Origin of the sequence: Streptosporangium sp. NBC_01810 (assembly GCF_035917355.1) — a bacterium.
Taxonomy (GTDB): Bacteria; Actinomycetota; Actinomycetes; order Streptosporangiales; family Streptosporangiaceae; genus Streptosporangium.
The window spans coordinates 5,944,956-6,000,276 of sequence record NZ_CP109070.1; the positions used below are offsets into that span (position 1 = coordinate 5,944,956).

Below are 55,321 nucleotides of genomic sequence, written 5' to 3' on the forward strand. Positions count from 1 at the left end.
GACCGAGGTTCCCGGGGAGGCCTAGCCGGAGCCCGGCGGAGAGGGGAGGCCCCACCGGCGTCCACACGGTCGACTCGGAGGTTCCCGGGGAGGTCCTCACCGGAGCCCGGCGGAGAGCGTCGGGCATGGGTCCGTGACGGTTCTAACACTTTCTCACCATTCTCTTCTTACTCACCGCAAACATCTCTATCTTTGACAGCGGTATGTGGCAGCTTCCTCACCCCGGGCATACCCAGCGAGCGCGCCTGCGTCGTATGGGGGTGTTCGTGTGCCTGATGGCGGTTCTGCTGGTCGGCTTCATCATCGGCCGGGGCAGCCGCGAGGAGGAGGCCACCGACCAGATCTACCTGAACAGCCCCGGGTCGACCAGGCCCACGCCCAGCAACGGCGCCCTGGCCGGGCAGGTGGAGCGGGCCCCGCTCACCCGGGTCGCCCGTCCCTCCGCCCTCCCGACCGCCCCGGCGGAGCGGCGTCCGCGCCCCACCCACGACGCCCGCACGACGCCCGGCGGATCCGGCGACGACGGCCCCTCTCGCTATCTCCTCAACGGCGACGGTGACGACGACGCCACCTCCGCCCTCGGCGCGATGGAGCGTGAGGTCGTGAGGCTCATCAACATCGAGCGCAGGCGGGCCGGCTGCGGGCCGCTCAACATCGACAGGAGGCTGACCCTGTCGGCCAGGAGACACTCGGCCGGGATGGCGTCCGCCGGCACCCTCTCCCATACCTCCCCCAACGGCACGTCGCCCTGGGAGCGGATGGATGCCACCGGCTACCGCGACGGCGGCGCGGAGAACATCGGGCGCGGTTACACCTCTGCCGACGAGGCGGTCCGGAGCTGGATGGAGACCAGCGGCCACCGGCGCAACATCCTCAACTGCGAGCTCACCGCCACCGGCGTCGGGGCCGTCCAGGGGCCCGAGGGGCCGTGGTGGACCCAGGACTTCGGATACTCCTGAGCCAACCGGCCCTGATACCGGGCTACGCTCGGCACATGGGTTTTCCCGTGGAGCCGCCGCGCCGCCAGCCTTACCACCGGCCTGACGCGTCGCCGCCCGCACAGGGCCAGCACTGGTTCGACGCCTCGCCGCACAACCGCGCCCCCGAGCCCCCGCCGACGCCGCCCGCCCAACCCCTCCAGCCCTCCCAGCCCTCCCCGCCGCAGGAGCGACCGCGAAAGGAGATGTGGAGCCCTTACGACGAGGGCCCCCGCTCACGCCGCCCGATCTTCATCGCGCTCGGAGCGCTCGCCGCGCTGATCGCCGGAGGCATCGGCCTGGCCGTACTGGCCAACTCCGACCCCGCCCCGCTGCCCGGGACGGCGACTCCCTCGGCCAAGGCCCCTCTCATGCCGCCCGCCAACATCGCGAAAGGCAAGTTCGGCCTCGCCTCCTCCCGCGCGACCGACCCGTACGCACTCACCCTGAACGAGGTGTTCAAGCACAAGAAGGTACGGATCGGCAAGCAGAACTACCTGATGACCACGCGCAGGACGGACAGGAAGTGCGGCAACGCCGTGGTGGGGGAAAAGCTGCAGAAGGCCCTCAGCGCCGCCAAGTGCACACAGCTCCTGCGCGCCAGCTTCCGCGACGCCTCGGGGAAGATCATCGGAACCGTGGGGGTCGCCAACCTCAAGACGTCCGCGGGGGCGACCAAAGTCGTCTCGGCCGGCACGGGCAAGGAGCGGGAGGAGTACATCAAACCGCTTCCAGGTAAGGATAAGGTCACCAAACTTCTTGGAACCGGCGAGGCATTCGTTGGTGAGTGGCGCCACGGGCACTACGTGGTAATGGTCTGGTTCCAGTACAAAGACGGGCACCTGCCGAAGAAGAACGAGGTCAAGCAACTGAACCAGGCCGCCTTCGGAGCGGCGGACGCGACGGTCACCCCCGCACTGGAGTCGCGTTCACTGACCGGAAAACGCCCCTGAGCATGACCCCCATACCACTGCTTTCAGGCATGAATCCGGCAGACGATACAGCCATACCCGCATGACGATCTTCAGCTGTCGCTAGGCTGCCGCGTATGCGTGGCCAGGAATCCGGGTCCGAGCACCAACATGAAGCCGAGGGTTCGGCGGCACCGGCGACGCCGCCGCCGAGTTTCGGCCAGCCCTCGCCCCATGCGCCGCGGGCCCCTGTCACCGACCCTGTCACAGGTGACGAGCAGCCCCACAGCCCTTCCGCGTGGCCGAAGACGGATCCGGGGGCGGCTCAGCCATGGACGGTCCCCGGCGACGACGGAGCCCCCTACGACTGGTACGCCCAGCCTGAGGACGGCCCGCCGCTGTCCACCGCGCCCATCGTGCCGGGAGCACCGCTCTGGCAGCCGCCTCCGGCCTTCACCGCGGCCGCCGCGGGAATGCAGGTCTGGCCATCGTCCGGGCAGGAGACCCCATGGCCCGCCGCGACCGGCGAGCCGGTGTGGACGGACCCCGAGGAGGCGCCCGCCCGCCCGGGAGAACCCGGCGACGTCGCCGTCTGGCCGCCGGACGCCGCCTTCCAGGAGGGCGTCGGCGAGAGCGAGAAAACGGTCAGCGCCCGCACCGCCTCGCCCCCGCAGGCTCCCCTCGCCCACCGGGAGACGCCGCTCCAGGCTCCGGCCCCCGCCCAGGCGGGCCCCCAGGACGGCGACCGGTCCGTGCCGACGGCTCAGCCCCCCGTGCCCGTGCCCGTCGCGCAACCCGTGACAGCCGCGCCGGAGCCGATCTCGCAGCTGCCCCCACCCGCCGCCGAACAGACCGTCCCCGCCCGGACACCTCCCCAGGCGGCCCCCGCCGGCCCGCCCCCGTCCTTCCCCCCCGCGGACCAGGTCACCCCGCCCAGCGGTGTTCCGGCGATCGCCCCGCGGTCCCCGCTTCCCACGTTCCCTCCCCTGCCGGTGGCGTCCTCAGCCGTGAGCGGGCCGCCCGTCCCCCCGAGTGACCCGGCGATGACGCGCGGGGCGTTCACCCCACTCTCCGCGTTCACCCCCGAGCCCCCGCCCGCCCTTCCCCCACCGGCCCGCAGCAGGGCCGGCACGACGCTGCTCGCGGCCGTGGTCGCGGTCGTGATGGTCGGCATCGGCATCGGAGCCTTCTTCGCCTACCAGTCCTTCAGTGCCAAGCAGGAGGCGAACGCGACGGATCCGATCCCCGGTTCGGGAAAGATCGACCCCACCGACGAACTCGACATCACCAGTGAGCCCGAGCCGATCAACACCACGATGCTCAACTCCGAGAGGACCGATCCGGGAAAGATGACGGTGGCCGACACCTTCGTCAAGAAGGTGTCCGTGGCCGGGGCGACGTTCACCCGGGTCAAGACCAACGTCACCGAGCAGTGCCAGAAGGCCGCGACCGGCAGGTTCGCCAGCACCCTGCGCAGCCAGGAGTGCCGCCGGGTGCTGCGGGCGACGTACGTGGACAGCAAGCGCAGATACGCCGTGACCACCGGGATCGCCGTGCTGCCCACCCGCGAGTCCGCGGTCGCCTCCGACCAGGCCAAGAACCTGGAGAGCAACCTCTGGTTCCGTGGCCTGCCCTCGGCCGCCGGCACGGGAGGCGAGCGGGTGCACATCGCGGGCGGCTACGCGGCCGGGATGGTGTGGGGTCGCTACATCGTGTTCAGCTACGCCACCTACAGCGACGGCCACACGCCGACGGCCAAGGAGAAGGCGCTGGGCAAGGTCAGCGGCGCCTTCCGCGACCAGACCGCGAAGGTCGTGGAGCGTCGCGTCACGAACTGAGCGTGCGCACCCGGCGGGTCTCCGCGGCCCGCCGGGCGAGTTCCTCGGCGCCGGGGTAGCGCACCTCCTCAAGACAGAGCCCGTGCGCGGGCGCGACATGCACCCCCGAGTCCCGTACGGCCTGCGCCAGCACCCCTTTCGGCCACTCGACCGCGAGCCTGCCCTCACCGACGGGCAGCAGCGACCCGACGAGCGCCCGGACCATGGAGTGGCAGAAGGCGTCGGCCACGACCGTCGCCACGACGAGCCCGTCCTCGCGGACCCAGTCGAGCCGCTGTAGCTCACGGATCGTGGTCGCACCCTCACGCCTCTTGCAGAACGCGGCGAAGTCGTGCTCACCGAGGAGACCGGCGGCGGCCGCGTTGAGCCTGTCCACGTCCAGGGGCCGGCTGTACCAGACGACCTCCCGACGGCGGAGCGGGTCGACCCCGCCCGGGGCGTCGGAGATCCGGTAGGCGTATCGCCTTGACAGTGCCGAGAACCGCGCGTCAAAGCCTTCAGGAGCCACCGTGGCGAGATGTACACGTATATCCGGGGGGAGGACTCCGGCGAGCCTCCTGCGCATGGCAGAGAGCCTCTCGTCGAGTTTCTCCACCGATCCGGGCTCCTGGCCCGCGGGCGCCCCACGGTGGTTGCGGCCGTCCAGCGCGCCGAGCGCGTCGGCGTCCAGGTCGACATGGGCCACCTGGCCGCGGGCGTGCACACCCGCGTCGGTCCGCCCCGCCACGGTCAGTGCCGGAGGCTCGGGAAGCCGGAGGATCCTGCCGAGCGCCTCCTCGATCTCCCCCTGGACCGTACGCCGTCCCGGCTGCCTGGCCCAGCCGGAGAAATCGGTGCCGTCATAGGCGAGATCCAGCCTCAGCCGTACCACGATGCTCCTCTCGAAAGACTCTCGGAGAACGGAAAGAGCCCGGCATCCCGGTGGAGGGAGTGCCGGGCCCGTTCACGGGGCCTGAAAGATCAGGCGTTGTCCTTCTTGGCCTCGGTCTCCTCGGCGGGAGCCTCGGTCGCCTCAGCGGCCTTCGGCTCCTCGGCGCCCTCGACCTCGGTCTCCTCGACCTCGGTCTCCTCGACCTTGGCCTCCTCCACCTTGGCCTCCTCCACCTTGGCCTCCTCCACCTTGGCCTCCTCCACCTTGGTCTCCTCGACCTTGGCGGCCGGGGCGGCCTTGGCCTGGCCGACGCGAACCGTGTTCAGCGGCTCGGACACCAGCTCGATCACGGCCATCGGGGCGGCGTCGCCCTTGCGAAGCCCGATCTTGGTAATCCGGGTGTAGCCGCCGGGACGCTCGGCGAAGGTCGAGGCGATCTCGGTGAAGAGGTGGTGGACGACGCCCTTGTCCCGGACGACGGTCAGCACCTGGCGACGGTTGTGCATGTCGCCCTTCTTCGCCTTGGTGATCAGCTTCTCCGCCAGCGGGCGCAGACGCTTCGCCTTGGCCTCGGTGGTCTTGATCCGGCCGTGCTGGAACAGCTGGGTGGCGAGGTTCGCCAGGATCAGCCGCTCGTGGGCCGGGCTGCCACCGAGACGGGCACCCTTGGTGGGCCTAGGCATAACGTTCTCCTTGGGAGTAAACCCGCCCCGGCCGTACGAGGTACCGGGGTCGGGCCGGGGAGTCGCTCACGATCCCCGTCACAGAAAAATCAGTACTGCTCGGTCTCGACGTAGGCGCTGTCGTCGTCGTCGTAGCCGCCACCGGCCACCGCGCTCGGGTCGAACCCGGGCGGGGAGTCCTTGAGCGCGAGCGTCATCTCGTGCAGCTTCTGCTTGACCTCTTCGATGGACTTCGCACCGAAATTCCTTATATCGAGGAGGTCCTGCTCGCTGCGCGCCACGAGCTCACCCACGGTGTGGATGCCCTCGCGCTTGAGACAGTTGTAGGAGCGGACCGTGAGGTTCAGCTCCTCGATCGGCAGCGCCAGGTCGGCGGCCAGGGCCGCGTCCGTCGGCGACGGGCCGATGTCGATGCCCTCGGCCTCGACGTTCAGCTCGCGGGCGAGGCCGAACAGCTCGACGAGGGTCTTGCCCGCGGAGGCCACCGCGTCGCGGGGCTTCATGCACGGCTTGGTCTCGACGTCCAGGATCAGACGGTCGAAGTCGGTGCGCTGCTCGACACGGGTCGCCTCGACCTTGTAGGTGACCTTGAGCACCGGGGAGTAGATGGAGTCGATCGGGATGCGACCGATCTCCTGGCCCGGCTGCTTGTTCTGCGCGGCGGAGACGTAACCGCGACCGCGCTCGACGGTCAGCTCCATCTCCAGCTTCGCCTTGCCGTTCAGGGTGGCGATGCGCAGCTCGGGGTTGTGCACCTCGACACCGGCCGGAGGCGCGATGTCGGCGGCGGTGACGTCACCGGGGCCCTGCTTGCGCAGGTACATCACCACCGGCTCGTCGTGCTCGGAGGAGACGACCAGGTCCTTGAGGTTCAGGATGATGTCGGTGACATCCTCCTTGACACCCGGCACGGTGGTGAACTCGTGCAGCACGCCCTCGATGCGGATGCTGGTCACCGCCGCGCCCGGGATGGACGACAGCAGCGTGCGCCGCAGCGAGTTGCCGATGGTGTAGCCGAAACCCGGCTCCAGCGGCTCGATGATGAACTTGGACCGGGTCTCCTCGAGTGACTCCTCGAGGAGGGAGGGACGCTGAGCGATCAGCATGTGAAATCTCCCTTGCATGACGGCGCCCGCTATTTGACGCCGCTCGAACAACAGCATAGGTGCCGTGCGGCAGATCGCCGCACGGCACCTGAGGAGCCGCTACTTGGAGTAGAGCTCGACGATCAACTGCTCCTGGACCTGGGTGTCGATCTGCTGACGGACCGGGAGCTGGTGGACCAGGACGCGCAGCGCGTCCGGGACGACGCCGAGCCACGCCGGGTACGTCTTGTCACCGGCGGTGGCGCGGGCCACCTCGTAGGGCAGGAGGTTGCGCGACTTCTCGCGGACCTCGACGATGTCGTGCTCGCGCACCCGGTACGACGGGATGTCGACCTTCTTGCCGTTCACCAGGATGTGGCCGTGACGGACCTGCTGGCGGGCGGCGTCGCGCGACTCGGCGAAACCGGCGCGATAGACCACGTTGTCGAGACGGCTCTCCAGGATCTGGAGGAGGTTCTCACCGGTCTTGCCGGTCTTGCGGTTGGCTTCCTCGTAGTAGTTGTGGAACTGCTTCTCGAGGACGCCGTAGATGCGGCGGGTCTTCTGCTTCTCACGAAGCTGGAGCTGGTACTCAGACTCCTTGGGACGGCCGCGGCCGTGCTCACCCGGCGGGTAAGGACGGATCTCGATGGGGCACTTCGCGGACTCGCACTTCTTGCCCTTGAGGAAGAGCTTGGTCTTCTCCCTACGGCAGAGCTTGCAGTCCGCACCCGTGTAACGAGCCATTTTCTATCTTCTCCTGGGCTCAGACGCGACGGCGCTTAGGCGGACGGCAGCCGTTGTGCGGCACGGGGGTGACGTCCTGGATGGATCCGACCTCAAGACCCGTCGCCTGCAGCGAGCGGATCGCGGTCTCACGACCGGAGCCGGGGCCCTTGACGAAGACGTCGACCTTGCGCATGCCGTGCTCCATGGCGCGGCGGGCGGCGTTCTCCGCGGCCATCTGCGCGGCGAACGGGGTGGACTTGCGAGAGCCCTTGAACCCGACGTGGCCGGCACTGGCCCAGGAGATCACGTTCCCACTCGGGTCGGTGATCGAAACGATCGTGTTGTTGAACGTGCTCTTGATGTGGGCGTGCCCGTGAGCGACGTTCTTCTTTTCCTTGCGGCGCACCTTCTTCGGTGCACCCTGGCGGCTCTTAGGAGGCATTCTTTGCCTTCACTCCTGAGGTCTTCGGTCCTGCGGCTACGCGGACTACTTCTTACCGGGCTTCTTCTTACCGGCCACGGTCTTCTTCTTGCCCTTACGGGTGCGTGCGTTGGTCTGCGTGCGCTGACCGTGCACGGGAAGGCCACGGCGGTGCCGGATGCCCTGGTAGCACTGAATCTCGATCTTGCGACGGATGTCGGCCTGAACTTCGCGACGGAGGTCACCCTCGATCTTGTAGTTCGCCTCGATGTAGTCGCGCAGCGGGACGAGTTCCTCGTCCGTGAGCTGGTGAACGCGGAGGTCGCCGTTCACACCGGTGGCCTTGAGGGTTTCGAGCGCGCGCGTGCGGCCGATCCCGAAAATGTAGGTGAGAGCGATCTCCAGCCGCTTGTCGCGGGGGAGGTCGACGCCAACCAGGCGAGCCATGGTCGGGCATTCTCCTTCGTTGTGGCGGAGGTCCTACGCCTCACTTCCCCTCCCCATGCCCGGGGTGAGGGCCCCGGCCTCCGACCGGGGGTCTCCTGCGGGGTACGGCGCGAGCCGCCGACGCAGGTGTGAAACGCGATTACCTTGAAAACCCCACATGTGCCGAGCCCTCCTCTTAGGAGCGGACTCTCGTGGGGCCTGTTGGAACGACTAGCCCTGGCGCTGCTTGTGGCGCAGGTTGTCGCAGATCACCATGACGCGACCGTGCCGGCGAATCACCTTGCACTTGTCACAGATCTTCTTGACGCTCGGCTTGACCTTCATAGTCCTATTCGTCCCTCAGACGCTTACTTGTATCGGTAGACGATCCGCCCACGACTGAGGTCGTAGGGGCTCAGTTCGACGACAACCCTGTCGTCAGGAAGGATCCGGATGTAGTGCATCCGCATCCGCCCGCTGATGTGGGCCAGGACCTTATGGCCGTTATCGAGTTGCACCCTGAACATCGCGTTCGGGAGCGACTCAACCACAGTGCCCTCGATCTCGATGGCGCCGTCTTTCTTGGCCATGTCCCTCGCGTTTCACTGATCGGTCGTCTGAGGCTTCGGAACACTAAGCAGCCGCGACCCAGCGCTTCGATGAGAGCGGCGGTTGCGACACCGCCGACGCGCAATGGTCATAGTGAACCGAAGAAGGAGTGTACGGCACCGGGCGAGGAAATGCGAAACACACGGCCGGCACCTTGACACAACCGCTACAAAGGATACCGCAGATCCCTGAAGGGATGGACGGCACGGCTCGACGCGCGAATGCCCGTGGCCTCATTGTGGCATGTCCAGCCTGGTCAGACCAGCACTCCGGCGGCCCGGTCAGGCCGGATCTCCCAGCGGACCGCCCCGGTCGAGGCCATCCGGAGTCCCACCTGAATCCCGAGGCGGCCCACGCCACAGGCCGGCATCCGACGACCCGGTATCCGCCGTGGCCCTTCCCCCACTCCTCAGGACGGCTTCTCGTCCTCCTCCGGCCCGGCGAGGAAGGTCGTCACCAGCAACACCACACCCCACGGGCCCATGATCCACAGCGGCCACGCGTAGGGGAAGTCGAAGCCGTTTGTCACCCCGATGATGAGCCAGATCATCCAGTTGACACCACTGACCGTCGCCCAGACGCCCCAGGCGGCCGCCAGCCCCTTGTTCTGCCCCTTACCCTGCCCGGGCTTCCTGGCCCGCTCAGGGGAGCGGGAGGGGGTCTCTGGAAGCCGGCGCAGGTCGACCTCGGGAAGGTCGGAGGTGAGGACGGCGAGTTCGCCGTAGGTCTTGCTGGTGTAGAGCTGTTCGAGGCGCTCGTCGAACTCCTCGGTGGTCAGGCGCCCCTGCGCGTAGTGCTCCCGCAGGACCGAGGCGACCTTGTCGCGGTCCCCATCGGAAGCTCGCATCTCCGGACCAGCCGCCATATCAACCACATCCGCTCAGCTGCGGGCCTGATCTAGCCCGCGTCTCCCAACAAGTCGGCAAGCCGCTCTTTTCCCCCGTCAAGTGCGGTCAACACCCAAGGTCCATTATGTGTCACGGCGACGCTGTGTTCGAAGTGTGCCGAGGCCTTCCCGTCGATCGTGACCACGGTCCAGTCGTCGGCCAGCACCTTGGTCCTGTCCGTCCCCAGGTTGACCATCGGTTCGATGGCGAAGCACATGCCCGGCTCGAAACGCGGGCCACGACCCGGTTTGCCGTGATTGGCCACCCACGGGTCCATGTGCATCTCGGTGCCGATGCCGTGCCCGCCGTACTCCTGCGGGATGCCGTAGCGCCCCTGGGAGCGGACGTACTTCTCCACCTCGTGGCCGATATCGGACAGGTGGCGGCCCGCGGTGAGCGCGGCGATGCCCCGCCACATCGCCTCCTCGGTGACCCGCATCAGCTCGGTCAGCTTGGGATCCACCTCGCCGATCGGGACCGTGATGGCCGAGTCGCCGTGCCAGCCGTCCAGGATGGCACCGCAGTCGATCGAGATGACATCGCCCTCCCGCAGCGCGCGGCGGTCGTTCGGGATGCCGTGGACCACCTCGTGGTTGACCGACGCGCAGATGGTCGCCGGGAAGCCCTGGTAGCCCTTGAAGGAGGGGATCGCCCCCTCACCCCTGATGGCCTTCTCCGCGATCGCGTCGAGGTCCATGGGCGTCATGCCCGGCTGGACGCTCTCCCGCAGCAACTGCAGGGTACGGCCGACCACCAGGCCCGCCGCCCGCATCTTCTCCAGTTGCTCGGGCGTCTTCATCTGGATTCCGTGTTTGTTCTTCTTGAACACGTGCGCACCCCCTGGGGTGGTTCAACGGGCGGTCCGGAAGCTCAATTCCCCAGATTCTGCCCTAAATGACAGCACGCCACCCATGGCTTCCCATGGATGGCGTGCAAGGCACATATCGCTTCGCTAGCCGATGAAAGGGTTCAGTGCCTCCATAGCGCGCTGAGTGATCTCTTCCACCGGACCGGTGGCATCGACGCCGACCAGGATGCCCTCGTCCGCGTAGAAGGAGACCAGGGGCGCGGTCTGCTCCTGGTAGACCTCCAGGCGGTGCCTGACGGTCTCCTCCTTGTCGTCGTCCCGCTGGTACAGCCGCCCCTGGCAGGCGTCGCAGATGTCGTCCTTCTTGTCATCGAAGTCGACGTGCCAGATACGACCGCACTGGCCACAGGTGCGGCGCCCGGCGAGCCTGCGGACGACCTCCTCGTCGTCGACCACGAGCTCCAGGACGATGTCCAGACCCGCTCCGAACTCGGCGAGGATCTTCTTCAGGATCTCGGCCTGAGGCACGTTCCTGGGGAAGCCGTCGAGCAGGAAACCATCCTGCGCGTCTTTCTCAGCGAGTCGGTCGCGGACCATCGCGATGGTGACCTCATCGGGTACGAGGTCACCGCGGTCCATGTATTCCTTGGCAAGCTTGCCGAGCTCCGTACCGCCCGAGACATTGGCACGGAAGATGTCACCTGTCGAAATCTTCGGGATCGACAGGTTCGACGCAACGAACTGGGCCTGTGTCCCCTTACCCGCTCCGGGGGGCCCGACCAGGACGAGGCGCACTACTTCAGGAAGCCTTCATAGTTGCGCTGCTGTAGCTGGCTTTCGATCTGCTTCACGGTGTCAAGGCCGACACCAACCATGATCAGAATGCTCGTCCCTCCGAACGGGAAGTTCTGACTCGCACCGACGAGCGCCAGCGCGACGATCGGCACCATGGAGATCAGGCCCAGATACAACGCGCCAGGAGCGGTGAGTCGCGTGAGCACATAGTTCAAGTACTCAGCCGTCGGGCGCCCCGGGCGGATGCCCGGGATGAAACCACCGTACTTCTTCATGTTGTCGGCGACTTCAACGGGGTTGAAGGTAATCGACACGTAGAAGTACGTGAAGAACACAATAAGCAGGAAGAAGGTGATCATGTACGTCGGGGTGGTCCCTGCGCCGCCGAACTCCTGCGAGATCCACTGGATGATCTGGTTCGGCTCTTCCTGGCTGTTCGTGAAGAGCGTCGTGATCAGCTGCGGAAGGTAGAGCAGCGAGGAGGCGAAGATGACCGGGATGATGCCGGCCTGGTTGACCTTCAGCGGGATGTAGGTCGACGTCCCGCCGTACATCCGACGGCCGACCATGCGCTTGGCGTACTGCACCGGGATCCGGCGCTGGGCCTGCTCCACCATCACGACCAGGGCGATCATCGCGATACCGACGACGACGACCACGGCGAAGACGAAGCCGCCCTTCTGCCTGGCGATGTTCATCAGCTCGGACGGGAAGACGGCGATGACCTGCGTGAAGATCAGGATGGACATGCCGTTGCCGATGCCCCGGTCGGTGACGAGCTCGCCCAGCCACATGACGACGGCGGTACCGGCGGTCATGGTCAGCACCATCGTGACGATGGCGAAGACGTTGTCCTTGTCGAGGAGGATCTCCTCGCGGCACTGCGGGAACAGCTGACCGCCGCGGGCCAGAGCCACGAAGGCGGTCGACTGCAGGATGGCCAGCCCGACAGTCAGGTAACGCGTGTACTGTGTGATCTTGGTCTGTCCGGCCTGCCCCTCCTTCTTGAGGGCCTCCAGGCGCGGAATGACCACGACGAGCAGCTGGAGAATGATGCTCGCGGTGATGTACGGCATGATGCCGAGGGCGAACACTGAAAGTTTCAGGAGGGCGCCGCCGCTGAACAGCTGCACCATTCCGTAGATGTTGCCCGCGTCCCCCGCCTGCGCCTGGGTGAGACAACGGCTGATGTTCTCGGTATGCACACCCGGAGTCGGCAGGACCGACCCAAGTCGGAACAGCGCGATGATGCCCAAGGTGAAGAGCAACTTCTTACGCAGGTCCGGCGTACGGAACGCTCGGGTAAATGCGGTCAGCACGGTCCCTCCTGCGCGCCTGAAAGGCGAGGTCGGTCAGCGATGGTGCGGGGGTGTTCCATCTTTGCCATATCCAGTCAATGAGCCCAAGGAAATGAGTCGAGGCCCACTGTCCAGCGAACTCTAACGCACTACGGGCGCGGGAGCCCATTACGAGCCCCCGCGCCGCGTGATGACGCCTACAGCTCGGAGACGGAGCCCCCGGCAGCAGCGATCTTCTCCTTGGCACTGGCGGAGAAGGCGTGCGCCTCCACGTTCAACGCCACGGAGATGTCACCGGTTCCCAGAACCTTGACGAGCTGGTTCTTGCGAACCGCACCCTTGGCGATCAGTGCCTCGACGGTGACGTCGCCACCCTCGGGGAACAGCTCGCCAAGCCTGTCAAGGTTGACGACCTGGTAGGTCGTCTTGAACAGGGCGTTGGAGAAGCCCTTGAACTTGGGCAGGCGCCGCTGCAGCGGAACCTGACCACCCTCGAAGCCGAGCGGAACCTTGTTCCTGGCCCTCGTGCCCTTGGTGCCACGACCCGCGGTCTTGCCCTTGGACGCCTCGCCGCGGCCCTTGCGGACCTTCGACTTGTTGGCGCCGGGGGCCGGACGCAGGTGGTGGATGCGGAGCGGAGTGTTCTCTGCCATGTCTAGTCGACCTCTTCCACGGTGACGAGGTGCGTCACCACGGAGACCATGCCGCGGATCTCCGGGCGGTCCTCCTTGACGACGACGTCGCCGATTCGCTTAAGACCGAGCGAGCGCAGCGAGTCACGCTGCTTCTGCTTGCCACCGATCTTCGAGCGGACCTGGGTAATCTTCAGGCGTGCCATGGGCTAGCTCACCGCCTTCGCCGCCGCGGCCTCCGCGAGACCCTCGGCGCGAGCCTTGAGCATCGCCTTGGGGGCGACGTCCTCGAGCGGCAGGCCACGGCGGGCCGCGATCTCCTCGGGGCGGCTGAGGCCCTTCAGAGCGGCCACGGTGGCGTGCACGATGTTGATCGGGTTGTCCGAGCCGAGCGACTTGGACAGCACGTCGTGGATGCCCGCGCACTCCAGCACGGCGCGCACCGGACCACCGGCGATGACACCGGTACCGGGCGACGCCGGACGCAGGAAGACGACGCCGGCGGCCTCTTCGCCCTGCACGATGTGCGGGATGGTGCCCTGGATACGGGGCACCTTGAAGAAGTGCTTCTTGGCCTCTTCGACACCCTTGGCGATCGCCGCGGGCACTTCCTTGGCCTTGCCGTAGCCGACACCGACCATGCCGTTGCCGTCACCGACGATGACGAGGGCGGTGAAGCTGAAGCGACGACCACCCTTCACGACCTTGGCCACTCGGTTGATCTTCACAACGCGCTCGATGTACGAGACGCCCTTGTCAGCGTTGCCACCGCGGCGGTCGTCACGACGACCGTCACGCCGCTCGCCACCGGCGGCGCCACCGCGACGCGGAGCTCCAGCCATTAGTGGTTCCTCTTCTCATTCGTAAGACGGGCCATCGGTTGCGCTCTGGTGAAAGGAGTCATCAGAACTCCAGTCCACCTTCGCGGGCGCTGTCCGCGAGAGCCGCGATGCGGCCCGCGTAGCGGTTGCCACCCCGGTCGAACACGACCGCGGTGATCCCGGCTGCCTTGGCCCGCTGAGCGAGAAGCTCGCCGACCTGCTTGGCCTTGTCGGTCTTGGCGCCCTCGGCCGAGCGCAGGGAGGCGTCCATGGTGGAGGCGCTCACCAGCGTGTGGCCCTGGGCGTCGTCGACGATCTGCACGAAGAGGTGCCTCGTGGAGCGGTTGACGACCAGGCGCGGACGCATGGCCGTGCCGACCACCTTCTTGCGGACTCGGCCGTGGCGGCGGGCCCGCGAGACGGCGCGGGCGGCCGTGTGCTTGCCGAACGCAGTCTTGCCAGCCATGCCTACTTACCAGCCTTTCCGACCTTGCGGCGGATAACTTCACCCTGGTAGCGCACGCCCTTGCCCTTGTACGGGTCGGGCTTGCGCAGCTTGCGGATGTTCGCGGCGATCTCGCCGACCTTCTGCTTGTCGATGCCGTCCACATGGAACAGCGTCGGCTTCTCGACGCGGAAGGTGACACCCTCGGGGGCGTCGACGATCACCGGGTGGCTGAAGCCGAGAGCGAACTCAAGCTGAGTCGGGCTCTTGGCCTGCACGCGGTAACCGACGCCCACGATCTCCAGGGACTTCGAGTACCCCTGGGTCACACCGGTCACCATGTTGGCGACCAGGGTGCGGGACAGACCGTGCAGCGCACGGACCTTGTTCTCGTCGTTGGGGCGGCTGACGGAGAGAGTTCCGTCATCACCCTTGGCGATCGCGATGGGTTCCGCGACCGTAAGCGAAAGCGTGCCCTTGGGGCCCTTGACCGTGACGTCCCGGCCGTCGATGGCGACGTCCACTCCGTTCGGTACGGGGATGGGCAGCCGTCCGATTCTTGACATGCTGTTCGTTCTCCCCTCTACCAAACGAAGGCGAGGACTTCCCCGCCCACTCCACGCTTGCCGGCCTGCTTGTCCGTCATGAGACCGCCGGACGTCGAAATGATCGCGACGCCCAGTCCGCCCAGGACTCGGGGCAGGTTGTCCTTCTTTGCATAGACCCGCAGGCCGGGCTTGGAAACCCGTCGCAGGCCCGCGAGCGACCGCTCACGGCTCGGCCCGAACTTCAGCTCCACCACGAGGTTCTTTCCGACCTTGGCGTCTTCGACGGTCCAGGCCTGGATGTAACCCTCCTGCTGGAGGATCTCGGCGATGTGCGCCTTGATCTTCGAGTACGGCATCGCCACGCTGTCGTGGTACGCCGAGTTCGCGTTTCGCAGACGCGTCAACATGTCTGCGATCGGGTCGGTCATCGTCATGGCCGGTGGCCTTCCTCACCACGGTTTCCACTGGGGACCTTCGGTGCGGTCATGGGCGCCTGTAGTCGGCGCCCGGTGAATACGAACTTCTATGTGTGGCCGGTGCCACGCGCGGACCCGCGATGATCACGGGGCCGCGCGGACGGCTACCAGCTCGACTTGGTGATGCCGGGCAGCTCGCCCCGGTGCGCCATCTCGCGGAAGCAGATGCGGCACAGGCCGAACTTCCGGTAGACGGCGCGGGGACGACCACAGCGCGAGCACCGAGTGTACGCCCGGACCTCGAACTTGGCCTTGCGAGCAGCCTTGACCTTGAGCGACGTCTTCGCCATGATCAGGCCTCCTTGAACGGGAAGCCGAGGTGCTTCAGCAGCGCCCGGCCCTGGTCGTCGGTCTTAGCGGTGGTCACGACCGTGATGTCCATACCACGCTGGCGGTCGACCTTGTCCTGGTCGATCTCGTGGAACATGACCTGCTCGGTGAGACCGAAGGTGTAGTTCCCGTTGCCGTCGAACTGCTTGGGCGACAGGCCGCGGAAGTCACGGATGCGGGGCAGCGCCAGCGAGAGCAGCCGGTCGAGGAACTCCCACATGCGGTCGCCACGGAGCGTGACGTGCGCGCCGATCGGCATGCCCTCGCGCAGCTTGAACTGGGCGATGGACTTGCGGGCGCGGACGACCGCCGGCTTCTGGCCGGTGATCACCGTGAGGTCGCGGACGGCGCCTTCGATGAGCTTCGAGTCACGCGCGGCCTCGCCGACGCCCATGTTCACCTTGATCTTGGTGATGGTGGGCACCAGCATGATGTTCTCGAACCCGAACTGCTCGTTCAGCTTCGCGATGATCTCTTCGCGGTAGCGCTGCTTGAGGCGCGGGAGGGTCCGCTCTTCAGTGTTCGCGGTCATCAGTTGTCCTCACCCGTCTCCTCGGAAGCAGCCTTGGCCGACTCCTTCTTGGCGGGCTTGTCGTCATCCTTGAGCTTCTTGACGTTGCTCACGTGGATGGGAGCCTCCATGGTCTGCACGCCGCCGGTCTTGGCGCCACGCGGACCCTGGTTGGTCTCCTTGGAGTGCTTCTTGACCATGTTGACGCCCTCGACCACCACGCGCTCGTCGCGCGGGTGGGCGGCGATCACCCGGCCCTTGGCACCCTTGTCCTTACCGGCGATGACCAGTACGAGGTCACCCTTTTTCACATGCAGCTTCGGCATTACAACACCTCCGGCGCGAGCGAGATGATCCGCATGAACTTCTTGTCACGCAGCTCACGACCAACGGGACCGAAGATGCGAGTGCCCCGGGGGTCGCCGCTGTCCTTGATGATGACGGCGGCGTTCTCGTCGAAGCGGATGTAGGAGCCGTCGGGCCGGCGGCGCTCCTTGACAGTGCGGACGATGACGGCCTTGACCACATCGCCCTTCTTCACGGTGCCGCCCGGGATGGCGTCCTTGACCGTGGCGACGATGATGTCGCCGATTCCCGCGTAGCGCCGGCCCGAGCCACCGAGCACACGGATGCAAAGGACTTCCTTCGCACCGGTGTTGTCGGCGACCTTGAGCCGCGACTCCTGCTGGATCACTTGTACTCCTGTTTGTCTCGCTGGTTCTCACCCGTGGGTGAGCCTTGCGGAACCTGCTGGGTCTTTGTCCTCCGGCGACAGTCCTTGCGGGACCGCCGGCGCAGGCGGAGCGAAGATCGCTTCGCCCCCTTGGACGCCTTCGTGGGGGGTGACGGTGTCACCCCCCACGAGGCGCGTTAACTACTTGGCCTTCTCGAGGATCTCGATGACCCGCCAGCGCTTGCTGGCGGAGAGCGGCCGGGTCTCCATCAGGAGGACGCGGTCGCCGACACCACAGGTGTTGGCCTCGTCGTGCGCCTTGTACTTGGTCGTCCTGCGGATGACCTTGCCGTACAGGGGGTGCTTGACGCGGTCCTCGACAGCGACCACGACAGTCTTGTCCATCTTGTCGCTGACGACCAGACCCTCACGGGTCTTGCGGTAGTTCCGCGTCTCGGTCGTGGTTTCCGTGGCCTCAGCCATCAATCGACTCCTTCTCTACCGTGACGATTCCGAGCTCCCGCTCGCGCATCACCGTGTAGATACGGGCGATCTCGCGGCGAACGGCACGTAGCCGCCCGTGGCTCTCCAACTGGCCGGTCGCAGCCTGGAAGCGGAGGTTGAACAGCTCCTCCTTGGCTTCCTTCAGCTTCGTGACCAGGGTGTCCTGGTCTTCCACCCGCAGCTCACCGGCGGTCAGGCCCTTAGCCATCACGCCTCACCCACTTCACGCTTGACGAACCGGCACTTCATCGGCAGCTTGTGCATCGCACGCCGCAGGGCTTCGCGAGCCACCGGCTCGGCGACACCCGACAGCTCGAACATGATGCGGCCGGGCTTGACGTTGGCGATCCACCACTCCGGCGAACCCTTACCGGAACCCATACGGGTCTCGGCGGGCTTCTTGGTGAGGGGACGGTCCGGATAGATGTTGATCCAGACCTTTCCGCCACGCTTGATGTGACGGGTCATCGCGATACGAGCCGACTCGATCTGGCGGTTGGTCACGTAGGAGTGCTCAATCGCCTGGATGCCGAACTCGCCGAACACGACCCTGGTGCCGCCCTTGGCGGCGCCGTGGCGGTCGGGCCGGTGCTGCTTACGGTGCTTGACCCTGCGCGGGATCAGCATGGTCAGCTCCCTTCAGCACCCGGCTGCGCAGCCGGGCCGGTCTCGGGGGCAGCCTGGGAGGCCGCCTCGGTCCTGGGGGCGCGGTCGCCACGGCCGGCACCGGCACCACGACGGGCGCCACCGGCACCACGACGGGGACGGTCGCCGCCACCGGCACCGGGGCCGCGACGGTCGTCGCGGTCACGACGCTGGCCCGCACGAGCACCGGCGGCAGCCGCCTCGCGCTCGGCGCGGCTGGTCGGAGCCTCACCCTTGTAGATCCACACCTTCACGCCGATGCGGCCGAAGGTGGTACGGGCCTCGTACAGGCCGTAGTCGATGTCCGCACGGAGGGTGTGCAGGGGCACGCGGCCCTCGCGGTAGAACTCCGAACGGGACATCTCAGCGCCGCCAAGACGGCCGGAGCACTGCACCCGGATGCCCTTGGCACCGCTCTTCATCGCCGACTGCATCGCCTTGCGCATGGCACGGCGGAACGAGACACGGCTGGACAGCTGCTCGGCCACACCCTGAGCGACGAGCTGAGCGTCGATCTCAGGGTTCTTGACCTCGAGGATGTTCAGCTGGACCTGCTTCTTGGTCAGCTTCTCGAGGTCACCGCGGATCCGGTCCGCCTCGGCGCCGCGGCGGCCGATGACGATGCCCGGACGGGCGGTGTGAATGTCGACCTGAACCCGGTCGGTGGTCCGCTCGATCTCCACCTTGGAGATGCCGGCCCGCTCCATGCCCTTCTTGAGCATGCGGCGGATCGCCACATCCTCGGCAACGTACGACTTGTAGAGCTTGTCGGCATACCACCGGCTCTTGAAGTCGGTCGTGATGCCGAGGCGGAACCCGTGCGGGTTAACCTTCTGACCCACTAGCGGGTCCTCCCCTTCGGCTCGCGGGACTCCACGATCACGGTGATGTGGCTGGTCCGCTTGTTGATCCGATAGGCACGACCCTGAGCACGGGGACGAAACCGCTTCAGCGTCGGGCCCTCGTCGACCCAGGCACGGCTCACGAAGAGCGTGTCACGGTCGAGCTTGAAATTGTGCTCCGCGTTGGCAATGGCGCTCGACAGCACCTTGTACACGGTCTCGCTCGCCGACTGGGGAGCGAACTGCAGCACGGCCTGCGCCTCCGAAGCGGGCAGCCCGCGAATGAGGTCCACCACGCGGCGGGCCTTCATGGGCGTGTGGCGCGCGAACCGCGCCTGAGCCCTGGCTTCCATCGCTTACTCCTCTTACCTTCTGCTTCGTATCGGGCGAGTCCGTCGTGCCAGCTGACGATCGTCTCCGACCGTTCCCTGTTCGACGTCCTCTCCCTAAGGCGCTTATCGCCGGCTGCGGCGGTCTTCCTTGACGTGGCTGCGGAAGGTCCGCGTCGGCGCGAACTCGCCCAGCTTGTGACCGATCATCGACTCGGTGACGAACACCGGGACGTGCTTACGGCCGTCGTGAACGGCGATCGTGTGACCGAGCATGTCGGGCACGATCATGGAGCGCCGCGACCACGTCTTGATGACGTTTTTGGTGCCCTTCTCGTTCTGGACATCCACCTTCTTCTGAAGGTGATCGTCCACGAAGGGACCCTTCTTAAGGCTACGTGGCATTTTGGCTGCTCCTACCGCTTCTTCCGCTTGGTACGACGGCGGATGATCAGCCGGTCGCTGGCCTTGTTCGCCGCACGAGTACGCCCCTCGGGCTTGCCCTTGGGGTTGACGGGGTGACGACCGCCGGAGGTCTTACCCTCACCACCACCGTGCGGGTGGTCGACCGGGTTCATCGCGACACCGCGGACGGTGGGGCGCTTGCCCTTCCACCGCATACGTCCGGCCTTACCCCAGTTGATGTTGGCCTGCTCGGCGTTGCCGACCTGGCCGATGGAGGCCCGGCAGCGAACGTCGACCTGGCGCATCTCACCGGAGGGCATACGCAGCGTGGCGTACTGGCCCTCCTTGGCGAGGAGCTGAATCTGCGCGCCGGCGGACCGGCCCAGCTTGGCGCCACCGCCCGGACGGAGCTCCACCGCGTGGATGAAGGTACCGGTCGGGATGTTGCGCAGCGGGAGGCAGTTGCCCGGCTTGATGTCGGCCGTGGGGCCGTTCTCGATCTTGTCGCCCTGCTTGAGGCCGGTCGGGCAGAGGATGTAGCGCTTCTCCCCGTCGGCGTAGTGCAGCAGCGCGATACGGGAGGTGCGGTTCGGGTCGTACTCGATGTGAGCGACCTTGGCCGGGATCCCGTCCTTGTCGTGACGCCGGAAATCGATGATCCGGTAGGCGCGCTTGTGGCCACCGCCCTGGTGACGGGTGGTGACACGGCCGTGGACGTTACGGCCACCCTTGCTGTGCAGGGGTGCAAGCAGCGACTTCTCGGGCGTGCTGCGCGTGATCTCGGCAAAGTCCGAGACGCTGGCGCCGCGGCGACCCGGGGTCGTCGGCTTGAGTTTACGGATGCCCATCTTTTTCGTTCATCCTTCGTCGGTTAATCCGGTCGAACGCCCCTCACCTGGCGGTGAGGGGCTTTCTCCCTGTACTTACTGAGCGAGCGCGTCAGCCGATCTGGCCGAAGATGTCAATCCGGTCGCCTTCGACCAGGCTGACGATCGCCCGCTTGGTAGCCGGACGCTGGCCGTAGCCGAACCTGGTCCGCTTACGCTTGCCCTGGCGGTTGATGGTGTTGACGCTGGCCACCTTGACGCCGAAGATCTTCTCAACAGCGATCTTGACCTGCGTCTTGTTGGCCGTCTTCCGCACCAGGAACGTGTACTTGTTGTGCTCGTCGATCAGGCCGTAGCTCTTCTCGGAGACAACCGGCTTGATGATGATGTCGCGCGGGTCGGCGATCTTCTCCATCAGGCGTCTTCCTTCCCGCTCTTGCTCAGACGCGCGACGACCTGGTCGTACGCCGCCTGAGTGAAAACGACGTCGTCGTGGCAGAGCACGTCGTAGGTGTTGAGCTGCCCGGCGTCCAGCAGGTGGACCTCGGGAGCGTTGCGCAGGCTCAGCCAGCTGAGCTCGTCACCCTCGTCGACGACGACCAGGACGCTACGGGCCTTGGTGATCCTGCGAAGCGACTCAAGAGCCGCCTTGGTCTTCGGGGTCTCCCCCGTGACCAGACCGCTGACCACGTGAACGCGGCCGCCGGTCGCCCTGTCGGACAGGGCCCCGCGCAGGGCGGCGGCCTTCATCTTCTTGGGAGTCTTCTGCGAGTAGTCCCGCGGAACCGGGCCGTGGACGGTGCCACCGCCGGTGAACTGCGGAGCGCGGGTCGAGCCCTGACGGGCGCGGCCGGTGCCCTTCTGGCGGTACGGCTTCTTGCCGCCGCCACTGACCTCACCACGGGTCTTGGCCTTGTGGGTGCCCTGCCGGCGAGCGGCGAGCTGGGCCACGACGACCTGGTGGATCAGCGGAATGTTGACCTTCGTGCCGAAGATGTCCTCCGGCAGGTCGACGGTCCCGGCCTTGTCGCCGCTCACGTCGAGGACGTCAATGGTGCTCACTTGGCAGCCCCCTTCTTGGCGGCGGTGCGGACCAGAACCAGGCTGCCGTTGGCGCCGGGGATCGCACCCTTGATCAGGATGAGGCCCTTCTCGGCGTCCACGGCGTGAACCTTGAGGCTCTGGACGGTCGTGCGGACGTTGCCCATCCGGCCGGCCATGCGCACGCCCTTGAAAACGCGGCCCGGGGTGGCGCAGCCACCGATGGAACCCGGCGAGCGGTGCTTGCGCTGCGTACCGTGCGAGGCACCCAGGCCCTTGAAGCCGTGACGCTTCATGACACCCGCGTACCCCTTGCCCTTGCTCTTGCCCGTCACATCGACGTACTGGCCGGCCTCGAAGGTGTCGGCCGAGAGCTCCTGGCCCAGGGTGTACTCGCTCACGTCGTCAGTGCGGATCTCCGCGAAGTAACGGCGCGGGGTGATGTCGTGCTTGCGCAGGTAGTCGCCGAGCGGCTTGTTGACCTTCCGCGGGTCGACCTGCCCGAAGCCCAGCTGGACGGCGGTGTAGCCGTCCTTCTCAGCGGTGCGGACGCGGGTCACGACGCACGGACCAGCCTCGACGACGGTCACCGGGACCATCCGGTTGTCCGCGTCGAAGACCTGGGTCATGCCGAGCTTCTTGCCCAGGACGCCCTTGATCTGCTTAGCCATGTCAGTGCGTTCCCTCAGAGCTTGATCGAGATGTCAACGCCGGCGGGAAGGTCGAGTCGCATGAGCGAGTCGACCGTCTTCGGCGTCGGATCGATGATGTCAATCAGCCGCTTGTGCGTGCGCATCTCAAAGTGCTCGCGGCTGTCCTTGTACTTGTGCGGCGAGCGGATGACGCAGTACACGTTCTTCTCGGTCGGCAGCGGCACCGGGCCCGCGACCTTGGCGCCAGTCCTTGTCACCGTCTCGACGATCTTCTTGGCCGAGACGTCGATGACCTCGTGGTCATAGGCCTTGAGCCGAATGCGGATCTTCTGTCCCGCCATAATGGCCTCGGTGTCCTTCACTGTCGTCTGAAAAAGTTACGTGCGGCTGTTGCCGCTGTGTCATGGCCGGGGTCGCCTTGGACGTCCCCTCCACGTTGTGCGGAGCCCACTTCGCCCTGGGGCGACGTTCTCCGCACATGCCCCACGTAGCAGACGCTGTAAGTCCGCGCTTTCTTCCGTGATCTGGCAGTTACTTCGGTCATCGTTCGGCCGAACCAACTGCGAGATCACGGTTCGTGGGGTCCCTGCCAGGGTTCGCGCCCTGCGGCGCGGCCCCCTCGTGGGGAAGCGGCCGGCCCTGCGTTGAGGGCCGACCGCCACTCCACGATCGTGCTACTTGATGATCTTGGTCACTCGACCCGCACCGACGGTGCGGCCACCCTCACGGATGGCGAACTTGAGACCGTCCTCCATCGCGATGGGCTGGATGAGCGCGACGTTCATCTCGGTGTTGTCGCCCGGCATGACCATCTCGGTGCCCTCGGGGAGGTTCACCACGCCGGTCACGTCAGTCGTACGGAAGTAGAACTGCGGGCGGTAGTTGTTGAAGAACGGCGTGTGGCGGCCGCCCTCGTCCTTGCTCAGGATGTAGACCTGGGCCTCGAACTCGGTGTGCGGGGTGGTCGTGCCCGGCTTGATGATGCACTGGCCGCGCTCGACGTCCTCGCGCTTGATGCCGCGCAGGAGCAGACCGACGTTGTCACCCGCCTGGCCCTCGTCGAGGAGCTTGCGGAACATCTCGACACCGGTGACCGTGGTGGTGGTCTTGGTCTCCTTGATGCCGATGATGTCGACGGTCTCGCTGACCTTGACGATGCCGCGCTCGATACGACCGGTGACGACCGTGCCGCGACCGGTGATCGAGAAGACGTCCTCGACCGGCATCAGGAACGGCTTGTCGGTCTCACGGACCGGCTCGGGGACGTTCTCGTCCACCGCGGCCATGAGCTCGATGATCGAGTCGCCCCACTTGGCGTCGCCCTCAAGCGCCTTCAGCGCCGAGACGCGGACGACCGGCAGGTCGTCGCCGGGGAACTCCTGGGCCGAGAGAAGCTCGCGGACCTCGAGCTCGACGAGCTCCAGGATCTCCTCGTCGTCCACCATGTCGGACTTGTTGAGGGCCACGACGATGTAGGGGACGCCGACCTGGCGGGCCAGGAGGACGTGCTCCTTCGTCTGCGGCATCGGACCGTCGGTGGCGGCGACCACGAGGATCGCACCGTCCATCTGAGCCGCACCGGTGATCATGTTCTTCACGTAGTCGGCGTGACCGGGGCAGTCCACGTGGGCGTAGTGGCGCTTCTCCGTCTGGTACTCGACGTGCGCGATGGAGATCGTGATACCACGAGCCTTCTCCTCGGGCGCCTTGTCGATCTTGTCGAACGGGGTCGCCTCGTTGAGGTTCGGGAAACGCTCGTGGAGCACCTTGGTGATCGCCGCGGTCAGAGTGGTCTTGCCGTGGTCGATGTGCCCAATGGTGCCGATGTTTACGTGCGGCTTGGTCCGCTCGAACTTGGCCTTGGCCACTGCTCTCTCCTTAGAGATTCTGACGTGACTTGCGTCTTCATATTCGGGTTTGGGGAGGCCGATCCCTCTCGGAACCGGCCCACGAGAAAGCTCTCGCCCCACACCCCCGGCAACCGATCGCGAGTCTCCTCGCCTCCGGCGCCGGGTTGGATGCCGGACTTGCCTGCCCCGCACCCCTCCGGTGGCGGGGCGACGATCTCCTCGCTACCCGCAACCAAAGTGGGTGCTGGACTTACTCGCCCCGCACCCCTCCGGTGGCGGGGCGACGATCTCCTCGCTACCCGCAACCAAAGTGGGTGCTGGACTTACTCGCCCCGCACCTTCGCGACGATCTCCTTGGCGATGTGCGCGGGCACTTCCGCGTAGGAGTCGAACTGCATGCTGTAGCTCGCGCGTCCCTGCGTCTTGCTACGGAGGTCTCCCACGTAGCCGAACATCTCAGAGAGCGGCACGAGCGCCTTGACGATTCGGGCGCCGGAGCGCTCGTCCATCGCCTGGATCTGCCCGCGGCGACCGTTGAGGTCACCGATGACGTCACCCATGTAGTCCTCGGGCGTGGTGACCTCGACGGCCATCATCGGCTCCAGGATTACGGCGTCCGCCTTGCGCGCGGCCTCCTTGAAGGCCATCGAGCCAGCGATCTTGAAGGCCATTTCGGACGAGTCCACCTCGTGGTAGGCACCGTCCTGCAGGGTGACCTTGACCCCGACCATGGGGTAGCCGGCGAGAACACCGAACTCGGCCGCCTCCTGGGCGCCCGCGTCGACCGAGGGGATGTACTCCCTCGGGATGCGGCCACCGGAGACCTTGTTCGCGAACTCGTAACCGTCGTTGCCCTCGCCCAGCGGCTCAATGTCGATGATGACCTTGGCGAACTGGCCGGAACCACCGGTCTGCTTCTTGTGGACGTAGTCGACCTTCTCCACCTTGCGGCGGATGGTCTCCCGGTAGGCCACCTGAGGCCGGCCGATGTTGGCCTCGACCTTGAACTCGCGGCGCATCCGGTCGACGAGGATCTCCAGGTGGAGCTCGCCCATACCCCAGATGACCGTCTGCCCGGTCTCATCGTCACGACGGACCTGGAAGGACGGGTCCTCCTCGGCCAGACGCTGGATCGCGGTGCCCAGCTTCTCCTGGTCGCCCTTGGTCTTGGGCTCGATGGCGACGCTGATGACCGGCGCCGGGAAGTTCATCGACTCCAGCACCACGGGGTGAGCCGGGTCTGCCAGGGTGTCACCGGTGGTGGTGTCCTTGAGTCCCATGACGGCGACGATCTGACCGGCGACGGCCGACGGGCGCTCCTCGCGCTTGTTGGCGTGCATCTGGTAGATCTTGCCGATCCGCTCCTTGCGGCCCTTCACCGAGTTGACCACGGCGGTGCCGGTCTCGAGCGTGCCCGAGTAGATGCGGATGTAGGTGAGACGGCCCAGGTGCTGGTCGCTCATGATCTTAAAGGCCAGTGCGGAGAACGGCTCCTTCACGTCCGCGTGACGCTCGATGATCTCCTCTTCCTTGCCGACCGCGTGGCCCTTGAAGGCCGGGATGTCGGTCGGGGCGGGAAGGTAGGCGACGATCGCGTCGAGCAGGGGCTGAATGCCCTTGTTCTTGAACGCGGTGCCGGTCAGGACCGGGTTGATGGCGCTGGCCAGCGTGGCTCGGCGGATGGCCGCGACCAGCTGCTCCTCGGTGGGCTCGACGCCCTCCAGGAAGAGCTCCATCAGCTCGTCGTCGTTCTCGGCGACCGTCTCGACCAGCTTGTCACGCCACTCGCGAGCAGCCTCGGAGTACTCCTCCGGGATGTCCACGACCTCGTACATCTCGCCCTTGGCCGTCTCGGTGCCCCAGTACAGGCCCTTCATCTTGACCAGGTCGATGACGCCCTTGAAGTCGGCCTCGACGCCCCAGGGAAGCTGGACGACGGCGGGGGTCGCGTTCAGACGGCTGACCATCATGTCGACGCAGCGGTGGAACTCCGCGCCGACCCGGTCCAGCTTGTTGACGAAGCAGATCCTGGGCACTTCGTAACGGTCGGCCTGACGCCACACCGTCTCGGACTGGGGTTCGACGCCTGCAACGCCGTCGAACACGGCGACGGCACCGTCGAGGACGCGGAGCGAGCGCTCCACCTCGATCGTGAAGTCCACGTGACCCGGCGTGTCGATGATGTTGATCGTGTGGCCAAGCCACTCGCAGGTCGTGGCAGCGGAGGTGATGGTGATACCACGCTCCTGCTCCTGCTCCATCCAGTCCATCGTGGCTGCGCCCTCGTGGACCTCACCGATCTTGTAGTTGATACCGGTGTAGAACAGGATGCGCTCAGTCGTCGTGGTCTTGCCCGCGTCGATGTGAGCCATGATCCCGATGTTGCGGACCTTGGCCAGGTCAAGAGCGGTCGTGGTGGCCACTTCTCTCGCGTCCTCGTCGTCTCGTCGAAGCCGCTGTTACCAGCGGTAGTGGGCGAAGGCCTTGTTGGACTCGGCCATCTTGTGGGTGTCCTCACGCTTCTTGACGCTTGCGCCGAGGCCGTTGCTGGCATCGAGCAGTTCGTTCATGAGGCGCTCGGTCATGGTCTTCTCGCGGCGGGCGCGGGAGTACTGCACCAGCCAACGCAGGGCCAGGGTGGTGCTACGCGCGGCGCGCACCTCGACCGGAACCTGGTAGGTCGCGCCACCGACACGGCGGCTGCGGACCTCAAGGGTGGGCTTGACGTTGTCCAGCGCGCGCTTCAGGGTGACGACCGGGTCGTTGCCGGTCTTCTCCTTGGCACCTTCGAGGGCGCCGTACACGATGGACTGAGCGATGGATCGCTTGCCGTCCAGGAGCACCTTGTTGATGAGCGCGGTGACCAGGGGCGAGTTGTGAACCGGGTCAGCCATGAGCTGACGACGGCCAGGAGAACCCTTGCGAGGCATTCCTACTTCTCCTTCTTCGCGCCGTAACGGCTACGGGCCTGCTTGCGGTTACGGACACCCTGGGTGTCGAGCGAACCACGGATGATCTTGTAGCGAACACCCGGCAGGTCCTTCACACGACCACCGCGGACGAGCACGATGGAGTGCTCCTGGAGGTTGTGACCAACACCGGGGATGTAGGCCGTGACCTCGATGCCGTTGGTGAGCCGGACACGCGCGACCTTGCGGAGGGCGGAGTTCGGCTTCTTGGGGGTCGTGGTGTAAACGCGCATGCAGGTGCCGCGTCGCTGAGGGCTGGCCTTGAGCGCCGGGGTCTTGGTCTTGGTGACCTTGTCCTGGCGGCCCTTGCGGACCAGCTGCTGAATCGTGGGCACCGCGTCTCCGTTCGTGCTAGCCGGTTAATCGAATGTCGTGCATTTTGCAGGTGCTGCCGGTGTCATGACCTGCGGTTCTTTCATCCCCTCCGACCCACGCGGTCGGGCGTGTCGCGCACTTGTCGCGCCACTTCCCGATCAAAGCCGGTCCGGTGGAGGAGGCCATGCGGCGCCCCTGACGACTCCCCATCGGGAACCTGTCGACGCACACGCATGAGGGCCCACGAAGACATGGGCACGAAGGGCAAGACTACCCAGCCCAGCGCAACACGTCAAAACGGCCGCACCGGCCAGGCACCGCTGTGGGTGCCCGCATTCGTGTCATGACTCCCACGACCGGTTTCCGACCGACCGCTTCCGGGTCCATGTCGAGCTTACCCGCCGCAGAGCACTTCTCCGGCCGTTCTCCTTATTAACGTACGGCTTTCGCCGCAACATTCCGGTCAAGAAAGGGCCACACCCACCGGTTCGGGACGAGAACGCCCTGGAAAGGCGACGGCGCCCGATCCCCTGCCGGGGACCGGGCGCCGCCTGTGACCACTCAGCGGTTGTACTGACCGAAGTCGTACTCCTCCAGCGGCACGGCCTCACCGGAGCCCGAGCCGAAGGTGTAGTCCGCCGCGGAACCGTCGTAGCCGCCGACCGTGTACATCGCGGCCTTGGCCTCCTCGGTGGGCTCGACCCGGATGTTGCGGTACTGGGGCATGCCGGTACCGGCCGGGATGAGCTTTCCGATGATGACGTTCTCCTTGAGGCCGAGCAGCGAGTCCGACTTGGCGTGGATCGCCGCGTCGGTGAGCACTCGGGTCGTCTCCTGGAAGGACGCCGCGGACAGCCAGGACTCGGTGGCGAGCGAGGCCTTGGTGATACCCATCAGCACCGGACGCCCGGAGGCCGGCGTGCCGCCCTCCGCCACGCACTCGCGGTTGATCCGCTCGAAGCGCGGCCGCTCGACGAGCTCACCGGGCAGCATGTCGGCGTCACCGGACTCGAGCACGTTCACGCGCTTGAGCATCTGCCGCACGATGATCTCGATGTGCTTGTCGTGGATCGACACACCCTGCGAGCGGTAGACCTGCTGGACCTCGGCCACCAGGTGCAGCTGCACGGCCCGGGGGCCGAGGATGCGCAGCACCTCGTTGGGGTTGACCGCACCGGCGATCAGCTGCTGGCCGACACCGGCACGCTGCCCGTCGGAGACGAGCATGCGCGACCGCATCGACACCGGGTACGCGACCTCCTCGGAACCGTCGTCCGGGACGATCACGATCTTCCGGGTCTTGTCGGTCTCGTCGACGCGGACCCGGCCCTCGGCCTCGCTGATCGGGGCGACGCCCTTGGGGACGCGCGCCTCGAAGAGCTCCTGGACACGGGGCAGACCGTGGGTGATGTCGGCGCCCGCCACACCACCGGTGTGGAAGGTCCGCATCGTCAGCTGGGTGCCGGGCTCACCGATCGACTGGGCGGCGATGATACCGACCGCCTCGCCGACGTCCACGAGCTTGCCGGTCGCGAGCGAACGGCCGTAGCAGGTGGCGCAGACACCGATCTTGGCCTCGCAGACGAGTGCGCTGCGGGTCCTGACGGTCTCCACTCCGGCCTCGACCAGGGCGGTGACGTGGATGTCGTTGATGTCGACGCCCACGGGCACGATGATCTTGCCGTCCACCTCCACGTCCTCGGCGAGGATGCGGCCGTGCACGTTGCTCTCGGCGTTCTCCGCCTTGACCAGGTTGCCCTGGGCGTCGCGGTCGGCGACGTGCAGCGGGACGGCACGGTCGGTGCCGCAGTCGATCTCGCGGACGATGACGTCCTGCGCGACGTCCACCAGACGACGGGTCAGGTAACCCGAGTCGGCGGTCCGCAGCGCGGTGTCCGCCAGACCCTTCCGCTGGCCGTGGGTGGAGATGAAGTACTCCAGCACCGACAGGCCCTCGCGGAACGAGGCCTTGATCGGGCGCGGGATCGTCTCACCCTTGGTGTTGGACACCAGACCGCGGATGCCGGAGATCTGCCGGACCTGCATCAGGTTTCCTCGGGCGCCCGACTGGACCATCATCCAGACCGGGTTGGTCTTCGGGAACGCCTTCTGCATGTCGTCGGTCACGTCGCTGGTCGCGTGCGTCCAGATCTCGATGAGCTCCTGACGACGCTCCTCGTCCGTGATCAGACCGCGCTCGTACTCACGCTGGACCTTGTCGGCCCGGCGCTCGTACGTCTCCATGATCTCGGACTTGTTCGGCGGCGCGATGACGTCCTCGATGGAGATCGTCACACCGGCCCTGGTCGCCCAGTAGAAGCCGGCGTCCTTGAGGGCGTCGAGCGCGGCCGCGACCTCGACCTTGGGGTACTTCTCGGCGAGCTCGTTGACGATGACCGACAGCTGCTTCTTGCCGACCTGCGAGTTCACGTACGGGTAGTTCGCCGGCAGGGTCTGGTTGAACAGGCACCGGCCCAGAGTGGTCTCCAGGCGGTAGCCGTCACCGGCCTCCCAGCCCTCGGGGCCCGCCCAGCCGCGGGGCGGCGGGACGTCGCCCCGCATCCGGATCTGGATCAGCGACTGGATGTCGAGTTCACGGCGATCGAAGGCCATGAGCGCCTCCGACACCGAGCCGAAGACCCGTCCCCGCCCGACACCGTTCTCGTTCTCGTCCTTGAGCGTGGTCAGCGAGTAGAGACCGATGATCATGTCCTGGGTGGGCATGGTCACGGGCTTACCGTCGGCCGGCTTCAGGATGTTGTTCGTCGACAGCATCAGGATGCGGGCCTCGGCCTGCGCCTCGGCGGACAGCGGCAGGTGCACGGCCATCTGGTCGCCGTCGAAGTCCGCGTTGAACGCGGTGCAGACGAGCGGGTGGATCTGGATGGCCTTGCCCTCGACCAGCTGCGGCTCGAAGGCCTGGATGCCCAGGCGGTGCAGGGTCGGCGCGCGGTTGAGCAGCACGGGGTGCTCGGTGATGACCTCTTCGAGGACATCCCACACGACCGGGCGAGCGCGCTCGACCATCCGCTTGGCCGACTTGATGTTCTGCGCGTGGTTCAGGTCGACCAGGCGCTTCATCACGAACGGCTTGAAGAGCTCCAGCGCCATCTGCTTGGGCAGACCGCACTGGTGCAGCTTCAGCTGCGGGCCGACGACGATGACCGAACGGCCGGAGTAGTCGACTCGCTTGCCCAGCAGGTTCTGGCGGAACCGACCCTGCTTGCCCTTCAGCATGTCGCTGAGGGACTTCAGGGGGCGGTTGCCGGGACCGGTGACCGGGCGGCCGCGGCGGCCGTTGTCGAACAGCGCGTCGACGGCCTCCTGGAGCATCCGCTTCTCGTTGTTCACGATGATCTCGGGGGCGCCGAGGTCGAGAAGCCGCTTGAGTCGGTTGTTCCGGTTGATCACGCGGCGGTACAGGTCGTTCAGGTCCGAGGTGGCGAACCGGCCACCGTCGAGCTGCACCATGGGGCGCAGGTCCGGCGGGATGACCGGGATGCAGTCGAGGACCATCCCGTTGGGCGAGTTACGGGTGTTCAGGAACGCCGACACGACCTTGAGACGCTTGAGCGCGCGGGCCTTCTTCTGCCCCTTGCCGCTGCGGATCGTCTCGCGCAGGTTCTCGGCCTCAAGAGCGAGGTCGAAGTTGGTCAGGCGCTCCTGGATGGCCTGGGCACCCATGCCACCGCGGAAGTAACGGCCGAAGCGGTCGCGCATCTCGCGGTAGAGCAGCTCGTCGCCCTCAAGGTCCTGAACCTTGAGGTTCTTGAAGCGGCTCCAGACCTCGTCCAGCCGGTCCAGCTCGCGCTGGGCCCGGTCACGCAGCTGCCGCATCTCGCGCTCGGCGCCCTCACGCACCTTGCGGCGCTGGTCGCCCTTGGCGCCTGCGGCCTCAAGCTCGGCCAGATCGGTCTCCAGCTTGCGCTGGCGAGCCTCGATGTCGGCGTCACGGCGCTGCTCGATGTGCTGCCGCTCGACGGAGATCTTCGCCTCCAGCGACGGCAGGTCACGCTCGCGCATTTCCTTGTCGACGTGCGTGATCATGTAGGCCGCGAAGTAGATGACCTTCTCGAGGTCCTTCGGGGCCAGGTCGAGCAGGTATCCCAGACGGGACGGGACACCCTTGAAGTACCAGATGTGCGTGACGGGCGCGGCCAGCTCGATGTGGCCCATCCGCTCACGACGCACCTTGGCGCGGGTCACCTCGACGCCACAGCGCTCACAGATGATGCCCTTGAAGCGGACGCGCTTGTACTTACCGCAGTAGCACTCCCAGTCGCGGGTCGGACCGAAGATCTTCTCGCAGAAGAGTCCGTCCTTCTCGGGCTTGAGCGTCCGGTAGTTGATGGTTTCGGGCTTCTTCACCTCGCCGTGCGACCACTGGCGGATGTCGTCGGCGGTCGCGAGGCCGATCCGAAGCTCGTCGAAGAAGTTGACGTCGAGCACTTGTAATCCCCTCCTCAGCTTCTAGATCAGACCTCTTCGACACTGCTCGGCTCACGCCGGGACAGGTCGATGCCGAGTTCTTCCGCGGCGCGGAAGACGTCTTCGTCGGTGTCGCGCATCTCGATGGACATGCCGTCGCTGGAGAGCACCTCGACGTTCAGGCACAGCGACTGCATTTCCTTGATGAGGACCTTGAACGACTCCGGGATGCCCGGCTCGGGGATGTTCTCGCCCTTGACGATCGCCTCGTAGACCTTCACCCGGCCGAGGACGTCGTCGGACTTGATGGTCAGCAGCTCCTGCAGGGCGTAGGCGGCACCGTAGGCCTCCAGCGCCCAGACCTCCATCTCACCGAAGCGCTGGCCACCGAACTGGGCCTTACCGCCGAGCGGCTGCTGGGTGATCATGGAGTACGGGCCGGTAGAGCGAGCGTGGATCTTGTCGTCGACCAGGTGGAGCAGTTTCAGGATGTAGATGTAGCCGACGGAGATCGGGTGCGGGAACGGCTCGCCGGAACGGCCGTCGAACAGCTGGGCCTTCCCGTTCGCGCCGACCATGCGCCCGCCGTCCCTGTTGACCAGGGTGTTGTCGAGCAGACCGATGATCTCTTCCTCGTTGGCACCGTCGAACACCGGCGTGGCCATGTTGGTGCGCGGGTCGACCTCTGCGAAGCCCTTGTCACGCAGCCGCTCGGCCCATGCCTCCTGGATGCCCGAGATGTCCCAGCCTCTGGCGGCGATCCAGCCCAGGTGGGTCTCCAGGACCTGGCCGACGTTCATCCGGCCGGGCACGCCCAGCGGGTTGAGGATGATGTCGACCGCCGTGCCGTCCTCAAGGAACGGCATGTCCTCGACCGGGAGGATCTTGGAGATGACGCCCTTGTTGCCGTGACGACCGGCCAGCTTGTCACCGTCGGTGATCTTACGCTTCTGCGCCACGTAGACGCGGACCAGCTCGTTGACGCCTGGGGGGAGCTCGTCGCCCTCCTCGCGGCTGAACACGCGGACACCGATGACCTTGCCCTGCTCGCCGTGCGGCACCTTCAGAGAGGTGTCACGGACCTCGCGGGCCTTCTCACCGAAGATCGCGCGGAGCAGGCGCTCCTCGGGGGTCAGCTCGGTCTCACCCTTGGGAGTGACCTTGCCGACGAGGATGTCGCCGGGGACGACCTCGGCGCCGATGCGGATGATGCCGCGCTCGTCGAGGTCGGCCAGGACCTCCTCGGAGACGTTCGGGATGTCCCGGGTGATCTCCTCGGGGCCCAGCTTGGTGTCACGGGCGTCGACCTCGTGCTCCTCGATGTGGATCGAGGACAGGACGTCGTCCTGCACCAGACGCTGGGAGAGGATGATCGCGTCCTCGTAGTTGTGACCCTCCCACGGCATGAACGCCACGAGGAGGTTCTTGCCCAGCGCCATCTCGCCGTCGTCGGTGCAGGGACCGTCCGCGACGACCTGGTTCACCTCGATCCGGTCGCCCTCGGCGACGATCGGCTTCTGGTTGAAGCAGGTGCCCTGGTTGGAACGCTTGAACTTGGCGACGCGGTAGGTCGTGCGGGTGCCGTCGTCGTTCATCACCGTGACGTAGTCGGCGGAGACCTCCTCGACCACGCCCGCCTTCTCGGCGGTGATGACGTCGCCGGCGTCGGTCGCGGCACGGTATTCCATGCCGGTGCCGACCAGCGGCGCCTCGCTCTTGAGCAGCGGCACCGACTGGCGCTGCATGTTGGAGCCCATGAGCGCGCGGTTGGCGTCGTCGTGCTCCAGGAACGGGATCATCGCGGTCGCCACGGACACCATCTGGCGTGCCGAGACGTCCATGTAGTCGACCTCGTTGGCGCGCAGGGACTCGAACTCCCCGCCCTTCCTGCGGACGAGCACCCGCGGCTCAAGGAACGTTCCGTCGGGGCCGATCGGCGTGTTCGCCTGGGCGATGACGTACCGGTCCTCCTCGTCCGCGGTCAGGTACTCGACCTGGTCGGTGACCTGGCCTTCGACGACCTTGCGGTACGGGGTCTCGACGAAACCGAAGGAGTTGACCCGGCCGAAGGAGGCCAGCGAGCCGATCAGACCGATGTTCGGTCCTTCCGGCGTCTCGATCGGGCACATGCGGCCGTAGTGCGAGGGGTGGACGTCACGGACCTCGAAGCCGGCCCGCTCACGGGACAGACCACCGGGACCCAGCGCGGACAGACGACGCTTGTGCGTCAGACCGGCGAGGGGGTTGGTCTGGTCCATGAACTGCGACAGCTGGGAGGTGCCGAAGAACTCCTTGATCGACGCCACCACCGGGCGGATGTTGATCAGGGTCTGCGGCGTGATCGCCTCGACGTCCTGGGTCGTCATCCGCTCGCGCACGACGCGCTCCATGCGGGCCAGGCCCAGGCGGACCTGGTTCTGGATGAGCTCGCCCACCGTACGGAGACGGCGGTTGCCGAAGTGGTCGATGTCGTCGGTCTCGACGACGATCTCACCGTTGGCGCCGGGCATCGACACCTCGCCGGCGTGCAGCCGGACGATGTACTCGATGGTGGCGACGATGTCGTCCTCGGTGAGCGTGCCCTGGGTGATCTCGCTGTCGACCCCGAGCTTCTTGTTGATCTTGTAACGGCCGACCTTGGCGAGGTCGTAGCGCTTGGAGTTGAAGTACAGGTTCTCCAGCAGGGTCTGCGCCGACTCCTTGGTCGGCGGCTCACCCGGGCGCAGCTTGCGGTAGATGTCCAGCAGGGCGTCGTCCTGGCCGGCCGTATGGTCCTTCTCCAGGGTCGCCCGCATGGACTCGTACTGCCCGAAACGCTCAAGGATCTGCTCGCTGGTCCAGCCGAGTGCCTTGAGCAGGACGGTGACGGCCTGCTTGCGCTTGCGGTCGATGCGGACACCGACGCTGTCACGCTTGTCGATCTCGAACTCTAGCCAGGCGCCCCGGGAGGGAATCACCTTGCATCCGTAGAGGTCCTTGTCGGAGGTCTTGTCGACGCTGCGGTCGAAGTAGACGCCCGGGGACCGGACCAGCTGGGAGACGACGACACGCTCGGTGCCGTTGATGATGAATGTGCCCTTGCCGGTCATGAGCGGGAAGTCGCCCATGAACACGGTCTGGCTCTTGATCTCACCAGTGGTGTTATTGATGAACTCCGCCGTGACGAACATCGGGGCGGAGTAGGTCATGTCCTTGTCTTTGCACTCATCGACTGAGTACTTGGGCGGCTCGAACCGGTGGTCGCGGAACGACAGGGACATGGTCCCGGAGAAGTCCTCGATAGGACTGATCTCCTCGAAGATCTCTTCGAGACCCGACTGGGCCGGAACGTCCTTGCGCCCGGCCTGGCGAGCCGCCTCGACCCGCCCCTTCCACTTCTCGTTGCCGAGCAACCAGTCGAAGGACTCGGTCTGAAGAGCGAGAAGGTCAGGAACTTCGAGCGGCTCCTGAATTCGTGCGAAAGACACACGACGGGGACCGGCGGGTACGGCGAAGGCGTTGCGCGAGGCTGCCAACAGATGTCCTTCCGAGGGCTCGCGGCGGACTGACTACACGCACGCCAGACGACCATGCATCAGAGCACCAAAAGAAGCGGGTCGTCAAAGGGCAGCGCAAAGGGGCAGTGTAGCCGAACGGCACACACCTGTCCACCTCAGTCTCACTGCAAGCTCCACGTTGGTCGCAGCATCGCCCGTCGGAGCCGAAACGTCAAGCCCGGGAGCTGACATTTCGACCGGGAAATAGCCGAGACCCTGGGAGTTTTCCCACCCGGTGACCTGCGCACACCCCAGGATCCAACACGATGTCCGACCTGGCGTTGCTGACACTGAGTCACATGGTGGTTCGAACGCCAGCCGATGGTTCGACTGACGATCGACGCTGCCGTGGCAGGTGTACCCAACCGCGAACCCATCCCAAACCAAAGCTTTACTAACAATTGAATGAAGCGGCGCGCCGATCATGGTGGCGGAGGATCTCCGAGCAGTGTGGAGAGTTCGGCGACGAGCCAGCGAGAGTCCTTCTTGACCATGATGAACCTGGCCCGGTTCTGACTGACCTGCCGGCGCGGTTCCTTCTCTCCCTGAAGGGTCTTCACAGTGCTCATGTTCATGAACAGCAGCACCTGAACCCGGCCGGAGTCACCGGACTCCACCGACTCCACCCCGGCCCCGGTCACCGCCGCCTGCTGCACGGTCCTCTGCTTCCTGGCCTGCGAAGCCATGCCCCTGGCCAGCTGCCTGTAGTGCAGGCTGAGCGCCCCGGTCGTGTAACCGCTCGCTCTCGCGAAATCCTGTTCGATCGTACGATAGTCGTAGGACAGCATGTCGGAGGCGACCGACCGGGCCGTGGCGAGCGCCTCCTGTCCCGCCCTCTCGTCCGCGCGCAGCCTGCTCAGATCCGTGAACATGATCCAGATCACCGCCGCGAGCGCGAGCGCCACGACCACCATGAGCCCGACCGCCAACCGGGAGGCGCGCGTCACGGCACCAGCTCCGCCTTGGACACGAGCCAGGCTCCCCCGACCTCGGTAACCTCCATGTTCCACCGGTGGAACTGCTCCCGTGGAGCATTCTTACTCCCGTCCCACCGGATCACCTCGTCACCCACCACCATCACCTGGGCCGTGTTCCCTCTCAGCGAGACCAGCGCCAGGGCGCGCAGCGCGCCCGCACGGAGGATCTTTTCCTTGATCGTGCCCTCCCTGCGCTCCGCGGCGGTCCTGACGTACTCGGCCCTGGCCTCACCCGTGGAGCCGTCGAGGATTCGCTCGATGTCGGCGTCGGCGCTCCGGTATCCGACGGAGAGCAGATGCACGGCGTGCGCTCCCGCCGCCCGCATCGCCGCCTGCCTGTCGTCCGCCGCCGCCTGGGCGTCGCGCAGGTCGACACCGACCCAGAACGCGGCTGCGAGCAGCATCGCGATCAGCAACCCCAGCACCGGTCCGGCGACCCTGAGCGTGCGACGGGGACGACGGGGGCGGGCGGCGTGCACTGCCATGCGTTCTCTCCCATCGCACGGTCCGCGGAACGCGAGCCGGTGAGCGCGGCTTTCCCGCCACCGGGACGGTATGCTCCCCGATCGCCGGATCATAACCCGCCGCACAGATCCGCATAACGGCCTTCGCGCACCTGCCCCGGGCCATTTCCCCCAGAGCTCCGTCCCGCGCGGTGGGCGACAGGGCGCCCGCTACCCGCCCGCCGGCTTCCTTCGATCGTTGTGCCACGCTTATAAGACATCGCATCCAACAGAGGGCACACAAAAAGAGCGGGCCACCGGCACCAGGTGGACCCGCTCTTTCCGGTAAGACGAACTACTTGACGGTGACCTTCGCGCCGGCACCCTCAAGGGCGGCCTTGGCCTTCTCGGCCTGCTCCTTGTTGACCTTGCCGTCGAAGACGGACTTGGGAGCGCCGTCAACGAGGTCCTTGGCCTCCTTGAGGCCCAGGCTCGTCAGGGCGCGGATCTCCTTGATGACCTGGATCTTCTTTTCGCCGGCGGCCTCGAGGACGACGTCGAACTCGTCCTGCTCCTCGACCTCTTCGGCAGCGGCCGCACCGGGGGCGGCAGCGGCGGCGACGGCGACCGGGGCGGCGGCCTTGACGTCGAAGGTCTCCTCGAAGAGCTTCACGAAGTCGGACAGCTCAAGGAGAGTCATCTCCTTGAAAGCGTCGAGCAGCTCGTCGGTGCTGAGCTTCGCCATGATGGTTCCTCCATACGGATCTGACTACTAAGGAAAGTTGGGACCGCGGTTGCGTTAATCCCCTGTGACCGCCTGCGCGGACCTACTCGCCGGCGCCTTCGCGCTTGGCGCGCAGTGCCTCGGCCAGCTGAGCCATGTTGGTGGGCAGCGCGTTGAAGACGGCGGCCGCGTGGCCCTGCTTCGCCTTCATGGCACCGGCCAGCTTCGCGAGGAGAACCTCACGCGACTCGAGGTCGGCAAGCTTGGTGATCTCGTCCGGCGTCATCGACCTGCCGTCGACGACACCGCCCTTGATGACCAGGAGGGGATTGGCCTTGGCGAAGTCACGCAGACTCTTGGCAGCCTCGACCACGTCGCCGTTGACGAACGCGATCGCCGACGGACCCGCGAGCAGGTCGTTGAGCTGGTTGAACCCGGCCTCAGTGGCCGCGATCTTGGTCAGCGTGTTCTTCACCACGGCGAACTTCGCATTCTCACCGAGAGAAACGCGCAGCTGCTTGAGCTGGGCGACGGTGAGACCGCGGTATTCGGTCAGAACGGCAGCATTGGAGCCGTCGAAGCTGCTCTTCAGCTCAGCGACAGCCGTTGCCTTTTCTGCCTTCGCCATGGGCCTCCTTCCAGATGTGCCGCCGGGGTAAAGGCCCATGAAAAACAGACAAGCCCCGGCGCAGGCGCACGGGGCTCACATGAGGAGGTTAATCCAGATGAAAACTCACATCACACCTACGCGGGCCGTCCACTGACGTGGATCCTTAGGTCATCAGGCCATGCGACCTGACGACGACCGGCGGTCTTCGGCGTTGACAGCGTACGGCCTACCGCCCGCGAATGCCAAATCAGACCCGGAAACCGGTCCCGTCGCCCCCGCCGGTGAGAAAAAGGCTCGCACCCCCCGCCCGTGCGGGCGGGGGGTGCGGATCTCGGGGAAACCTCAGTTTCCGCCGCGCTGCTCGGGCAGGTCGCCCACCTGGTCGGCGGGCGGCGCGGTGATCTCGACGGGCTCGTTGAAGCCCTTGAAGAACGCCGTCAGGTTGAACGTCACATCCCGCTCGGAACCACCGAGCGTGACCTTGCGGGGCAGACTCTGGGCGTCGGCCCAGAGGTCGAACTTCACGTTCTTGACCCGTGAGAACTCCTCCTGGAGGTTCTCGCGCTTGGCCGGGTCGAGCAGCTGTGCGGCCTCGGCCACCGGGAAGGTGCCGCTGTAGTGGGTCGTGTCGACCCCGCCGACCGTCTCGGTGCCGACCGCCTTGACGTCCTTCGAGGCGGTCAGCAGCTTGACGGTGCCGGCCAGGTCGAACTGCCGGGCCTGGTCCATGAACTCCCTGACCCCGGCCTGCCCCTTGGTGTCGAGCTCGCTGAGCGACACCTTGACCCATGGCTTGGTGACGCCGGCGAACCTGCCCAGAAGCTCGGACTTCACATAGACCGTCTCACCCGACAGGATGGCCCGCGCCCCGCCGGGCACGTTCTGGCCGCCGAAGGTGACCGTGTCGAGCTTGATGTCCGTCGCCAGCTGGGGCTTGCTCTGGTAGAGCATGCTGCCCTGGATCTTGCTCGCGCCCTTCTCGCCGCCACTCGCGTCGAGAACCAGGTCCGCGGAGTAGGAGGTGACCTCCTCGGCCTTCTGCGCGCTCTGCTGCACCGCGTCGGCCGCGGCGAGTTTGACGTTTCCGAGGGAGCCGGTGCCCTGTGCACCGCATCCCGCGACCGCGACGAGCGCGGCCGCTCCCAGTGCCACTGCCGGAGCCAATCGGCGCATTTCGTCTTCATCCTTTCGTTCCCCCGATGATCCTGACTACGACACTACGCGTCGGAAAAGCCGGGCGCTTCCTTCGGAAGAACGAAGAAGGGCCTCAACCGAATGGCCATTCGGTTGAGGCCCTCCGCGAAAAACGTCTGCTATCAGGCGTCGAGCTCGGCGGTCAGCGCCCGCGTCTGGTTGGGGTCGACCTGGATGCCGGGGCCCATGGACGTGGAGAAGACGACCTTCTTGACGTAGCGTCCCTTGGCCGCGGACGGCTTGAGACGGATCACCTCTTCGAGGGCGGCGGCGTAGTTCTCGATGAGCTGGCGCTCGCCGAAGGACACCTTGCCGATGATGAAGTGCAGGTTCGCGTGCCGGTCGACACGGAACTCGATCTTGCCGCCCTTGATGTCGGTGACGGCTTTGCCGACGGCCGGGGTCACGGTGCCGGTCTTGGGGTTCGGCATCAGGCCACGCGGGCCGAGCACGCGGCCCAGGCGACCGACCTTGCCCATGAGGTCCGGGGTGGCGACGACGGCGTCGAAGTCGAGGCGGCCCTTGGCGACCTCGTCGATCAGCTCGTCGGCACCGACGATGTCGGCACCCGCGGCGCGGGCCTCCTCGGCACGGTCACCGGTCGCGAAGACCAGGACCCGGGCGGTCTTGCCGGTGCCGTGCGGGAGGTTGACGGTGCCGCGGACCATCTGGTCGGCCTTGCGGGGGTCGACACCCAGCCGCAGAGCCACCTCGACGGTGGCGTCGAACTTGGCGACGTTGGTCTCCTTGGCCAGCTTGGCCGCCTGGGCCGGGCTGTACAGGGTCTCGCGGTCGACCTGCGCCGCTGCGGCGCGGAATCCCTTGCTGCGCTTCACTTGCTCACTCCTGTGGATCCGAGTGTCCGTGGTACGGGCCTGCGCCGGCCCCTCCACTTACTTCGACGTTTGGTGGTCTGACGCGATCGAGATCGCGTTCGCCGCCGGCCCCTGTTCGATCTCGCGGATGCGGTTCACCGCCGTGAGATCGCCGCCGGGTCCGTACGGCGGGTGTGACTAGTCGGCGATCGTGATACCCATCGACCGGGCGGTGCCGGCGATGATCTTCTCGGCCGCCTCGATGTCGTTGGCGTTGAGGTCCTGCATCTTGGTCTCGGCGATCTGGCGCAGCTGCTCCTTGGTGAGCTTGCCGACCTTGTCCTTCTGCGGGACGGCCGAACCCTTCGCGACACCGGCGGCCTTCTTGATCAGCTCGGGCGCCGGAGGCGTCTTCGTGACGAAGGTGAAGCTGCGGTCCTCGTAGATGGTGATCTCAACGGGGATGATGTTGCCGCGCTGAGCCTCGGTGGCAGCGTTGTACTGCTTCACGAAGTCCATGATGTTGACGCCGTGCGGACCGAGGGCGGTACCGACCGGCGGCGCGGGCGTGGCCTGGCCGGCGGGGAGCTGAACCTTGACCAGCGCGGCGAATTTCTTCTTAGGAGGCATGCTTCTCTCCGGGTCCTTCTTCTCTGAACGGTGTTCCTGAAAACCCCGTGACCACGGGGCCCACCACGGCAACTGCACTTGACCGGCGTGATGGACGGAACATCCCCGCGACCGCGGGGCAGACTGACGAAGTCTACGCGACCGGCCTAGATCTTCGAGACCTGGTTGAACGAGAGCTCGACCGGGGTCTCGCGACCGAAGATCGACACGAGCACCTTGAGCTTCTGCGACTCGGCGCTGATCTCGCTGACCGTGGCGGGCAGCGTGGCGAACGGGCCGTCCATGACGGTGACGGACTCACCGATCTCGAAGTCGACGGTCGCGGCGGAGGCCTTCGCGGTCGACTTCTTGACCTCTTCCGACGGCTCCGGCGCGAGCAGCTTGGCGACCTCTTCGAGGCTCAGCGGGCTCGGCTTGTTAGAAAGGCCGACAAAGCCGGTCACGCCGGGCGTGTTACGCACCGCGGACCAGGACTCGTCGGTGAGCTCCATCCGGACCAGCACATAACCGGGCAGCACCCGCTCCTTGACCAGCTGGCGCTTGCCGCTCTTGATCTCGGTCACGTGGTGGGTGGGCACCTCGACCTGGAAGATGTAGTCCTCCATGTTGAGGGACTGCGTGCGGGTCTCGATGTTGGACTTCACGCGGTTCTCGTAGCCGGCGTAGGAGTGGATGACGTACCACTCGCCGTACAGACCCCGCAGGTGCCGCTTGAACTCCTCGACCGGGTCGACGTCGGGAAGGACGTCACCGTCTTCGTCGACGGCGCCGGTCGGGGCCTGCTCGGCCTCGGTTTCGGCGTCGGCGTCGGTTTCGGCGTCGACATCCTGCCCGGCGGACTCGTCAAGCGAATCCTCGGTGACGTCCACGGCCTTCTCCAGCTCCTCCTCGCGCTCTTCGCGGGGCTCGCCGGCCGACTGTGCAGACTCGGACACGGTGCTCTTTCTCTTTTCGTCGATGGCTGATGGACTCGTCCCTAGGGCGGCCCGCCCGCCGGAGACCGCGGCTCAGGCTCCGCCGAAGATTCTCAGCACGCCCTCGGTGAACAGCGCGTCCAAAGCCGACACGATCCCGACCATGATCAGAACGAAGACCAGGACGATGATGGTGTACGAAATGAGGTCTTTGCGCGTAGGCCAGATGACCTTACGCAACTCGGCGACAACCTGCCGATAGAAAAGGGCGGGAGAAGTGCGCTTCGCCTTCTTCTCACCGCTCGGCTTGTCTGCGGTTTCGCCGCGCGTGTCGATCGCCACAGTCCTCACCTGAATCCATCGAGTCCAACGCATATCAGCGGCGCGCTAGACGCCAGATGCGCGGACCGCTCCTCGCAGGGCACGAGGGACTCGAACCCCCAACCGCCGGTTTTGGAGACCGGTGCGCTACCAATTGCGCTAGTGCCCTAAGACATGAACCACCATACATCGGTTGGACCGAAGTTTGTCCGCGGCTCACGGTCTTGACCGCCGGTTCACGCATGCGGCGGAAAGAACATGCCGGAGTCTACGTGTGATTGCTCACCACGTCGAACCGGAGGATGATCGCCCAGCTCAGCGAATTCCTCCACGCGCGCGTGCGACCTCCGGGAGGGGCCGTCCGCATGATGGATACCCGGCGGGAACAGCGGCACAGGTCTGTAACCATGGAGGTATGACCCGTCCTCGCATCTCAACCCGCATCTCCGCGATCTCCGAGTCCGCCACGCTCGCCGTGGACGCCAAGGCCAAGGCGATGAAGGCGGCAGGCCACCCGGTCATCGGCTTCGGCGCCGGCGAGCCGGACTTCGCCACCCCCGGCTACATCGTCGAGGCCGCCGTCGAGGCGTGCCGGAACCCCAGGTTCCACAAGTACACGCCGGCCGGCGGCCTTCCCGAGCTGAAGCAGGCCATCGCCGACAAGACGCTCCGCGATTCCGGCTACCGGGTCGACGCGGCCCAGGTCCTGGTCACCAACGGCGGCAAGCAGGCCGTCTACGAGGCGTTCGCCACGCTGCTCGACCCGGGTGACGAGGTGCTGGTCGTCGCCCCCTACTGGACCACCTACCCCGAGGCGATCAAGCTGGCCGGCGGCGTCCAGGTCGACGTGGTGACCGATGAGACCACCGGCTACCTGGCGAGCGTGGAGCAGCTGGAGGCGGCGCGCACCGACCGGACCAAGGTCCTGCTGTTCGTCTCCCCGTCCAACCCGACCGGCGCGGTGTACTCCCCCGAGCAGGTCGCCCAGATCGGCCGCTGGGCCGTCGAGCACGACCTGTGGGTCGTCACGGACGAGATCTACGAGCACCTGACCTACGGCGACGCGACGTTCGCGAGCATCGCCACCGTGGTCCCCGAGCTGGGCGACAAGGTCGTGGTCCTCAACGGCGTCGCCAAGACCTACGCGATGACCGGCTGGCGGGTGGGCTGGCTGATCGGCCCCAAGGACGTCGTCAAGGCCGCGACCAACCTGCAGTCGCACGCCACCTCCAACGTCTCCAACGTCGCCCAGATCGCCGCGCTGGCCGCCGTCAGCGGCGACCTGTCGGCCGTGGCCCAGATGCGTGAGGCCTTCGACCGCCGCCGCCAGACCATGCTCCGGATGCTCAACGAGATTCCGGGCGTGTTCTGCCCCGAGCCGAAGGGAGCCTTCTACGCCTACCCGTCGGTCAAGGAGCTGCTGGGCAAGGACTTCGACGGCCGCCGTCCGGCGACCTCCGCCGAGCTGGCCGAGCTCATCCTGGAGGAGGCCGAGGTGGCGGTCGTCCCCGGTGAGGCGTTCGGCACCCCGGGTTACTTCCGCCTGTCCTACGCGCTCGGCGACGACGACCTGGTCGAGGGTGTGAGCCGCATCGTCAAGTTCCTCGGCCAGGCCCGCTGAGCGTCTCCGCCCGAGGCGGGAGACGGGTGATGCGCCGCCGCCCCGCCGGGGCCGGGCCTCGACCGGCGGGGCGGCGGGCGTGCGGCCTTCGTACTCGCCGGAGGCGTGCGGCCTCCCTGCTCGCCGGATGAGTGCGGCTCAGTCGCGCAGGGCGTAGGTCACCGCGGCCTCGAAGTGGGAGGCCGTCCCCTCCGCGAAGGCCCGCGCGTAGGCGGTCTCTCCGATCAGGGCCTCGGCGCGGGTCGCGGCGGCCTCGCGGAGTCCGGTCATGGTGTCGGCCCCGAGACCGGGCAGCCCGAAGGTGATCCAGATGCGCTGCGCGGCGCCGAGGAGCCAGGCGGCACGGGAGCCGTCACCGGCGGCGGCGGCGATCCGGGCGAGCTGGTCGATGACGAGCACGCCGCCGACCACGTCCCGCAGCCGCCACTTGACCTCCAGCGCCGCCCTGGCCGCGTCTGAGGCCTCCGCGACCTCCCCCCGGCCCAGGAGGGCCAGGGAGCCGATGTAGTCGCCCAGGGCCCGCTGGGAGAGTTCTCCACGCGCCTCGCAGTGACGGCGCGTCTCGCACAGGATCTCCACCGCCTTGTCGAAGTCACCGCCGAAGGTGGCGGCCATGGCCAGGAGGAGGGGGACGGAGAACAGGCCTGACGAGCCGGGCTCGGTCTGCCGTAACCCGGCTGCTCCGCGCAGCGCGTACGTCCGCGCGCCCTCCAGGTCGCCGGTGAGCAGGCAGGCCCCGGCGAGGCGAAGGTGGGCGTGGGCCTCGCTGTCGCCGTCGCCGTGCCGCCGGGCGCTCTGGACGCTTTCCGTGGCCCGCTCGCGCGCCAGGGGTATGTCGCCCTGGAGGAGCGCGAGGTGGGCGGCGACCCAGAGCGGTCTGGACCTGGCTCGGTCCGGGGCGGGGACGGCGGCCAGCGCGCGGTCGAGGTAGTGGCGGCCCTCTCGGACGAGGCCCAGGTGACACCAGAGAACCCACAGGGATCCGGCCAGTTCCAGGGCGGTGCGGTGGTCGCCGCCCGCGAGGCAGCGGTCGAGTGCCGCGCGGATGTTGGGCAGTTCCCCGCGCGCCCAGCGTGCCCATTCGAGCTGGCGAGGGCCGCACCACTGGGCGTCCATGCGGCGGGCGGTGGCCAGGTAGTGGTCACGGTGGCGGCGCCTCATCAGGGCGCCCTCGCCCAGCTTGTCGAGCCAGTCGCGCCCGTAGTCCCTGACGGTGTCGAACAGGCGGTATCGATCATCCACGCGGGCGACGACGGACTTGGCCACGAGTACGGCGAGCACGCCGGCCACGTCGGGCAGGCGCTCGTCCTCGCAGACGCCGCGTGCCGACTCCTCGTCGAAGGTGCCCGCGAAGACCGACAGGCGGGCCCAGAGCAGGCGTTCCGCGGGGGTGCAGAGCTCGTGGCTCCAGCCGGCCGCGGTGCGCAGCGTGTGGTGGCGGACGAGGAGTCCCCCGCCGTCGGCCGGCAGCTTGAAGCGGTCTTCGAGCTGGTCGGCGAGCTGGATCGCCGACAGGCCCCGCGCGTGACTGGCCGCCATCTCGATGGCGAGCGGGACGCCGTCGAGCCTCCGGCAGAGCCTGGCGACGGCCATCATGGCCCGCTCGTCCGTGCGCAGCCCGGGGGCGACGGCCGTCGCGCGGTCCAGGAAGAGGCTCATCACGTCGTACCCCGCGAGGTCGGGTGCCTCGGGCGGGGGGACGGGGAAGGGCTCGACGACCATGACGACCTCGCGCGGCAGGCAGAGCTCCTGGCGGCTGGTCACGATGATCCAGACGTCGGGCGCGCCGGCCAGGATGGCCGTGACCATGGCGGCGCAGGGGCCGACGAGGTGCTCGCAGGTGTCGAGGACGAGCAGGAGCCGCCGGTCGGCGAGGAACTCGACGAGGGAGTCCAGGACCGGGCGTCCGGCCCGCGCGTGCAGGCCGAACATCCCGGCGACGCTGCCGGCGAGCAGGTCGCCGTCCGTCTCCGCGGAGAGTTCGGCCACCCAGACGCCGTCGGGGTAGTCGTCGCGGACGCGCCGCGCCGCCTGCAGGGCGAGGCGCGTCTTGCCGACGCCCCCGGCGCCGTGCAGGGTGAGCAGGCGCGTTCCGGTGAGGAGTTTCGTGATCTCGTCGAGCTCGGCGGCGCGTCCGAAGAAGCTGTTCATCGCGACCGGCAGGTTGCCGCGCGGCGTCAAGAGAGGTTCCCCTGGAGTGCGTGTTCCACGGCATCGCGCAGGCTGATCGAACCTCCTTGCTCCTCCAACCGGTCGAACTCCGCCCTGCCCAGGCGCCCGCGCAGCCTCAGCTCGGACGTGCGGAGCAGGCTCGCGATCATGGGTGAGCGGCTGGGCGGGACCCCGGCACTCTTCCAGGCTGCGCGGGAGGCCCCGAACATGGTGGCGGCGAAGGTGTCGTCGGCGGATGACTCGGCGATCACGACGAACACCTCCAGCGCCTCCATCAGCGAGATCGTGTCGCCGAACAGGCGGCCTCCGCGCAGGGAGCCGCGGGCGGACTCCGCGGCGGAGACGGTGTTGCCGAGGAGGTGTTCGGCCTGGCCCAGGAGGAGGTCGAGGCGGATGAGGGTCCAGTAGTCGCCGCAGGACTCGCAGAGCTCACGCCCCTCTCGCAGGATGGACACGGCCTGGTCGTGGTGGCCGGCGAGCATCATCGCGGTGGCGACCACCGTGTAGGTGGGCAGGAAGCCGGGGAAGACGTTGCCGGTGGAGCGGTGGCGCACCCGGGCGTGCCTGATGAGCCGCAGGGCCTCGCCCACATCGCCCCTGACGACGGCCAGGTGCGCCTGGAACTGGCTGACGTAGGCCGTGGCGAAGCCGTTGGCGTCCTCGGCCGCGCACTCGCTGAGGATGCGCTCGGCGCGTTCGAGGTCACCGCGCTGGATCGAGACCCAGGCGTGCACCCAGAGCGCCTTGACCCTCTCGGGACTGACTGTGCGGTCGAGGTCGAGGCCGCGCTGGAGGAGGTCGTCGCCGGGTGCCTGCATGCCGCAGCACGCCCACAGGAACCACAGGTTGCCGACCAGGTCGAGACCCCGGCGGTACTCGCTCGGCCGGGAGTAGCAGTATTCGATGGCGCCGCGCATGTTGCCGCATTCGAGGACCAGCCTGTGGTACCACTCCAGCTGGCGGCCCTGCCAGCTCATCTCGGCGCGGGCGGACAGGGCGAGGAAGTGATCACGGTGGCGGCGCTGGATCTCCTCGGTCTCGCCGAGCCGGTCGAGCCAGGCCAGGCCGAACTCGCGGACCGTGTTGAGCAGGCGGTAGCGGACCCCGCTCTCCCCTTCCTCGCGGACGAGGACGGACTTGTCGAGCAGCCCCAGCAGCCCGTCGAGGATGTCCTTGGCGGCCAGGGCGCCGCCGGCGCAGACCTCCTCCGCGGCTTCGATGTCGAAGGTGCCGGCGAAGACCGAGGCCCGCGCCCACAGGAGGCGCTCCGGCGGGGTGCAGAGTTCGTGGCTCCAGCCGAGGGCGACGCGCATGGAAGTGTGCCGCCGGGGAGCGGAGGGGAGCCGGTGCGGTTCCGCGTCGGGCCCTTCGCCGTGGGTCTCGCGACCTGCCGTGAGCATCGAAGCGCCCTCGAAGGCGGCTGTGAGCTCGTCGGGTGAGGCCACGCGGCCGTCGAAGGCGGCGAGCCCGGCCGTGGAGAGCGGGCGGCCGTCGAAGGTGACGAGCCCGTCGAGGGCACCGGGGCCGCCTCCGGCCACGGCGAGCCGGATCGCCAGCGGCAGGTTGTCGAGGCGCCCGCAGAGCTCGGCCGCGTCGGGGCCGCCGATCATGTCACCGGTGAGGGTGGTGATCAGGCTGACGGCGTCGGTGTCGGGCAGGCCGCCGACCGGGTAGAGGTGCTCGCCGGGCAGGCCCAGCCGCTGCCTGCTGGTGGCCAGGACACGTAGTCCCTCGGCCGAGCGCAACAGCAGGCCGACCAGGATGCCGGTGACGCCGACGACGCGGTCACAGGTGTCGAGGACGAGCAGGATCCGGCGCGTGACGAGCTCGTCGACCAGTGCCCGCAGCGCGGGAACGTCCGGCCTCCGGCGGACGCCGATCGCGTCGGCGAACGTCTCGGCCAGGGAGTCGAGGTCGGTGGGCGCCTCCGACAGCTCCACGATGTGGACACCGTCCGGGAACCGGGGTTCGAGGGTACGGGCCAGCCGCAGGGCGACGCAGGTCTTCCCGACTCCGGCGGGACCGGTCAGCGTGACGTGCCGCACCCTTTCGAGCAGTGCGGAGACGTCGGCGAGTTCGGTCTCCCTGCCGACGACGAAGACGTCCGCTTTCATGGCAGCCCCAGCGTCCTGACAACGTGTGCGTCCACCGTCGCACGGAGACATGGTCCGTTGAAAGCCCGTTTCCTAGATTTCCTCGATATAACGGGGGATACGACATGGGCGGGCACTTCCGGAAACCGACCATACTCGTCCCGCAATAACCTCCTCGTCGCTTTTTGTCGTATAGGTCCCCTTTAGTCCTCTCCGCCACGCGGGCCGACCGTCAGGTCGACACCAAAAAACGCCGGGGCCGTCGGAGGTACGGCACCATATTGAAATGCCACGTCCCCTCAGCGAACTGCCCAAGGCGCACCTGCACCTGCACTTCACCGGTTCCATGCGGCACTCGACCCTCGTCGAGCTCGCCCACGAACACGGTCTGCACCTTCCCGACGCGCTTGAGGAGGACTGGCCACCCCGGCTGCGCGCGACGGACGAGCGGGGCTGGTTCCGCTTCCAGCGGCTGTACGACATCGCGCGCTCCGTCCTGCAGCGGGAAAGCGACGTCTACCGGCTGCTGCGCGAGGCGGCCGAGGACGAGGCGGCCGAGGGGTCGGCCTGGCTGGAGATCCAGATCGACCCGTCCGGGTACGCGTCGAGGTTCGGCGGGCTCACCTCGGCCATGGAGTTGATGCTCGACGCGACGCGCAGGGCCGCGGAGCACGCGGGAATAGGGATCGCGGTCGTGGTGGCCGCCAACCGTACCCGCCACCCCCTCGACGCCAAGACGCTCGCCCGCCTCGCCACGCACTACATGGACCAGGGTGTGGTCGGGTTCGGGCTCTCCAACGACGAGCGGCGCGGCCGGGCCCGCGACTTCGACGGAGCCTTCCGGCTGGCCAAGCGGGCGGGACTGCTGGCCGTGCCGCACGGCGGGGAACTGCTGGGCGCGGCCAGCGTGGCCGAGTGCGTCGATGTGCTGGAGGCCGACCGGGTCGGGCACGGGGTACGGGCGGCCGAGTCGCCGCGGCTCATGGAGCGCCTCGCCGCCCGGCAGATCACCTGCGAGGTCTGCCCGACCTCCAACGTCGGCCTCGGGGTGGCCGAGCGGGCCGAGGACGTGCCGCTGCGGCGCCTGTTCGAGGCGGGGGTGCCGATTGCGCTGGGCGCCGACGACCCGCTGCTGTTCGGCGCCAGGCTGCTGCCCCAGTACGAGCTCGCCAGGCAGGTGTACGGCTTCTCCGACCCGGAACTGGCCGAACTGGCCCGCCAGTCGGTACGGGCGTCGGCGGCGCCGGAGGCGGTGCGCAAGAAGGTCCTCCAGGAGATCGACGACTGGCTGGCCTCAGCGGACTGAGCGCGCGATCTCCAGGGCTCGGCCGATGTCCCCGGCCCCCTCCAGCCGCAGGCCGACCCGCCCGCGCTGCCAGATGAGGGTGGGACCGGCCGCGCGAGGGCGGGCCTCGACCTCGCCTCCGCCCCGGGGCAGGTAGGTCAGGCCGTGTGGGGCCGGGATCCACGGAGGGCGTAGGCGACCGCCGCGTCCGGGTCGGCCTCGTAGCCTTCGGCGAAGATCGCGTCGTAGGTCTCGTCACCGAGCAGTTGCCTGGCCGTCCGCTCGGCGACGGTTCTCGGCTCGGACATGCCCGCCGAGCCGAAGCCCCGCAGTCCGAAGGTGGCCCACAGCCGTACTCCCGCCCCCTGGAGCCTGGCCGTGCGGCAGCCGTCGCCCTCGATCGCGGCGATCACCGCGAGCTGGTCGACGGCCTGCGCCACGCCGGTGGCGTCGCGCAGGCGCCACTTGACGTCGAGCGACTGCCGGGCCGCCTCCGCCGCCTCGGCCAGGTGGCCGAGGCCCAGTTGGGCGATGGACAGGACGTAGTCGCCGCAGGAGCGGGCCCAGCGCTCGCCGCGCGCGTCGCAGAGCCGCTGCACCTCCTTGAGCACGGAGACGGCCCTGTCGAACTCGCCGCGCCAGGTGACCGCCATCGCCGCGGTCACCAGGGCGAAGGGCTCGCTGACCGTGGCGGCCTCCGCCCTGCGGAAGTACTCGCGCACCCGCTCGACGCACGGCTCGACCTCGTCGAGGGCGCCCGCGCACAGGGAACGGCTGGCCAGCCGGAGCTGGGCGTGCCCGGCCGCCGCGTAGTCGCCCCAGTCGAGGGCCGCGGCGAGCGCCGCCTCGGCCCTGCGACGCCCCAGCTCCAGCTCGCCCCCGGCGATGGCCACGCAGCCGTCGGCCCACAGAAGTCTGGGCAGGTGGGGGTCGGTGACAGGAGCCGCGTCGATCGCGCGTGCCATGTGGTAGCGGCCCTCGTTCAACCGGCCCAGGCAGAACCAGAGGATCCAGAGCGTGCCGGCGAGCTCGATGGACACCGGGGAGGCGGGGTCGAGGGCGAGGCGCAGCTCGGTCATGGAGAAGGCGAGCCTGGCGGCCCACTCCTCCTGCCCGGGGCCGTACCAGTCGGCCTCGGCCCTGCGCGCCAGGTCGAGGTAGTGCCGGCGGTGCCGCCGCGTCGGCCCGGCCTCGTCCCCGAGCAGCGCGAGCCGCTCCCCGCCGTACTCCCTGACCGTGGCCGGCTGGCGGTAGCCGCCGGGAACCCGGACCAGGAGGAACCTCCTCACCAGGCTTTCCAGCAGGTCCGGTACGTCACCCAGGTGCTCGTCGCCGCACACCCGCTCGGCGGCGGCCATGTCGAAGTTTCCCGCGAAGACCGAGAGCCTGGCCCAGAGCAGGCGTTCCCCGGGGCCGCAGAGCTCGTGGCTCCACCTGATCGCGGCGCGTACGGTCTGGTGGCGGGGAACCGGCGCCCGGCTGTCGGGCGGGGTCTCGAACCGGCCCTCCAGGTGGTCGGCGAGTCGCTCCACCGGCAGCTCCCCCAGCCATCCGGCGGCCAGCTCGACGGCGAGCGGGACACCGTCCAGCCGCCGGCAGATCCTGGCCGCGGCCGCCATACCGGTCTCGGTCATCTCCAGACCGGGTGCCACGCGGGCGACCCGGTCGAGGAAGAGGCGGAGCGCGTCGCTCGTAGCCATCCCCTCCTCCTGCGGCCATGGCGCGTCGAAGGGCTCGACGGGCAGCAGCGCCTCCTGTGGCAGCCCGAGCGGCCGACGGGAGGTCGCGATGATCCGTACCCCCGGCGCCGCCGCCAGGATCTGGGCGACGAGGTCGCGGCAGGCGGGCAGGAGGTGCTCGCAGCCGTCGAGAAGCAGCAGGAGCCTCCGGCTCGCGAGAAACTCGACGAGCGTCTCGTCCTGCGGACGCGCGGACCGCTCGGGGAGGCCGAGGACCGCCGCGACCGTGTGGGCGAGCAGATCGCCGTTGCGCTCGCCGGACAGCTCCACCAGCCACGTGCCGTCCGGGTGGTGCTCGTGCCATCGGCGCGCGGCCCTCATCGCGATCCGTGACTTGCCGATGCCTCCGACACCGGTGACCGTGGTCAGCGGTGTGTCGGCCAGCAGCTTCAGCAACCGCCGCACCTCGCTTTCCCGGCCGATGAAGCCGTCCGGCTCCGCGGGCAGGTTCCCCTGCCACCATTGGATCTGTTCCATCGGTTCGCGCTCCTTCTCCACTTACCGGGAATCGCACTCCTGCCAAATCACGAACCGGTCGGCCGGTGATTCCCCAGGAGGGTTTCCTTGTCCCCCGGTGCAAATCTCACCGCCGTATCGAGGTCGAACTTCCCCCGTACGACGTGAAACGCGGAAATGCAGGTGCTTTATAACTGATTCGGTGGAGCCGGTAATCGGGGGTGGTGGCCGGAGGGTGAGCCCACCCGGAGGCCGCCCCCCCCGGGGAGCGGCTCCCGGGGGCACTCTCCGTGGACCGTTTGGGGGCCGTCCCGGGGGAAGCGCCATTAGACTCTGGCTGTTCTTGGCCGTGGCCTCCCGCCGCGGCCTTCCTTAATCGAGCTGGACGGAACCGCATGTCTGGGTATGACCGCGTAGTGCAACCCGCGGCCGGTGACGAGGCCCTGGAGAACCATCTCGGTGGGGACGAGGCCAGGAACTACCGGCAGTACGAGCTCGACATGGTCGCCCCGCACGTGGGCCGGTCCATGCTGGAGATCGGTTCCGGTCTCGGCCACTTCGCCGAGCAGTTCCTGCCCCGCCTCGACCGGCTGGTGGTCAGCGACTTCGACCCCTACTGCGTGGAGCGGCTCCGGAAGCGCTTCGAGGGCCGCGACGACATCGACGTGCTCCAGTTCGGCCTGCCGACCGAGATCCCCATCGGCGAGAAGGTCGACACCGTCGTGATGATGAACGTCCTGGAGCACATCGAGGAGGACGTCGAGGCTCTGCGGTCGCTCGCCAAGGTCACCCTCCCCGGCGGCCGGATCATCATCTGGGTTCCGGGCTACATGCAGCTTTACGGAGACTTCGACCGCAAGGTCGGCCACGTCACCCGCTATACCCCCGCCACCCTGCGCAGCACGGTCTCTCGTGCGGGCCTGGACATCGACGTGCTCAAGCCGATCAACTTCCTGGGCGGCATCGCCTGGTGGGCCGCGGTCCGCCGCGGCGGTGTCGGCTACCCCGACCCCCGCCTGGTCAAGATCTACGACCGCACCGTGGTACCCCTCACCCGCCTCATCGAGCGCTTCGTCCGCCCGCCGTTCGGGCAGACCGTCTTCTGCGTCGCCCGAGTGCCGAAGTGACCCGCGCGCGCCGCCCCCTCCCCCGCGGCCGCCAGGTGGCCTGGCACGAGGTGACGGCCGGATGAGGGAAACAAATAGGTTGCACGCCTTGGCAGGGGCGCCATAAAGTCATTCGCATGTGGATCAACTCCTAAGAGCCGGCGTCGATCAGCCTTCGCTGGTCCGCTCGCACTCAGCATTTCGGCCCCGTTCATCTGACGCGGTAGCTGAGTTGTCCGACCCGGGATCTCACCGCGTCGTCACATTCTTCAAGGAGTCCATATGCGAGTTCATGCCGCCCGCAAGCGCAGTGGCAAGTCCAAGACCGCCACAGCCCCCAAGCCCCGCACCCCGCTGCCCGAGCACGTCGTGCCCGCGGCGCCTCGGCACATGCCGATGCCGCCCATGCCGATGAGGCCCACCCGACAGCCACGCCGGATCCCCGGCAAGGGTGGTCGCTGAGCCAAGGCGATCACTGAGCTACAGGAAAGCCCCGGTCCACAGGCCGGGGCTTTCCCATGTCTCACGGTGCCTCGCGGCCCGAGGCCGCGGGCAGCGGCGTCACAGACGCTCGATGATCGTGACGTTGGCCTGGCCGCCGCCCTCGCACATCGTCTGCAGCCCATACCGGCCGCCGGTCCGCTCAAGCTCGTGCAGGAGCTTGGTCATCAGGATCGTGCCGGTGCCGCCCAGCGGGTGGCCCAGGGCGATCGCGCCGCCGTTCGGGTTGACCTTGGCCGGGTCGGCGCCGAGGTCGTTGATCCAGGCCAGCGGCACCGGGGCGAACGCCTCGTTGATCTCGGTGACGTCGATGTCCTCGATGGACAGGCCCGCCCGCTTCAGCGCCTTCCGCGTCGCCGGGATCGGCGCGGTCAGCATGTAGACCGGGTCGTCGCCGGTGAGCGCCAGGGTGACGATCCGCGCCCTGGGGCTCAGGTTGTGGTCGCGGACCGCCTGCTCGGAGGCGATCAGGATCGCTCCGGAGCCGTCGGAGATCTGCGAGGAGGTGGCGGCCGTGATCTGGCCGCCGTCCCGCAGCGTCTTCAGCGACGCCATCTTCTCCAGCGTGGTGTCCGGGCGCGGGCCCTCGTCGTCCTCGACGCCGTTCAGCGGGGCGATCTGGTCCTTGAAGTAGCCGTTCGCGACGGCCTTGGCCGCCCGCTGGTGGCTCTGGTAGGCGAACCGCTCCAGTTGCTCGCGCTTGAGGTTCCACTTCTCGCACATGAGCTCCGCGCCGCGGAACTGGGAGATCTCCTGCTCGCCGTAGCGCTCCACCCACTTGTCACCGAAGGGGAAGGGCATGCCCTTCTCCAGCGCGGCGGTGATGCTCGACCCCATGGGCACGATGCTCATGGACTCCACACCGGCGGCCACGACAAGGTCCTGGGTGCCGGAGAGCACGCCCTGGGCCGCGAAGTGGATCGACTGCTGGGAGGAGCCGCACTGGCGGTCGATGGTCACACCGGCGACGCTCTCCGGGAGACCTGCCGACAGCCACGCGTTGCGCGCGATGTCCATGCTCTGCGGGCCGAACTGCATGACACAGCCCATGATCACGTCTTCGACCGCGGCCGGGTCGACACCCGTACGCTCGATGAGCGCCCCGAGGGTGTGCGCGGCCAGATCGGTGGGGTGGACGGTGGACAGACCGCCCTTCTTCTTACCGACCGGGGTGCGGACCGCCCCGACGATGTACGCCTCTGCCACAGTGCCTCCTGCGTGTGGAGCCGAGTTGCCTGCGAAACCGAGCATCGTTCGGTCAGCAGGAGGTTACAACAGAACTTTCGTCCACACCCTACCCGGGGGTGCTTCTCGGCCGAGAGGGCAAGCACACCTTTTGCAGGAAATATCAGGAACTCTGCGCTGACCTGGGCGGTGTCGCTCAGGCCATCCTGGTGCTCGTCATGGTCGCGTAGGCGATGACATTGTCGGTGTAATGACCGGTCGTGCGGTTATAGGTGCCGCCACAGGTGATCAGGTGCAGCTGCGGGTTCGGCGACTCGCCGTACACCCGCTGCGTCGGGAACACCGACTTGTCCGCCTGCTCCAGCCCGCCGACGGTATAGACGGCGATGACGCCGTCCTTTCTGTGCACCTCGATGACGTCGCCGTTGCGGATCTCGTCGAGGCGGCCGAACACCGCGCTTCCCGAGCGCGTGTCCTTGTGCCCGAGCATGATCGCGGGACCGGCCTCACCGGGTGTCGGTCCCGAGCGGTACCAGCCGACCAGGTTCGGGTTGCCGACCGGCGGCACCTCGATCGCGCCCTTGCTGTCGAGCCCGACGGATCTGACCGGCGCGTTGACGCCGAGCCGCGGGATGACCAGGCGGACCGGGCTGGAGGGCTGCATGGCCGGGGCCGCCGGCAGGCTGGGCAGGGGCGGCGGCGCGGTCGGGGGCGCCTGAAAGTACGGATTCACCGGCGCCACCGCGGCCTGGTTCCTGGGAGGCAGCGTGGTGCGCTCGTCCAGCCCGTACTCCTCGGGCGCGGCCAGTACGTAGAGCATGCCCACCAGCACCGTGACCACCCCGGCGATCCCGGCCAGGATGAGCACCGACCGCATCACCCGCCCACCGTCGAGACGCCCGTCGAGACGCCCGTCGAGGTGTCCCTGTCGCGGCCACTCCTCGTACGGCTCCCCGTACGACGGGCCGTGCTGCCGCTGGAACGGGTGCGGGTACTGCGGCTGGACCGGGACCGGCCGGTAGTGGGGCGCCGGCCCAGGGTGTCGACCGCCCGGCGGGGGGGTGCTCATCCGGCCACCCCGATCAGCCGCGGCCTGCGGTGCGACGCCGCAGCACCAGGCCGCCGATCCCGGCGAACGCCACCATCAGCAGGCCGCTGAACATGATCATTCTGGCGTCGGGGCCGGCGTCCCCGCCACCGCCCGTGGAGGCCGCGCCCTCAGGGGTCTCGTCGATCTGCCGGCTGGGGGCGGGCTTGGAAGTCTTGGTACGGGTGACGGTGACCGTCGGTTTGGGGGTGGTGCCGGCACTCGTGGACTGGCTCGCGCTCGGGCTCGGACTCGGACTGGTCGACGTGCTCGAACTGGCCGACGTACTCGGGCCGGCCGTGCCCACGACCACCCGCAGCGCGGCGGCGG

The 55,321-nt window shown here is 67.5% G+C and carries 61 protein-coding genes and 1 tRNA gene (1 of these 62 running past the window's edge); 7 read left to right on the plus strand and 55 right to left on the minus strand.

The genetic code is table 11. The features are described from left to right. Positions 1 to 254: 254 nt before the first annotated feature. From OIE13_RS26240 to OIE13_RS26250, 3 genes are all read left to right on the plus strand, one after another. Complete coding sequence (locus OIE13_RS26240; protein WP_326828868.1) at positions 255 to 959, plus strand: CAP domain-containing protein; 705 nt, start codon at positions 255 to 257, stop codon at positions 957 to 959. 35 nt (positions 960 to 994) lie between these two features. After that, a complete protein-coding gene (locus OIE13_RS26245; RefSeq protein WP_326635557.1) occupies positions 995 to 1,930 on the plus strand; it encodes a hypothetical protein in 936 nt (311 codons plus the stop codon). Between the two features lie 95 nt (positions 1,931 to 2,025). Then, positions 2,026 to 3,726: a hypothetical protein gene (locus tag OIE13_RS26250; protein ID WP_326635555.1), complete on the plus strand. Its 1,701-nt coding sequence runs from the start codon at positions 2,026 to 2,028 to the stop codon at positions 3,724 to 3,726. Here the strand turns inward: OIE13_RS26250 and truA are convergent. The 49 genes from truA to OIE13_RS26495 form a co-directional block, all read right to left on the minus strand. Further along, on the minus strand, positions 3,716 to 4,597 hold the full coding sequence (gene truA, locus OIE13_RS26255; RefSeq protein ID WP_326635553.1) for a tRNA pseudouridine(38-40) synthase TruA: 882 nt from the start codon (positions 4,595 to 4,597) through the stop codon (positions 3,716 to 3,718). The genes OIE13_RS26250 and truA overlap by 11 nt on opposite strands. 89 nt (positions 4,598 to 4,686) lie before the next feature. Next, the gene (rplQ, locus tag OIE13_RS26260; RefSeq protein ID WP_326635551.1) at positions 4,687 to 5,280 is read right to left on the minus strand and encodes a 50S ribosomal protein L17; all 594 of its coding nucleotides are present in this window, start codon (positions 5,278 to 5,280) and stop codon (positions 4,687 to 4,689) included. Positions 5,281 to 5,369: 89 nt separating this feature from the next. Next, positions 5,370 to 6,386 carry a DNA-directed RNA polymerase subunit alpha gene (locus tag OIE13_RS26265; RefSeq protein ID WP_089210160.1) on the minus strand — a complete coding sequence of 339 codons (1,017 nt, stop codon included), beginning with the start codon at positions 6,384 to 6,386 and terminating at the stop codon, positions 5,370 to 5,372. 99 nt (positions 6,387 to 6,485) lie between these two features. Next, a complete protein-coding gene (rpsD, locus tag OIE13_RS26270; protein ID WP_030912875.1) occupies positions 6,486 to 7,112 on the minus strand; it encodes a 30S ribosomal protein S4 in 627 nt (208 codons plus the stop codon). 19 nt (positions 7,113 to 7,131) lie between these two features. Then, the gene (rpsK, locus tag OIE13_RS26275) at positions 7,132 to 7,536 is read right to left on the minus strand and encodes a 30S ribosomal protein S11 (protein ID WP_012887860.1); all 405 of its coding nucleotides are present in this window, start codon (positions 7,534 to 7,536) and stop codon (positions 7,132 to 7,134) included. 45 nt (positions 7,537 to 7,581) lie between these two features. Continuing rightward, positions 7,582 to 7,962, minus strand: a complete 381-nt coding sequence (gene rpsM, locus OIE13_RS26280) for a 30S ribosomal protein S13 (RefSeq protein ID WP_012887859.1) — start codon at positions 7,960 to 7,962, stop codon at positions 7,582 to 7,584. 210 nt (positions 7,963 to 8,172) lie between these two features. Continuing rightward, positions 8,173 to 8,286 carry a 50S ribosomal protein L36 gene (rpmJ, locus tag OIE13_RS26285; RefSeq protein ID WP_003956441.1) on the minus strand — a complete coding sequence of 38 codons (114 nt, stop codon included), beginning with the start codon at positions 8,284 to 8,286 and terminating at the stop codon, positions 8,173 to 8,175. Positions 8,287 to 8,309: 23 nt separating this feature from the next. Continuing rightward, positions 8,310 to 8,531, minus strand: a complete 222-nt coding sequence (gene infA, locus OIE13_RS26290) for a translation initiation factor IF-1 (RefSeq protein WP_012887858.1) — start codon at positions 8,529 to 8,531, stop codon at positions 8,310 to 8,312. Positions 8,532 to 8,959: 428 nt separating this feature from the next. Beyond that, positions 8,960 to 9,397 carry a DUF1707 domain-containing protein gene (locus OIE13_RS26295; protein ID WP_326635546.1) on the minus strand — a complete coding sequence of 146 codons (438 nt, stop codon included), beginning with the start codon at positions 9,395 to 9,397 and terminating at the stop codon, positions 8,960 to 8,962. 50 nt (positions 9,398 to 9,447) lie between these two features. Next, a complete protein-coding gene (gene map / locus OIE13_RS26300; RefSeq protein ID WP_326635544.1) occupies positions 9,448 to 10,266 on the minus strand; it encodes a type I methionyl aminopeptidase in 819 nt (272 codons plus the stop codon). Positions 10,267 to 10,389: 123 nt separating this feature from the next. Then, positions 10,390 to 11,040 (minus strand): adenylate kinase, encoded by a 651-nt coding sequence (locus OIE13_RS26305; RefSeq protein ID WP_326635542.1) that lies wholly within the window; start codon positions 11,038 to 11,040, stop codon positions 10,390 to 10,392. Then, complete coding sequence (gene secY, locus OIE13_RS26310; protein ID WP_326635540.1) at positions 11,040 to 12,359, minus strand: preprotein translocase subunit SecY; 1,320 nt, start codon at positions 12,357 to 12,359, stop codon at positions 11,040 to 11,042. The genes OIE13_RS26305 and secY overlap by 1 nt, the downstream gene beginning before the upstream one ends. 176 nt (positions 12,360 to 12,535) lie before the next feature. After that, positions 12,536 to 12,991: a 50S ribosomal protein L15 gene (gene rplO, locus OIE13_RS26315; RefSeq protein WP_326635539.1), complete on the minus strand. Its 456-nt coding sequence runs from the start codon at positions 12,989 to 12,991 to the stop codon at positions 12,536 to 12,538. A 2-nt stretch (positions 12,992 to 12,993) separates the two neighbouring features. Beyond that, the gene (gene rpmD, locus OIE13_RS26320) at positions 12,994 to 13,176 is read right to left on the minus strand and encodes a 50S ribosomal protein L30 (protein ID WP_030912892.1); all 183 of its coding nucleotides are present in this window, start codon (positions 13,174 to 13,176) and stop codon (positions 12,994 to 12,996) included. A 3-nt stretch (positions 13,177 to 13,179) separates the two neighbouring features. Next, positions 13,180 to 13,812 (minus strand): 30S ribosomal protein S5, encoded by a 633-nt coding sequence (rpsE, locus tag OIE13_RS26325; protein WP_326635537.1) that lies wholly within the window; start codon positions 13,810 to 13,812, stop codon positions 13,180 to 13,182. Positions 13,813 to 13,873: 61 nt separating this feature from the next. After that, positions 13,874 to 14,257 carry a 50S ribosomal protein L18 gene (gene rplR, locus OIE13_RS26330; RefSeq protein WP_326635535.1) on the minus strand — a complete coding sequence of 128 codons (384 nt, stop codon included), beginning with the start codon at positions 14,255 to 14,257 and terminating at the stop codon, positions 13,874 to 13,876. A gap of 2 nt (positions 14,258 to 14,259) precedes the next feature. Continuing rightward, on the minus strand, positions 14,260 to 14,802 hold the full coding sequence (gene rplF / locus OIE13_RS26335) for a 50S ribosomal protein L6 (protein WP_326635533.1): 543 nt from the start codon (positions 14,800 to 14,802) through the stop codon (positions 14,260 to 14,262). A gap of 17 nt (positions 14,803 to 14,819) precedes the next feature. Beyond that, the gene (rpsH, locus tag OIE13_RS26340) at positions 14,820 to 15,218 is read right to left on the minus strand and encodes a 30S ribosomal protein S8 (protein ID WP_030912900.1); all 399 of its coding nucleotides are present in this window, start codon (positions 15,216 to 15,218) and stop codon (positions 14,820 to 14,822) included. Positions 15,219 to 15,364: 146 nt separating this feature from the next. After that, the gene (locus OIE13_RS26345; RefSeq protein ID WP_012887844.1) at positions 15,365 to 15,550 is read right to left on the minus strand and encodes a type Z 30S ribosomal protein S14; all 186 of its coding nucleotides are present in this window, start codon (positions 15,548 to 15,550) and stop codon (positions 15,365 to 15,367) included. Positions 15,551 to 15,552: 2 nt separating this feature from the next. Further along, the gene (rplE, locus tag OIE13_RS26350; protein WP_030912902.1) at positions 15,553 to 16,122 is read right to left on the minus strand and encodes a 50S ribosomal protein L5; all 570 of its coding nucleotides are present in this window, start codon (positions 16,120 to 16,122) and stop codon (positions 15,553 to 15,555) included. Next, complete coding sequence (gene rplX, locus OIE13_RS26355) at positions 16,122 to 16,418, minus strand: 50S ribosomal protein L24 (RefSeq protein ID WP_063766231.1); 297 nt, start codon at positions 16,416 to 16,418, stop codon at positions 16,122 to 16,124. Before rplX ends, rplE begins: the two co-directional genes overlap by 1 nt. Positions 16,419 to 16,426: 8 nt before the next feature. Beyond that, positions 16,427 to 16,795, minus strand: coding sequence for a 50S ribosomal protein L14 (rplN, locus tag OIE13_RS26360; protein ID WP_012887841.1), 369 nt, complete (start codon positions 16,793 to 16,795; stop codon positions 16,427 to 16,429). A 180-nt stretch (positions 16,796 to 16,975) separates the two neighbouring features. Continuing rightward, positions 16,976 to 17,257 (minus strand): 30S ribosomal protein S17, encoded by a 282-nt coding sequence (gene rpsQ / locus OIE13_RS26365; RefSeq protein WP_326635528.1) that lies wholly within the window; start codon positions 17,255 to 17,257, stop codon positions 16,976 to 16,978. Further along, positions 17,250 to 17,486: a 50S ribosomal protein L29 gene (gene rpmC / locus OIE13_RS26370; RefSeq protein WP_030912909.1), complete on the minus strand. Its 237-nt coding sequence runs from the start codon at positions 17,484 to 17,486 to the stop codon at positions 17,250 to 17,252. The genes rpsQ and rpmC overlap by 8 nt, the downstream gene beginning before the upstream one ends. Continuing rightward, positions 17,486 to 17,905 (minus strand): 50S ribosomal protein L16, encoded by a 420-nt coding sequence (gene rplP / locus OIE13_RS26375; RefSeq protein WP_030912912.1) that lies wholly within the window; start codon positions 17,903 to 17,905, stop codon positions 17,486 to 17,488. Before rplP ends, rpmC begins: the two co-directional genes overlap by 1 nt. Positions 17,906 to 17,907: 2 nt before the next feature. Continuing rightward, entirely contained in the window at positions 17,908 to 18,765 is an 858-nt protein-coding gene (gene rpsC, locus OIE13_RS26380) for a 30S ribosomal protein S3 (RefSeq protein ID WP_326635525.1), read from the minus strand. Beyond that, the gene (gene rplV / locus OIE13_RS26385) at positions 18,765 to 19,118 is read right to left on the minus strand and encodes a 50S ribosomal protein L22 (protein ID WP_030912916.1); all 354 of its coding nucleotides are present in this window, start codon (positions 19,116 to 19,118) and stop codon (positions 18,765 to 18,767) included. The genes rpsC and rplV overlap by 1 nt, the downstream gene beginning before the upstream one ends. 102 nt (positions 19,119 to 19,220) lie before the next feature. Continuing rightward, positions 19,221 to 19,499, minus strand: coding sequence for a 30S ribosomal protein S19 (rpsS, locus tag OIE13_RS26390; protein WP_012887835.1), 279 nt, complete (start codon positions 19,497 to 19,499; stop codon positions 19,221 to 19,223). A gap of 11 nt (positions 19,500 to 19,510) precedes the next feature. Next, positions 19,511 to 20,347: a 50S ribosomal protein L2 gene (rplB, locus tag OIE13_RS26395; protein WP_271220144.1), complete on the minus strand. Its 837-nt coding sequence runs from the start codon at positions 20,345 to 20,347 to the stop codon at positions 19,511 to 19,513. 91 nt (positions 20,348 to 20,438) lie between these two features. Further along, positions 20,439 to 20,741 (minus strand): 50S ribosomal protein L23, encoded by a 303-nt coding sequence (rplW, locus tag OIE13_RS26400; RefSeq protein WP_030912923.1) that lies wholly within the window; start codon positions 20,739 to 20,741, stop codon positions 20,439 to 20,441. Then, positions 20,741 to 21,388 carry a 50S ribosomal protein L4 gene (gene rplD, locus OIE13_RS26405; RefSeq protein WP_326635521.1) on the minus strand — a complete coding sequence of 216 codons (648 nt, stop codon included), beginning with the start codon at positions 21,386 to 21,388 and terminating at the stop codon, positions 20,741 to 20,743. Before rplD ends, rplW begins: the two co-directional genes overlap by 1 nt. Next, a complete protein-coding gene (gene rplC / locus OIE13_RS26410) occupies positions 21,385 to 22,038 on the minus strand; it encodes a 50S ribosomal protein L3 (protein WP_326635519.1) in 654 nt (217 codons plus the stop codon). Before rplC ends, rplD begins: the two co-directional genes overlap by 4 nt. Positions 22,039 to 22,052: 14 nt before the next feature. Continuing rightward, on the minus strand, positions 22,053 to 22,361 hold the full coding sequence (gene rpsJ / locus OIE13_RS26415; RefSeq protein ID WP_030912931.1) for a 30S ribosomal protein S10: 309 nt from the start codon (positions 22,359 to 22,361) through the stop codon (positions 22,053 to 22,055). A gap of 333 nt (positions 22,362 to 22,694) precedes the next feature. Beyond that, a complete protein-coding gene (gene tuf, locus OIE13_RS26420) occupies positions 22,695 to 23,888 on the minus strand; it encodes an elongation factor Tu (protein ID WP_326635517.1) in 1,194 nt (397 codons plus the stop codon). Positions 23,889 to 24,193: 305 nt separating this feature from the next. Further along, the gene (gene fusA / locus OIE13_RS26425; RefSeq protein ID WP_442811733.1) at positions 24,194 to 26,242 is read right to left on the minus strand and encodes an elongation factor G; all 2,049 of its coding nucleotides are present in this window, start codon (positions 26,240 to 26,242) and stop codon (positions 24,194 to 24,196) included. Between the two features lie 87 nt (positions 26,243 to 26,329). Next, the gene (gene rpsG, locus OIE13_RS26430) at positions 26,330 to 26,800 is read right to left on the minus strand and encodes a 30S ribosomal protein S7 (protein ID WP_012887827.1); all 471 of its coding nucleotides are present in this window, start codon (positions 26,798 to 26,800) and stop codon (positions 26,330 to 26,332) included. Positions 26,801 to 26,802: 2 nt separating this feature from the next. Then, the gene (gene rpsL, locus OIE13_RS26435) at positions 26,803 to 27,174 is read right to left on the minus strand and encodes a 30S ribosomal protein S12 (protein WP_012887826.1); all 372 of its coding nucleotides are present in this window, start codon (positions 27,172 to 27,174) and stop codon (positions 26,803 to 26,805) included. Between the two features lie 541 nt (positions 27,175 to 27,715). Next, positions 27,716 to 31,603 (minus strand): DNA-directed RNA polymerase subunit beta', encoded by a 3,888-nt coding sequence (locus OIE13_RS26440; protein ID WP_326635512.1) that lies wholly within the window; start codon positions 31,601 to 31,603, stop codon positions 27,716 to 27,718. A 26-nt stretch (positions 31,604 to 31,629) separates the two neighbouring features. Next, complete coding sequence (rpoB, locus tag OIE13_RS26445; RefSeq protein WP_326635510.1) at positions 31,630 to 35,097, minus strand: DNA-directed RNA polymerase subunit beta; 3,468 nt, start codon at positions 35,095 to 35,097, stop codon at positions 31,630 to 31,632. 443 nt (positions 35,098 to 35,540) lie between these two features. Continuing rightward, entirely contained in the window at positions 35,541 to 36,065 is a 525-nt protein-coding gene (locus OIE13_RS26450) for a hypothetical protein (protein WP_326635508.1), read from the minus strand. Next, a complete protein-coding gene (locus OIE13_RS26455) occupies positions 36,062 to 36,580 on the minus strand; it encodes a hypothetical protein (protein ID WP_326635506.1) in 519 nt (172 codons plus the stop codon). The genes OIE13_RS26450 and OIE13_RS26455 overlap by 4 nt, the downstream gene beginning before the upstream one ends. Before the next feature lie 313 nt (positions 36,581 to 36,893). Next, positions 36,894 to 37,283, minus strand: coding sequence for a 50S ribosomal protein L7/L12 (rplL, locus tag OIE13_RS26460; RefSeq protein ID WP_326635504.1), 390 nt, complete (start codon positions 37,281 to 37,283; stop codon positions 36,894 to 36,896). 82 nt (positions 37,284 to 37,365) lie between these two features. Beyond that, positions 37,366 to 37,890, minus strand: coding sequence for a 50S ribosomal protein L10 (gene rplJ / locus OIE13_RS26465; RefSeq protein ID WP_030923995.1), 525 nt, complete (start codon positions 37,888 to 37,890; stop codon positions 37,366 to 37,368). Positions 37,891 to 38,214: 324 nt separating this feature from the next. Then, on the minus strand, positions 38,215 to 39,045 hold the full coding sequence (locus OIE13_RS26470; RefSeq protein ID WP_326635501.1) for an LppX_LprAFG lipoprotein: 831 nt from the start codon (positions 39,043 to 39,045) through the stop codon (positions 38,215 to 38,217). A gap of 143 nt (positions 39,046 to 39,188) precedes the next feature. Next, on the minus strand, positions 39,189 to 39,902 hold the full coding sequence (gene rplA / locus OIE13_RS26475; protein WP_326635499.1) for a 50S ribosomal protein L1: 714 nt from the start codon (positions 39,900 to 39,902) through the stop codon (positions 39,189 to 39,191). Between the two features lie 177 nt (positions 39,903 to 40,079). Then, on the minus strand, positions 40,080 to 40,511 hold the full coding sequence (gene rplK, locus OIE13_RS26480; RefSeq protein ID WP_326635497.1) for a 50S ribosomal protein L11: 432 nt from the start codon (positions 40,509 to 40,511) through the stop codon (positions 40,080 to 40,082). Positions 40,512 to 40,657: 146 nt separating this feature from the next. Then, positions 40,658 to 41,446 (minus strand): transcription termination/antitermination protein NusG, encoded by a 789-nt coding sequence (gene nusG, locus OIE13_RS26485; RefSeq protein WP_326635495.1) that lies wholly within the window; start codon positions 41,444 to 41,446, stop codon positions 40,658 to 40,660. Positions 41,447 to 41,518: 72 nt separating this feature from the next. Continuing rightward, positions 41,519 to 41,767, minus strand: coding sequence for a preprotein translocase subunit SecE (secE, locus tag OIE13_RS26490; RefSeq protein WP_037972396.1), 249 nt, complete (start codon positions 41,765 to 41,767; stop codon positions 41,519 to 41,521). A 75-nt stretch (positions 41,768 to 41,842) separates the two neighbouring features. Continuing rightward, a tRNA-Trp gene (locus OIE13_RS26495) sits at positions 41,843 to 41,915 on the minus strand. A gap of 246 nt (positions 41,916 to 42,161) precedes the next feature. Between OIE13_RS26495 and OIE13_RS26500 the strand changes: the two genes are divergently transcribed. Next, the gene (locus OIE13_RS26500; RefSeq protein ID WP_326828869.1) at positions 42,162 to 43,367 is read left to right on the plus strand and encodes a pyridoxal phosphate-dependent aminotransferase; all 1,206 of its coding nucleotides are present in this window, start codon (positions 42,162 to 42,164) and stop codon (positions 43,365 to 43,367) included. A gap of 138 nt (positions 43,368 to 43,505) precedes the next feature. On the opposite strand, the gene OIE13_RS26505 is transcribed toward OIE13_RS26500, so the two are convergent. Together OIE13_RS26505 and OIE13_RS26510 are read right to left on the minus strand one after the other, a co-directional pair. Then, entirely contained in the window at positions 43,506 to 45,548 is a 2,043-nt protein-coding gene (locus tag OIE13_RS26505; protein ID WP_326635488.1) for an ATP-binding protein, read from the minus strand. After that, positions 45,545 to 47,653: an ATP-binding protein gene (locus OIE13_RS26510; protein ID WP_326635486.1), complete on the minus strand. Its 2,109-nt coding sequence runs from the start codon at positions 47,651 to 47,653 to the stop codon at positions 45,545 to 45,547. Before OIE13_RS26510 ends, OIE13_RS26505 begins: the two co-directional genes overlap by 4 nt. A gap of 265 nt (positions 47,654 to 47,918) precedes the next feature. On the opposite strand from OIE13_RS26510, the gene OIE13_RS26515 reads away from it, so the two are divergent. Continuing rightward, a complete protein-coding gene (locus tag OIE13_RS26515) occupies positions 47,919 to 48,938 on the plus strand; it encodes an adenosine deaminase (protein WP_326635485.1) in 1,020 nt (339 codons plus the stop codon). A gap of 137 nt (positions 48,939 to 49,075) precedes the next feature. Here OIE13_RS26515 and OIE13_RS26520 read toward each other — a convergent pair whose 3' ends face one another. After that, positions 49,076 to 51,133, minus strand: a complete 2,058-nt coding sequence (locus OIE13_RS26520) for an ATP-binding protein (RefSeq protein ID WP_326635483.1) — start codon at positions 51,131 to 51,133, stop codon at positions 49,076 to 49,078. A gap of 395 nt (positions 51,134 to 51,528) precedes the next feature. Here OIE13_RS26520 and OIE13_RS26525 point away from each other — a divergent pair, with 395 nt between their 5' ends. Together OIE13_RS26525 and OIE13_RS26530 are read left to right on the plus strand one after the other, a co-directional pair. Beyond that, a complete protein-coding gene (locus OIE13_RS26525) occupies positions 51,529 to 52,239 on the plus strand; it encodes a class I SAM-dependent methyltransferase (protein WP_326635481.1) in 711 nt (236 codons plus the stop codon). Positions 52,240 to 52,500: 261 nt separating this feature from the next. Further along, complete coding sequence (locus tag OIE13_RS26530; RefSeq protein ID WP_326635479.1) at positions 52,501 to 52,680, plus strand: hypothetical protein; 180 nt, start codon at positions 52,501 to 52,503, stop codon at positions 52,678 to 52,680. A 99-nt stretch (positions 52,681 to 52,779) separates the two neighbouring features. Here the strand turns inward: OIE13_RS26530 and OIE13_RS26535 are convergent, their stop codons facing one another. The 3 genes from OIE13_RS26535 to OIE13_RS26545 form a co-directional block, all read right to left on the minus strand. Beyond that, positions 52,780 to 53,925: an acetyl-CoA C-acetyltransferase gene (locus tag OIE13_RS26535; RefSeq protein ID WP_326828870.1), complete on the minus strand. Its 1,146-nt coding sequence runs from the start codon at positions 53,923 to 53,925 to the stop codon at positions 52,780 to 52,782. 175 nt (positions 53,926 to 54,100) lie between these two features. Beyond that, complete coding sequence (locus OIE13_RS26540) at positions 54,101 to 54,973, minus strand: class F sortase (protein ID WP_326635476.1); 873 nt, start codon at positions 54,971 to 54,973, stop codon at positions 54,101 to 54,103. 13 nt (positions 54,974 to 54,986) lie between these two features. Beyond that, on the minus strand, positions 54,987 to 55,321 hold the final stretch of the coding sequence (locus tag OIE13_RS26545) for a hypothetical protein (protein WP_326828871.1). It continues 580 nt past the right edge of the window; 335 of the gene's 915 nt are visible here — the last part of the coding sequence; its start codon lies off the right edge, out of view; it ends in the stop codon at positions 54,987 to 54,989.

Excerpts from the sequence above, each read along its gene's own strand:
- OIE13_RS26240 (WP_326828868.1), top strand. The coding sequence starts at position 255 with ATGGGGGTGTTCGTGTGCCTGATGGCGGTTCTGCTGGTCGGCTTCATC.
- OIE13_RS26530 (WP_326635479.1), top strand. The coding sequence starts at position 52,501 with ATGCGAGTTCATGCCGCCCGCAAGCGCAGTGGCAAGTCCAAGACCGCC.
- OIE13_RS26455 (WP_326635506.1), bottom strand. The coding sequence starts at position 36,580 with ATGGCAGTGCACGCCGCCCGCCCCCGTCGTCCCCGTCGCACGCTCAGG.
- rpmC (WP_030912909.1), bottom strand. The coding sequence starts at position 17,486 with ATGGCTAAGGGCCTGACCGCCGGTGAGCTGCGGGTGGAAGACCAGGAC.
- rplO (WP_326635539.1), bottom strand. The coding sequence starts at position 12,991 with ATGGCAGAGAACACTCCGCTCCGCATCCACCACCTGCGTCCGGCCCCC.
- OIE13_RS26500 (WP_326828869.1), top strand. The coding sequence starts at position 42,162 with ATGACCCGTCCTCGCATCTCAACCCGCATCTCCGCGATCTCCGAGTCC.
- rplP (WP_030912912.1), bottom strand. The coding sequence starts at position 17,905 with ATGCTGATCCCGCGCAGGGTCAAGCACCGTAAGCAGCACCGGCCCGAC.
- rplC (WP_326635519.1), bottom strand. The coding sequence starts at position 22,038 with ATGGCTAAGCAGATCAAGGGCGTCCTGGGCAAGAAGCTCGGCATGACC.
- rpsE (WP_326635537.1), bottom strand. The coding sequence starts at position 13,812 with ATGGCTGGAGCTCCGCGTCGCGGTGGCGCCGCCGGTGGCGAGCGGCGT.
- OIE13_RS26295 (WP_326635546.1), bottom strand. The coding sequence starts at position 9,397 with ATGCGAGCTTCCGATGGGGACCGCGACAAGGTCGCCTCGGTCCTGCGG.
- rplQ (WP_326635551.1), bottom strand. The coding sequence starts at position 5,280 with ATGCCTAGGCCCACCAAGGGTGCCCGTCTCGGTGGCAGCCCGGCCCAC.
- rplJ (WP_030923995.1), bottom strand. The coding sequence starts at position 37,890 with ATGGCGAAGGCAGAAAAGGCAACGGCTGTCGCTGAGCTGAAGAGCAGC.
- OIE13_RS26510 (WP_326635486.1), bottom strand. The coding sequence starts at position 47,653 with ATGAAAGCGGACGTCTTCGTCGTCGGCAGGGAGACCGAACTCGCCGAC.
- rpsH (WP_030912900.1), bottom strand. The coding sequence starts at position 15,218 with ATGACGATGACCGACCCGATCGCAGACATGTTGACGCGTCTGCGAAAC.
- rpsS (WP_012887835.1), bottom strand. The coding sequence starts at position 19,499 with ATGCCACGTAGCCTTAAGAAGGGTCCCTTCGTGGACGATCACCTTCAG.
- rpsG (WP_012887827.1), bottom strand. The coding sequence starts at position 26,800 with ATGCCTCGCAAGGGTTCTCCTGGCCGTCGTCAGCTCATGGCTGACCCG.
- infA (WP_012887858.1), bottom strand. The coding sequence starts at position 8,531 with ATGGCCAAGAAAGACGGCGCCATCGAGATCGAGGGCACTGTGGTTGAG.
- OIE13_RS26245 (WP_326635557.1), top strand. The coding sequence starts at position 995 with ATGGGTTTTCCCGTGGAGCCGCCGCGCCGCCAGCCTTACCACCGGCCT.
- rpsQ (WP_326635528.1), bottom strand. The coding sequence starts at position 17,257 with ATGGCTGAGGCCACGGAAACCACGACCGAGACGCGGAACTACCGCAAG.
- OIE13_RS26345 (WP_012887844.1), bottom strand. The coding sequence starts at position 15,550 with ATGGCGAAGACGTCGCTCAAGGTCAAGGCTGCTCGCAAGGCCAAGTTC.
- rplV (WP_030912916.1), bottom strand. The coding sequence starts at position 19,118 with ATGGAAGCCAGGGCTCAGGCGCGGTTCGCGCGCCACACGCCCATGAAG.
- OIE13_RS26540 (WP_326635476.1), bottom strand. The coding sequence starts at position 54,973 with ATGAGCACCCCCCCGCCGGGCGGTCGACACCCTGGGCCGGCGCCCCAC.
- rplE (WP_030912902.1), bottom strand. The coding sequence starts at position 16,122 with ATGACCGCGAACACTGAAGAGCGGACCCTCCCGCGCCTCAAGCAGCGC.
- rplK (WP_326635497.1), bottom strand. The coding sequence starts at position 40,511 with ATGCCTCCTAAGAAGAAATTCGCCGCGCTGGTCAAGGTTCAGCTCCCC.
- rplR (WP_326635535.1), bottom strand. The coding sequence starts at position 14,257 with ATGGCTGGCAAGACTGCGTTCGGCAAGCACACGGCCGCCCGCGCCGTC.
- rplB (WP_271220144.1), bottom strand. The coding sequence starts at position 20,347 with ATGGGCATCCGTAAACTCAAGCCGACGACCCCGGGTCGCCGCGGCGCC.
- rplW (WP_030912923.1), bottom strand. The coding sequence starts at position 20,741 with ATGGAGAAGATCGCCGACCCGCGCGACATCATCATCAAGCCGGTTGTC.
- OIE13_RS26265 (WP_089210160.1), bottom strand. The coding sequence starts at position 6,386 with ATGCTGATCGCTCAGCGTCCCTCCCTCCTCGAGGAGTCACTCGAGGAG.
- rplF (WP_326635533.1), bottom strand. The coding sequence starts at position 14,802 with ATGTCAAGAATCGGACGGCTGCCCATCCCCGTACCGAACGGAGTGGAC.
- fusA (WP_442811733.1), bottom strand. The coding sequence starts at position 26,242 with ATGGCTCACATCGACGCGGGCAAGACCACGACGACTGAGCGCATCCTG.
- OIE13_RS26520 (WP_326635483.1), bottom strand. The coding sequence starts at position 51,133 with ATGGAACAGATCCAATGGTGGCAGGGGAACCTGCCCGCGGAGCCGGAC.
- rpsM (WP_012887859.1), bottom strand. The coding sequence starts at position 7,962 with ATGGCTCGCCTGGTTGGCGTCGACCTCCCCCGCGACAAGCGGCTGGAG.
- OIE13_RS26470 (WP_326635501.1), bottom strand. The coding sequence starts at position 39,045 with ATGCGCCGATTGGCTCCGGCAGTGGCACTGGGAGCGGCCGCGCTCGTC.
- rpsJ (WP_030912931.1), bottom strand. The coding sequence starts at position 22,361 with ATGGCGGGACAGAAGATCCGCATTCGGCTCAAGGCCTATGACCACGAG.
- OIE13_RS26515 (WP_326635485.1), top strand. The coding sequence starts at position 47,919 with ATGCCACGTCCCCTCAGCGAACTGCCCAAGGCGCACCTGCACCTGCAC.
- rpsK (WP_012887860.1), bottom strand. The coding sequence starts at position 7,536 with ATGCCTCCTAAGAGCCGCCAGGGTGCACCGAAGAAGGTGCGCCGCAAG.
- OIE13_RS26250 (WP_326635555.1), top strand. The coding sequence starts at position 2,026 with ATGCGTGGCCAGGAATCCGGGTCCGAGCACCAACATGAAGCCGAGGGT.
- rpmJ (WP_003956441.1), bottom strand. The coding sequence starts at position 8,286 with ATGAAGGTCAAGCCGAGCGTCAAGAAGATCTGTGACAAGTGCAAGGTG.
- rplL (WP_326635504.1), bottom strand. The coding sequence starts at position 37,283 with ATGGCGAAGCTCAGCACCGACGAGCTGCTCGACGCTTTCAAGGAGATG.
- rpsD (WP_030912875.1), bottom strand. The coding sequence starts at position 7,112 with ATGGCTCGTTACACGGGTGCGGACTGCAAGCTCTGCCGTAGGGAGAAG.
- rpmD (WP_030912892.1), bottom strand. The coding sequence starts at position 13,176 with ATGGCACGCCTGAAGATTACCCAGGTCCGCTCGAAGATCGGTGGCAAG.